The sequence below is a fragment of the Vibrio sp. FF266 genome (genome assembly GCF_041439695.1).
Classification (GTDB): domain Bacteria; phylum Pseudomonadota; class Gammaproteobacteria; order Enterobacterales; family Vibrionaceae; genus Vibrio; species Vibrio tasmaniensis_A.
Map to the genome: position 1 here is coordinate 1 of NZ_JBGOOO010000003.1, position 57,671 is coordinate 57,671.

A 57,671-nucleotide genomic window follows, 5' to 3' on the forward strand; every position below is an offset into this window, starting at 1 on the left:
AAGGAACTCAGATCATTCGTTCTGAGTTGTTGGTTAGTTGAGTTGGTGACCACACCCTACGGCGCATTGAAATCAATGCAAATGGTTGTCTGTGAAAAACATAAAGATAATAAAAACAAAAAGTTAAAGATATAATAGTCGCTTAAAGTAACGTGGAAAAATTTTCAGAAATTACACTAATTAGCCGATTAAATTTCAATGGATAAATATATTTTTTCAATGATTATTAATTGATCCCTTATAGGTAAAGCGATGAGAGCGTTTTCAAGGTCCTTTAATTGGAAATCATTGAATGTTGATTGAGCCCTTTATTGACAATGCTTGAAGGGTCTTTTATAAAATTAATTGATTGAAATTTCATTTGAATAACAATGCTTTTAATTGGGATTGAGGAGGGCAATATGACACGTTCTTATCCGCTACAAAGTTCTTTACGTGGAAAGTTAGCGCAAGATTTTAAGACGTTTAGGGATAAGGAAGCATTAAGTGATGCAGAGGCCACACGCCAACTTTTGATGTTGGCACTGCGCATCAAACTCAATGACAGTGAGGATGATAGTCCATCGAACCGTGCGTTGATGGAAGAGATTTATCGTGTCGTTCGTGGCTCATCTGCGATCACTGATGTGGTTCATGGACAAACCTTTGATGGTGAAAAATTATTCCGACAACAAAAAGAATCCAAACCCTTTAGGCAACAGGTGAAATCTGATATCGATAATAAAGTCGATGAGTTTCTGGCAGGCAAAAAAAAAGGGTAGTCCATTGGACACCCCTTTTTCTACCGCTCTAACTCTCTATCTAGTTTATTATCTTGGTCATTGTTGTTGTCACGCTCCTGATTAAAATCAAACGTTTTTTGAGGGGAGGGTTCTTTGCTGTCGAAGTGTTCAAGCTCTTTATCTTTGATTTCTTTTGTGTGTTGATTAATATCAGTGTCCGGCTCGTTGGTTAATGAATCATGGTCTTGAGTGGGTGTGTCGAATTCCTCTTTTTGTTGATGCGTTTGTTGATGGTATTGTTCAATACCCTGTTTAATTTCCTCAAGCATATCGTCAGGTGAAACAAACTGAATATTTCTCCCTGAAAAGTTGGCCATGATTTTTTCAACGTTGTTGGGATTTAAATCAGTATTTCCTTGACTCAGTACAATCACAATGTTCTGCCTGAGTTCATCGGTGGAGATATTCTGAATGTCATTCTTATGATTGACATTGATAATGTCGTATTGGCCTTGATGCGCTTGATTAATAATAAAAGCATTCTCGATTGAGGTACTGATGATGGTGGTGTGCAAATCACTGCCTTGATGGAATCGCGTTATTTGTTTGGATTTCGTGCCTAATATCCGTGGGTTGATGTCGAGTGCCGGATCTTTATTTCCTTGCCCGTCTAAATAAGTCACTTCAATCGCTTTTGTTTCTCCTTTTTTATCGTGAATGTTAGTTATCATTGCCGAGTGAAATGTCTGGTCCTCCGAGGAGTACACTGCTTGATGAAAATGAACATGGTCACTCTTAGGGTGTTCAATACCTAATTTATTGAGGTAAGTTTCGGCTAATGTGCCTGTGAGTGGCTGACTGGTTTGTATATATTCTTTCGCTCTCTCTTCAAATTGTGCCATGTGTTTTGGCGTAGTAGTCAGTAATTGTTCATGTTTAGGGTTGGCGGTGAGTTGGTATTTATTAGGATCATTAAGGATGTTGTGGGCTTCTTTCATTGCCTCCTTATAATTTATTTCCTTATGACTCATCATCAAATTGATTAATGAGCCTTTTTCACCGGTGGTATAGTCTTTAAAATACCCTCGATATTCCCCCGTTAATGACACTTTTAGAGCCGATTTACCGATACCAAAGGTTAAATAGTCACGGTCTGATTTAGATGGGTTCGGTTGTCCCAATAGGTTGATGGCTAAGCTTTCGGTGTATTTAGGGAGCGCTTGGTTGATGTGTTCTTTAAATTGGTTGTAGTCAAAATCTCCGTTTCTATTTTGATAACGTACGTCTTCATGAGGCAGAGCTTTGTCATTAAAGTAAGGGGTACTGTGTGGTGCAATGTTTTCGATGGTTTCAATGGCACTGTGTTTATTGACCTCTTTTGATAACCAGCTCTTCATCATCTGTTTTGGGTTATCGGTAAAAAGTTTGACATGAGTGCTCGCTCGGCTCAAATCGATGTAAGCGCGTCTTAAGTTCGTCAGTGCGCCTTTGCCTTTGAGAGTGGTAATGACGTACTGATACGTCGCTCCTTGCGCCATGTCCGCAGTTCTGGTGTAAGCGTAATCCCAATGCCCATCTTTGAGTTGGTTTGGATTGAGGTTTAACGTTTGCCCTTCTTTCGAAAGCGCGGTGATTTCTTCCTTGGTGGCACGGCTGATGGTGTATTCCACATTGGCTTTAATGCCTCGCGCTTTGTCGGTAAAGCGGGTCATGATTTTATCACCGGTTGAAAGCGGCTTTTCTGATTGAGCGAAGAGTGACGTGTATTTGTGGTCTTTGTTACGTGGCAAAAACGGTTTTGTCTTACCTGTATTCACGTCTTGAAGTGTCACCACTCCGTGCTCCGAATCAATGTGGGTAATGATGTCGTACTCTCCTTGCTTGGTGCTTAAAATGAGCCCTTTCTGATAAGGCATCATGGTGGCTAACTCTTCTTTGCTCTCACCTGTAGAGCGCAATCGGGTGGTGATGATGTTCTCTTGGCCTATCTCTTGTGTTTTCATCAGTCCGACACGAATGTGCTCAGTGATGTGGTCACGCTCATTATTCGTGTAAGCAATGATAAGCGTGTTTTCTCGCGTTTCGGGCGTACGGGCAAGGTAGTCCTGTGCTACAGCGTAAGGCAGCTTTTCGGTGGCAATAAGCTGTGCTTTGCTTTGGTCTTTCGCACTCTCATCGAGGGTGGAGATAATATGTTGCGTGCTACCGAGTGTATCAGGGCTTTGCTGAGAGAGTTTATCGAGGGCGCTGTGTGGCTGCTTATCCACAATGTTGTGTACGGCACCAAGCAGTATTTCATTCTTCTGACGAATGATGTCGGTCATAAAAGCCGTATCGATGAGTCCTTGTCTCATGCTCAATTCAAACGGTTTACCGGCATTAAGAGAAAGCAGCTGCTCTTTATCCCCAAGTAAGGTGGCTTTGGAGCCGCTTTGTAATACAAGGTCGGTGAGCTCTTTGGCTTGTTGGTTGCTGACCATGGAGCTTTCATCGAGGAAGAACAGCGTGTTTTTGTAGTCCTCTGGTAAGGTGATGCCACGTCTTAGGTCGGTCAGTAAGCTTTCCAGCGTTTGCGCTTGTATCCCTTTGCTTTCCAGTTCGCTGACGGCGGCGTGCGTTGGTGCAATACCTATGATTTGTGAAGGTGAGTGTTTACTGGCTTGGCTAGCGTGTTGAATCAATTCAATGTTGGATTCGAGTAGGGTGGATTTACCGGTGCCCGCTAAACCTTGCACGGCCACAAAACTGTTTTTGGTCGTTGAGATAAGGGTGATGCCGTCCTTTTGCCCTTGGGTAAGGCGAGGCTGTGCATCGAGATAATCTCTGACTTGTCTGTGGGTGGCAAACGGCTTGTGTTGATTTTTCCCTTGCTCAATGTTCCGCAAGATGTGCTTTTCGGTATCGAGCGCCGCTTGGGTGGTCCAGCGTGTGCCGTCGCTGTATTCGGCAGAGAGGGTGTCACTGCGCTTGGCGAGCTCTGTTTCAATTTGATCTTTGATTATCGGTTGATTGGCCTCTTCAAAAGCGTAACGGATCGCTTCGACGACTAACTCTTTTTGTGTAAACGCCGCTTCTTTTTCAGAAAGATGACTCAGGGCAAAGTTCAACGCTTTCTCTTGCAGTGGTGAATTTTGCTCTTTGTTTAAGAGAGTGAGGGCTTGCTGGATGTCGCTTTTGACGGTGATGGCGGTGGTGTCAGTCAGGTAGCGGTCGTTGACGCTTTGAGTGTGCATCACTCGCTCGATGGCAGAAAGCTTCACTTCGCTTTTCTCAAGCGCGGCCTGGGCTTTATCGGGGTTGTCGGTAAACACATCGATGCGCGCGCTTTTCTCGGTCAGATCATGGAAGAGCGCTTTGGAGAGCGTAAAGGTTTTGCCTGAAATAAGAGTGTGCGGCCTTGGTTCGATATGACTGGCGGAATGCACATAGTCGTATTTTAGTGGTGCGTCTTTCAGGGCTTCAGCGGGGATGGTTTTCGATTCGCCTTGCGTGTCCGTTAACGTCAGGGTTTCTTTAGATAATCCTGTGACCACGTAACGTTCATTGGCGTTCAACCCAGATGGAAAGTGCTTACTGGTGGTTATGAGGCGTTCACCTTGGTTAACTTGCAACGATTCAGGTTTAAAGACCTGCATGTTGAGGGCTTTGAATCCGGTGGAAGCGGGATCGAGGGTGTATTCTTGTCCATCGGTTTTGCTGAGTACATGGACTCGATTGTTTGTCTTATCCGATGTGGAAACCACTAACTCTTGAGGTTTTCCGTCTTCCCAATGGCGAAGGGTCATGCCCGGCTTGTAGTGTTGCGCTAACTCCTGTTGGGGTTTAGACAAATAATGAGGTTGCTGAGTCAACAAGGTGATGCCGCTGCGGGCAAGTTGCCCCTGGTTCTGTAGAGAGGTCCGGATCGCGTCCGTCAATCGTCGTTGTTCAACGTGAGAAGTCGCCAGCACTTGTGTGTCTTCTTTGTTTGATAAGTAGGTATAAGCTCTGGCGAGGGTGCGCGTATCACTGTCGTGCAAGGCAACCTTACTGTCTATCTGTTTGCTGTCTACCCAAGAGTGCGAGACGACGTTGCCTTTGCGGTAAAGCTCGATGGCGTTATAGGCTTTAAAACCTTGGCGACTGGACGTGTTGTTCAGCAAGATGACTTTGCTCCCCGATCCCTTAGCTTTTGCGTTTAAAGCGATCAACTCATTCGCGCTCATTTTGTGGGCGCTGTCGACGAGAAGGACATCTTTGTTGGTCATTGGTAGGTCGGAGTGCAACAAACTATGGACAGAGTGACGATGCTCTTCTTGAAACCGGTGTTTTACCCAGGCTGCGACCGTATGACTTTCACGTTGGATGGTTTGGCTATGACGGTGTTTGTCTTTGGCGTTTTGTGACACTAAGTGGACACGTTTACCGACATGGTTGCCGACGTTCAATAGGTTTTGCGCGATTTGCTCACTGTTGCCAAACACATTGACCACATGAAACTGTTTGGTGGACTGGTAAATGTCCGCCACCTTTTGGCAGTTGCCTTGAGTGAGGGTCAGTTTATCTAACGTAGCGTCATTGACGGGAGTACGCATATGGTGCGTACGCCCTTTGCTGGCCGCCATTAACGCTTGTTCGGTTTTCAGCATGGTTTGAGTGGTGTATTGACCTTTCATGGAAAGGGGGAGAAGCGCCCCGTCTTTCACCCATTGGTCTGCGACCACTTTAAGGTCGATTGCATTGGCTTGTACGCCGCCTTTGGTAAACTCGGCCGTGGCTAATTCTATAATCTTTTCCAGTTTTAGTGCCGTGTTGTATTGCCCCAAGTGTTCAACGGCGCGACTAAACGCGTCTTTAGCGATTTGTTCAGGGTGATGCTCTTGTTGAGCGATGCCGAGGGCGTTTTTAACCAAGTCTTTGGGCTGATAGCCTTTGTTGCACACCGTTTGTTGCCAGCGAGTATTGAGCTCGGCCTCACTTTCGTAGGTTTTGGCTTTGCGAGTATCGAGTGCGGCTACATCTTTTGCCGCTTGCGTCCCCCCAAAATCTAAGGCTTGTTGGTCGAGCTGTTGTTTGCGAGTAGAAAACGTATCAAGGAGGATTTGAGGGAGGCCTTTGGCTTCAAATTGGCCGTTACCCAATCCTTGCATTTGATAACCCATTTGTTCGCTCTCTTTGGCAAGCTGACTCTGGTAAAGAGCGGTGTAGTACTTTTGGAAGTGGTAAATGCGCTCGCCTGTTCCATTGATGACGCCGCCTTTTTGTTTGAGAGAAGAGGCGAGTGTACGCAGTTGCCCTTCTTTGTCGCGCGTCATGTTTGCCGTCAAAGCGTGGGAATGGAGTTGTGGGTCGTTTTCACGACTGGTTTTATGGCGCACGACCGCAAAGGCCATGGATTCGGTATTGATGAACTCACGAGCGCCTTCGTCATTGATGTGCGTGGCTTGTGCTACGTCTTTTTCTAATTGCGAGAGCGCGAATTTGACCGCCGTGTTATGCGCATCGATTAAACGTGTGTCACCCCCGACGAGAGCAAGTACACTGACCGATTTTGGCGCAGAAAAGGTTAGGTCAAACCCCGATTTATGATCGTCGCGTTTGCCTTTGATGGTTTCATGGCCTAGGTGTCCAGATAAAACGGACTCTAACGTTTTTTGGTCAACCGGTTTACCGAGTAGGCCTGCTTCTTCGGCTAACTGACCATGCCAAAAGGTGTTTTCATTGGTACTGTTTTCTTTGAGGTAGTAGTTGTCGTTGCTGTCTTTTTCGAGAGAAATGTCAGGGGTCTCTTGGGTGTTTTCTTCGTTTAAGTAATACTTGGCGGCGCCAGAGGCGGATTTAAGAGGGCTAATGGACATCATAAGGTGTTCTCCTTTTTTTGGGGCGCAGCAAAGCCGCCACGTCAGCGGAATGCCGGTGAGTTGGGTGTGGTACGAATGGGTTAGCGGACGGCGTTGATGTGAATGAAAGGGTGGTAAAGGGTTTTTACAGGGGAGGGTAAGATTGTGTTCGGTCTCTAAATGTTCCTTGATGTTTCATTTCGTGTGGTTAATCGTACATCTCGCCCGTTTCTGCTTGTGTCATGGACGCCTCTTCGGTTTCTCGCTGTAGTGCATTTTGTGTGTTTTCAGCGAGCTGTTGGTTTTGGGCAGCGTTATTGGTCGGGTTTTCCTTTTTCGGTGCTTTGGCAAGGGTTTGTTTTTGATGGGTTCTGGTTTGCTGCTGCTCTTCTTCGTTTTCATAGGTACTTTGCTGAATGGCGAGTAATCGGTTTCTTTGGGTTTCATCGAGTTCATGCAAAGCAATTAACTCATGAAAAATCAAGGCTTGGTCGATACTCTCCATTGCTTTCCCGCCTGGTAGGTTGCGTTTGATGAAGGAGGGTTGGAGATTGCTCATGCGGTCGTACTTCAGTTGCAGCTTAGTGATGAGCATGGAGTTAGGGGTGCGTAAGTAACACTCTAAATCATCCAAACCTTGGATTTGGGCAGGAGAAACCACAGGGCGCGTTTTGTTTTGGTGGCCAAGTGAGACACCGTCACGCAGTGCGTTCGCCCCGTAAGAAATATTTTCTCGTGAGATATCGATTTCTTGCTCACCAAGATCATCCGAGGAAATGGTGGCCATCGCTTTTGAAGGGGCGCGGAAGAAAAAGCGCGTGTTGAGCAAATCAAAAATGACTCTCGCCGCGTTGCGCCCGTAAGTGGTTTCTAATTGAGCGTAAGATTGCAAACCCAGTAAATAACATCCTCCAAATTTACGCACTTCAGAAATAATGTGCGTGAGTTCAGGCAGTTTATGTAACGTAGGCATTTCATCGATGATCACCCAAATTCGGCGGTCGTCATCGGGCTCCATTCCTAGAATGGCGTTGGAGGCAATCGCAAGCCACATCGAGATCAGTGGTCTGAGTGCGGTGTGTTGTCTTGCGTTACTCGATAGGAATAAAAATCCTTGCTGGGATTCATCTTGCACCCAATCTGTGATCGAAAATGGCGCCCGTTTATGGTGGCCTTGTGCGTCTTTTTCATCCAAACCATGTAAGTAACGTAATGACTTAATGTAAGTCGCTAGTACCGATTTGATGGAGATAGCTGTCTTCTCGATACTTTTCGAGACGAGGGAGCTAGCTTCGGTGTCTTTTAAGTGTTCACCTAGCGTGGAAAGCTCCGACGTTAAGATAATGTGCAGCAAATTTTCAATGGTACATTTGTGTTTGTCATCGATCATCATTTGATAGGTGGTTGCTGCGAAAATGGTTCGTGCGGAATCCACCCAAAACGGGTCGCCTTCGCCGTGTTGCGGAATAAGCGCGGCCGCGAGCGATTCAAAGTCAGGGGCTTCTTTGGCATCACTCCAAATATCCCATGCAGCGCAACGCTCATCGAAGGGATTTAAAATCACGTCTTTATGAGGGTCATAGAATTTACTGACAAAATCGCAGCCTTTATCGTAGATGATGGCTTTATCGCCTCGCGCCCGTATCCAGCGCAATAACTTGCGAATCGCAACGGATTTACCTGCGCCTGTGGTACCGTCAATCATTAAGTGCTTGACCTCAAACCTATCAACAAAAAGCTTGTGACCATCGAGCGCAAAAGGAGAGAGTTTTTTCTTCTTTTTTAGTTCTGCGGTGACGGCTTTAGGCTCAGCCAATTGAAAGCCGCGAATGTGGTTATCTTCGCTTTGCTCTTGCCCTTTTCTCTTAAACCAGTGGTTGATAATCACAAACAGCACGGTGGAAGTGACCACAGAGACTACTAGGCCAACGAACAGGGCTTGCAGTAATTCTTGGTAGCACTGTGACAAGATGGGGTTTTGCAGTTGTTGGCCAAGGGTGCTGCTGTAGCGTTGCTCTTCCCATTCGATCACCACGTTGCGCTTTAGGCTAAAACCTAATTTGTTGAACAGCCAAAAGATACTGTAGTAGTAGGCACCCGTTAATGTGTTGGCCGAGGTGAGGAGGTAAGTGGTGAGAAGGCCGAGCAAGGCCGCGAAGATATTGAGGTACTTGATTGTGGTCACGTTCACTTGCCACCACATTCGAATGTTGTGAAAAGTGATTTGACCACCACGAGTCGTAGACATAGAAAAACTCCTTGTGAAGGAAAACAAAAAAGCGCCCACACTGAGTGAGGCGCTTTTGTTCGGTTTGATGAAATCTGAAATAGGGCTACAAGCTGCAAAAGAGGTGTATTACGACTGCCAAGGCTAAGATACGACAGAATAGCTTGGTGATCACAATTAAGATTGAGCCGTTTCAAAAACGTTTTTGGACATAAATGTGTTTCAGGAATTCTAACATTAGCGATTAATGAATAACTTTTTATAAGGCAAATTTGCCAATTAGTACTTCTTCGTACAGTGCGCACTTTGTCTGATTATGTTTAATGATGCATATCTTATAAAATCAGTTCAACCTCTTGTATTTAGAGCTTTTATCATTTAAGTATCGCGAAATGAGTAAGAATTACATTTTTCGAGAGTTAGAGTGCCAAATGACGAGGTAGCTGAACTGTGTTTCAAAACTGTGAGGACTGGGTACAGTTCAAAATGTTATACGATAGAATGGAGCTACCAACTGGCCAAGTGGTTAGGCCACAACAAATATTAGCAGGAATTGCTCTTTTGGGGATTCAATCGGATCTAGAGATTAAAACCTCAACGCACCTACTAAAACTTGCTAGAAGCATTATCAAAGATCAGGCCATAGAATACGTATATTGTTGAACATTAGGTGAATGATCTAAGTCGCAGTTTATGCCATATGAAAGTGATAGATTAACTCTCCTTATAAAAAGATGAGTACTATTATGAAAAAGTTGTTATTACTCGTTGGTTTAACTATTTCTACAGTTTCAATGCCGACATTGAGTCATCCCGGACGTACAGCTTCTGACGGTTGTCATTATTGTCGAACAAACTGTTCAGCTTGGGGTGTTCCTACGGGGTCAAGACATTGTCACGTTCATGCTGAACCTACTAATAAAGATCTGGAAAGTTCTGAGATAGTAAAAAAGCATAGCGACGACGATGGGCAGTTTGTAACTATAAAGCATGATGATGTATGGACAACATTCATATCAACAGCAGTAAAAGCTGACGATATGTAGCAAAGCACTTGCACGTACTGTTGATTTTAATAAGCCGGACTCATTGAGTTCGGCTTTTTCATGGCTTAAACTACATCGATAGCTTCAGGCCAAATAAAGTAAGGACCAAATCGTTTGCTGTATTTGAATTCAGCACCTTGTTCTTTGCCTGATTCAGTTAAAGTGTGTTTCCCATCTTCTAACGAGAGATACCCTTTCGACACACAGGCTTGAAGAAAATCGTCAGTTTTTAGCTTATGTTTCTTTGCGAGTTTAGAAGACGTAACTTTCGTTTCTTCAAAAACTGCATTTGATTCATCACTAATTGCAGGTTCAGCTGCGTCAGATGAAACCTTTTCTAGTGAAATCCTAACTTCATCACTAATACGAATAATACGTTGAGCTTCTTCATAAGAGTCTTTGTAAATCTCTGAGTCTTCATCTCTGTCGATGAAGATACCCATTTCATTATTATTTACTTGACTGAACTCATATAGGTTTAAGCTAGTGATGATACAAGAGCTTTCGTTAATGTAGCACTTAGCGTGAAGGTTTTTACAGAAACTAGTACGGATGTAAGATAAACCTTTAAGCCAGTTAATCTCATCTGGTTGTAGTTCGCTTTTTCCATAAACAATTCTGATGTCGATTTTTAATCGATCTTTATCTTCTAGTAGCTCTCTGATTCGGTCATTAAGTTTCAAAAAAGGGCTGATGAGTATCAACCTTTCAGATGCATTCTTAATAAGTTCTTCTAAATAGTAGTTTGTAGCACTTGTGTTTAAAAACTTAGCCATTTCATATCCTTGACATATAAAATCTAACGCATACAAATTACGACGAGAACACAGTTAAAGCAAGTTGGTCATTTGATACATCAAACATGACGCACAATATCTGATTATGTTTGGTATGAAAGGCACAACCTATTGTTTATTCTGATTTTATCAATGCTATTAGACGTCGATGCACTGGTTTGGTCTTGTTAAGGCGATAGGCAAAATCAAAAACTAGGATGAGAAAAGTATGGTTTATCAATGCGAATTCAAAGTATAAATTACATTAACTAACACGACGTGACTCTTGTTGATAAGGTGACCATGACTGGTGCAAAGAGGTGTCTTGTTTGTGGATTAGCCAGTCCTCCTTTTTGGTCATATCAAGGAGAAAGAAGCCGGACTCATTGAGTTCGGTTTTTTAACAACAAAAAAGACTACAAACTAACTATTTCCCCATAGCATCCTTTTGTTCTTGAATGACGTTGCGGCATTTTCTAAGGAAGGCATGAGAGTTAATTTAGATATATCTAACCTATATAGAAGCTTCAATAATTCTTTAGCTTCTGACGACGGTAATGATAGACGAACGGTTGGAGGACGTGCGTAATTTAATGACTTCGAGCGTTCACTGATCACAGTTTCTTCCAAAGTCGGCCACCGTTTTTTTGCTTTATAAAAATGATTAGACGTGTTCACTAGGGTGAATAAACCTCGTTGCGCGCGTAAAAAATTGTTATTAACTTTGGGCGTCGAGATTAAGTTTATACTTTCAATATTTTTGATTATGTTGGTATTAATACAAAGAATGGAAAAATGAGTATCCGGTGCATTGTTTAACGCTGAATTAGCGGCGAAATAGGCAGCTACAAAAGGAGACTCAGTCCAATCTAATAAACGAGTCGGTACACCATGGTGTTGTGCCAAAGCAATACTAGGGAGAAGTTGGTGATCGAATGTATCATCGTCTTCAGTTACTACTCCTTTGAAAAGGTTGTAATCAATAGGAGTCTGTAAACCGATATGATCAGCAGCTTCTAGAAATAGATATACAGAGCGAATTTCTGCATGATTATGAAGTTTCAAGTATTGGCCAACATCACTTCGATTTACTGGAGATTGAGGCGTGAAATCCTTCAAGCTACTTTCGTCACGGTGAGCAGTTGGCAATAGAGACCAGGACTTGTTACCTTGTCCACGAAAAATATAGTTACAAACATATTTTTCACTCACATCAAATAAGCTTTTTGGGTTGAAAATGTTATCACCTAAGAGTTCATCAATAAGCTCTTTTGCTGATTCGTAAGTAATATCTATGTCGTACATGAGTAAAACTCTTTAAGTATAAGCCATTAAAATAGTTTCTAGCGAGAGTCTTCAGTTTTAGAAGTTCCGAACTTAAACTAACATGGTAAGTCTACTAGAGTTTTCTATTGACTAACAATCACTTATCTCTAGGCGTGTAAAACTAGCGCGCAAGCTTGCAACTAGAGCAGGGCTATGTGAGTGCTGATAGATAGGTCGAATTTACCTCCGTGATACATCACGGGGAGTCACCGTGAAGAATATTATAAGGATGGATAACTTTCTAGAAGGGCAAACGTACATAAATAGGATGTGAATGAGTTCAAATTCTACCCAACAATGGTTGGGTGGACGACATATCTTTCTTTCGTTCCCCTTGAAAACCTTTCTTGGTGCCTATATATGCATATATGCAATGTTGCATAATTTAAAGGAGGTTTTTCCGATGAACGATTGGGATTACGTGAATTTTAGCGAAGTTCATGAAATGAATTATCATTTAGGGCTAGTTGGTAAATCGAAATCTGAAGACAACAGAAAGTACCTAAGAGATAACACTCAATGGACAGCAAAGAACAAGTTGGACAAAACACGCATTACACACACTGAGTTTAAACCCTTTGTTGTAGCCGATAAGCCGTATTTGCAAGATCCAGCTTAACGCGGGAATTGTAGATAAAGACGTCTCCCATGAGGAGGCGTTCTTCGTGACAACACAGCACTACTTGTTAAGCGTTTTGGTTCTATTCAGTTATATCCCCCCATAAATACCACTTTGAGTCTTATAATCTGAGTTAGCCCAGCTTTAACGCCTCTGGACACTTTCGAACTAGAAATTGTCACGGTAAACATTCTACCTATCAAGATTCTTGATGTTTATTAGCTATTGTCTTTGCTATTTGGCGAAATATCAATAACTAAAGGGATTGCAAAGTAAGTTGTGGGAAGCTAACGCGATAAGTAAAATTAGCGCTAACTAAAATGTCTTATTTTTGGCTAATATTACATGAGGTTACGTTAAATCTGGCTCTATTTATCTCTAACTTGAACCATTGTTGATTTATACAGATCAGTAAATGTTGGTTCCTCATCTCGATTATGAATGAACACAAAAACGGATCAGATAAACAATGTAGATAAGGGCAACTCGACAGCACCTTATGACTGTGAACCATGTTATAAAAATAATCCTTAATCTCCTCTTTCACTTTCAAAGTTGGAGATAAAGCCGAACCACTATTAAATCAACGAGAATATATAATGTTAGAACAATTAGAGATGATTCTTTTAAGCCTAAGTGCTGGGGTTGTAAGCACCCTAGTAGCAGTGCTAATCATCGGTGTATTCTTTGTAGCAATCTGGCTAGGAAAGAAAGGCAGAAACAGAGATTTCGTTAACTACGCACCAACTCTTTTAACCACATTGGGTATATTCGGTACGTTCTTCGGGATTGTGCTTGGCTTGTTAGAGTTCGATCAAAGCAATATCGAAACAAGCATACCTCCACTTCTAGCTGGTCTTAAGACAGCGTTCATAACGAGTCTGATGGGGATCTTCGCATCTCTATTACTTAAGACGCTCAGCACTATTCCTCTCTTCAAACCCAAAAAAGCGAAAGAGCAAAAACTTGGCGCGACACCGGAAGATATTCTTTCTGCAATACAGTCTCAATCCACAGAAACAAAGGCTTTGAAAGATGCTCTAGTCGGTAACGAAGAGTCTACGTTGCTTGGTCAATTCAAGATGATTCGCAGCGACATAAACGACAATGCTAAGCTATCCCGAAAGACGCTTGATGAAAGGGCCGAAACTGAAGAAGAGAGATTTAAAGAGTTTTCCACGAATTTGTGGCTCAAGATGCAGGAGTTTGCCGATGTCTTGTCGAAATCTGCGACAGAGCAGGTTATAGAGGCGCTTAAGCAGGTTATTACTGACTTCAATAGCAATCTGACAGAGCAGTTTGGCGACAACTTCAAACAGCTAAACGAGGCAGTGTTGCTTCTCGTTAGGTGGCAAGAAGATTACAAAAACCAACTCGAGAAAATGCAGAGCCAGTATGAGCTGGGCGTAAAATCAATTGCCTCTACCGAGTCTTCGGTCGCGACAATCAGCGAGCACAGTAAAGTGATACCTGAAGCTATGATTCAACTTAAAGAAATCATGGAGGTCTGCAATCACCAAATATCTGAGCTTGAGAGTCATCTTGGTGCATTCAGGGATATGAGAGACAAAGCGGTTGAAGCCGTGCCGGAGATTCAAAACCAGATAGAGAATGTGGTGAGTAGTATATCTAAATCAGTCGAGACTGCTAATACCCACTATGCCGATATGCTCACTGAAGCCGAGAAAGGCATAAACAATGTCAGCGAAAAGCTAATAGAGAGCTCTGAAACTATCGGCAAGTCTATAGATTTGGCTGCAACTGAATTTACAGATAATGCAGCTAGAACGAACGAAAGCCTCAAAACAAGCTCCGACTACCTTCAAGACCAAACTGGAATTATCAAGCAGCACCTAGAAGACGCTGTTTCTGATCTGAATAACACTATGCGCGGCATGATTGAAATGCTAGTTACTGATGCCAAGCAGATGTCAGAAACGATGACCACCGCTAACCAGAACCTAGTTACCGATACCAACAAAGTGTCTGAGGCGATTGTTAATTCGGCAGATAAGTTACAACAAAGGTTGTCTGACGTTATCGACGAGGCATCAACTCAGCAAATTAATCAAGCTAGACGCACGTTCGAGGCGATGGAAGAGAGTATTCGAAACCAAGTCGGGTTAACTGGCGAGGCGGTAGATTCTCAGCTCAAGTTGATTGATGAGTCTATGCAGCAAGAGATTAACCGTGTCATTACTGAGATGGGACGAGCTCTTACTCAGGTGACAGGCAAGTTTGTAGAGGATTATGTGAAGCTGACTCAGGCAATGAATGAGATCGTTAACGAGCGAGTTGCCTAATGGACAAGATATTCGGTAAAAGCAATGCCGCCGAAGAGGAGAATGGAGAGCATTGGCTTTCCATCTCAGACCTAATGGCCGGCTTAATGATGGTGTTTTTATTTATCGCCATCGTATTCATGCTCAAGACTCAGAAAGAAAGCCAGAAGATAAAAGATGTAGCAGTTACCTATCAAGAGAACCAAGTTGCCATTTACGATGCTTTAGTGAATGAATTCAAAGGCGATTTGGATTTATGGGGAGCAGAGATTGATAAGGAAACTCTGTCATTCAACTTCAAGTCACCTGACGTACTGTTCGCAAACAACCAGACAAAGATTAAGCCTGCTTACAAGAGGATCTTAAATCAGTTCTTCCCACGCTATATCGAGGTTCTTAAGCCGTTTCGCGACTCGATTGATGAAGTGAGAATTGAGGGGCACACATCTAGCGCAGGTCTTAGAGGCTCAACCAAAGAGCAGGCTTATTTTTACAATATGAGGTTGTCACAAGGTAGAACGCGCTCCGTTTTGCAATACGGCTACAGCTTAATGCCGGAAGAGTCAGATTGGATAACTTCCAGAGTAGCTGCGGTTGGGTTCTCTTCCTCGAGGTTGGTCAAAGTAGACGGGTTAGAAGACCCAGAGAAATCACGTCGAGTCTCGTTTAGAGCCGTTACAAACGCTGACATACAGATAAAACAAATTCTTGGTGAGAACTGATGAAGTTAAATATCGACTTTGGCGCCCTGTATAAAGCTATTGCCCCGTTGGGGGCAGTGAGATCTGATTTTACCTTAACAAGGCGCTCAGACAATCTAGAGAGCGTTACTCGTGGTCTAGTTCAAGGCAAGGTACTAGGTAAAGACATTCAGTTAGATGAGATTGACGGCTCAAATGGTGTACTAAGTTACGACGGTCATCAGGTAATGCTCTACATACCCGACCAGGGGCCAAGCATAAGCGAAGTTATTAGTAACGGTAAGTGTAAGTCTGCAAGGCGTGTTCATGTCGCAGAGTGTAAAACAATAATTGATATGCGCGAAAAAGGGCGTTTTCACAATAGATATGTGGTGACAAGTCGAAGCGATGGCAAGTTTCCGGTCTTTGGTCGTTCTTTTCACTCAGGTCAGGACTCAAAGGGTGAATCTGATTTATCACCATGCATTATGTGTATGAAGGAACTGAATGTAGAGGGCTATACCGAGAAGACATACGAGGAGCAGAAATCGTTCATTATCAATTTCTCGTTCGTGAGGTTGTTTGAGTCATACAGTTCCCACTTCGAGACAATACCAACCTCTACTGCCGATTACTACAGTGGTGGGTACTCTCCTGATTGGGCATCGATATCATCGAGCTTCAGAAGCGAACTGAATTACACCTGTCAACATTGCAGTGTTTGCCTAAAAGATCACAAAAAGCTACTTCACACTCACCATGTTAACGGGAACAAGGCAGACAACAAGAGGGCGAACCTTAGAGCCTTGTGTGCTGACTGTCACAGGAAACAGCCTCATCATGGTCACTTGTGCGTGAGCAACGAGACAACTTTGACCATCAACAAGCTAAGGGAAGAGCAGGGCGTTGTAACTCCGTTTGACAGCTACCAAGATCTAATGCTTTATGCCGATCCTGCTCTTGTTGGCTTAATATCAAAGTGTCAAAAGAATCGACTTCCCTGTGGCAAGGTTGGCGTAAGTAAGAACATAAAGGGAAATGAAGTCTCTATTGACTTGTGTTGGGATAATCAGAAAGTGGCGGTGGTGATTAATCACAAGAGCTCTAGAGAGCTTAAAGGCGCAGGATGGTCGGTATATACAGTTCAAGACGCATTAGATAGATTTGATTTGTTTCAAGGCGAGGTTAGATAGCCAATTCCTTTTTCATATTTTCACTCGAGCCAGACCATTGGTTTTGCCCTTTGATTTAAACTATCAATATGAGTTGATTTTTCTGTTCGTTAGAACTAACATAGCTTTACTACCTACCCATTATCTCGTGTGGCTTGACCCCAGATACTGGGAGAAATTGCCACTCTTTAGAGTGGTTTTTTCATTTCTGCAGCTAAGAAAAATAATAATGAAAACCAGAGTTTATATTGATGGTTATAGTTTTTACTACAATTGCCTGAAAGGGACACACTTTAAATGGCTTAATATTCATGAGTTACTTGAAAAGTATGTTCTACCTCGTTCTCATGGCAACAATTTTACCTTACATGAGATTGACCCCATAAAGTTTTTCACCGCAGAAATCCTTCCTAATGTAGCTTCTGATCCAAATTCGATCAACGATCAACGTTCTTATCATAAAGCTTTGAAAATTGTTTGTGGTTCTAATATCAAGAAGATTCCAGGAAAGTATCAGTGTGGTCCTGTTACATACCCAGCTTTTGAATTGGATAAAAATGGTAAAGAGATATTACCTAAAGATTCTAGTCGAGTTAAAGTTTGGAAGCTTGAAGAGAAGAAAAGTGATGTCAATGTTGCTGTTGAAGCTGTTTTTGATGCTCTGACCGATCCTGAGCTTGAGCAAATTGTGTTTGTAACTAACGATACCGATATTTTGCCAGCTTTAGAAAAAATAAAAGCTTTCAATGATATCTCTGAGCGTAAAGTTAAGATTGGTTACATTGCGCCGATTATTGAAAATCACCCCAATCGTACTCCGAATGGTGAATTGGTAAATATTGCAGATTGGACAGTACGATTCATTCAAGAATCTGAGTTGATTTCATCTCAACTCCCTCCTTACGTGGCAAATAAGCGAGGACCTGCAATTAAACCGATATCATGGTTTAAGTATCCTGTTAAAGTAGATGAAATATTAACTCTGTTATCAGAAAAGAAAGTGCTAGGTTCAGTACCTAAAGCTTGGAAACAGTATCTTATTACGGAACCACACTATAAGGCTCAGGGATTACCAGACTACAATTGTTCTTTTGCTGACTTGTTAAATGACGAACAAGGGATCGAAGATGTTCTGATTCACGCTAGAGCCTTTGCTGAGTTCAAACGAAATCAATCTAATGAATAGATGTTAAGAAAGTAGGTTTTATTTGACCAGAATTGACTTGTTATATAAATCTATTTTTGGCTTGAAAGTTTCTTTGTTCTAGTTCTTTAAATTGCTCAAGAGCATATCTGTCGTCAACTCAAACATAACCTTTGGTAGGGTAAACCAACAGCTTAAAATTGCTTTTGTACCGGGCAAGGGTATTGCTCTTTGAGCCCCATTGTTAAGTAATAACCGATAGACCCGTTAATGCCTGGTTTACCGTATTTTTTAATATTACGTTCAATTTGGTTATTAATCAGCTCCATTAACTCTTCGGTTTTCCAATTCCGTAATGTTTCGCGGTTTACCTGGCTTTTCATTGGCAAGCAATAATCGATACGTTGATTGTGAGCGTCTAAGCGCGTGGTATAAAGATTTATGGTATCCGCGGCGACACGAACGCCGATCAATAAATCTCGATACTCAGGGCTATCGGGATCTTGATAGTGCTCAACGTAGTAACCCATACTAGCAGGGTTCTTGCTGCTGATGGGGCGATCAATTTCTGGAATTTGATTATTGGCTAAACTCGAAAAAGAGCACCATGTGATTAAGCCTAATATGGTCCATTTATTCATTACTAATCCTCCATTTTATACTGTGTATAATACTAGGTTGTTTTGATATCTCACTTGGATTGCTCAATAATTAACCATTATTTATAGATTAAGAATGGGTTTGATCCTACTCCTTCTTTGTTGGCTGCAAGGTTGATGGTGGCTCAACACGCTTGCTGGTGCCCTCAAATTGTTCACGTGTTTCATCCACGATTTGTGAGTGGTTGTCGGGGTTGTAATAACGCTCTGTGCCGCCGCGTTTCTGATGCTGCTCCAGCACCGTTTGACCGGTATTACCTAGAGCCTGGCCTTTAAATTGTTCCCCCACCATCGTTTGCCACTCGGCTTGGGTCGGCTCAGGGTTAAAGGCTTGTTCGTGCTCTTCTTGAGTGGGTACGCTGGCGAGCACAAAATCTTTAAACGTGTCGGTTGTTTTAAATTTTTCCCATAAGTCAGCGCGATCTTGACGAGCATCGTCGCCCTGTCCCGTTAGTATGAGTCCTGATTCGTCTTTCGTACGCCCGTTTTCAACAAACGCTTGGAATGGTTTTTCCAGTTTCTCAGTCAGGCTGGCCAGATGACGTTGCTCTTGGCTGTTGACTTGGCTGAGCGTATCGACCTCTTGTTGAGATTGTGTCGTGGACGTTATCAAGCCTTGTGTCTCACTAAAGTTCGCCGTAAAGCCAGTGGCGTAAGTGCCCATCTCCGTATTACGTTCATCGGCCGTGAGGCGGTTGCTCGCCTCGATGGTTTGGTTGGCGCCAGAGCGGTAGGACTCGATAGCGGCTTGCATTTGGCTTTGTTGTTCGTTGCTCATGCTGCTGAGCGTTTCGCGGTCTTCCTGTGTCCATTTTTGTCCCGTGGACGCGTTCACACTCCCATTAAACCCTACGGCGTCACCGAGAGCGCCGCTTGACAGTCCAGCGTTCACGTCATAACCGCCGTACGCAGAGTGTAAGAAGGCATTCGCTTTCTCATGGCTCCATCCGGTTGCCGCACTGACTTGCTCAGTGGCGGAGCTGACCTGCTCTAAGCCTTTTGATGCTGCAGCAGTTGCACCGTGTCCATGAGTTAAACCGTAACCTTGGGTTGAAGAATAACTCTCTTTCCAATCGGCCATCAATTGAGAGCCACTTTGTGTGCTTTGTGACAAGGCCGTTTGTTGTGTCGAGAGGTTGGATTGAGCGCTAGTGTGCAAGTCTTGCACCGCTTCACTGTATTGACTAGAGCTGGCGACATTCCACTGGAAATTCGACGCGGTAGGGCTAGTGTCATACACCGTTCTATCACCGTATTGCGTTGAAAGCATACCGTCTTCGCTTTGAGTGGTACTGCCGTGTTGTTTCAGCAATGTCGACGTATCAAACTTATTGCCATTGACGTTATTAAACGTGTGGGTCTGCATTTGCGTATTACCGTGGCTGATATCACCGCTTGAGGCCGCTGCCGACGTACGGGCATTGGTTTGGTTTATCATCCCCGCCAGTTGGTAGTTTAAGCTGCTCATCATGGCCGCTGCGCCCTTGGTTAACGCCAAAGCAATCGCGGGGGTGGACATCATCAAGTATCCGGTAATGGAGGCGTAACGCGTGTTGACGTAATCAATGCCGCTCATGTTCGAGAGGGTAATGCCGCGTAACCCTTGTGTCGCGCCCTGGGTCGCCCCTTCTAAGAACCACATCATGATAGCGTTGAGGATGGTGAATATCATAGGCCAAGTGGCCAGATAGAAAAAACTGCCAACGTAGTTTTTAAGGACAGGCAGCGCCATATGTGGCAGCAAGGCAATGATGGCAATGATCGCCCCAAAGCAGACAAACAAAATCACTCCTATCGAGTGCATCATTGGAATGAACTCTTTGGCTTGCAGCCCAATGTTGGCCCACATGGTGGTGGTTTGCATTTGGTTGGCGGTGTAGGCGTAGTTGGCCGCGATACCTCGGTGCGTGTTTTCGATGTTCCATCGCGTCATGTTGATGACCATGTTCTGTTTTAAAATATCGACCGCGTTGTTACTGACCCCAATTAAATCTTGGTGACTATTCTCGATGGCGTTTCTTAAGAACGTTGATTGGATGTTGCTCTCTCGTCCCAAGATATACGCGCCCAGTTTATTCATGGTTTGATTGGCCTCTTCATCAAATTGTTGAGTGAGTTCAGGAAACGCGTCGCGGCAGGTTCTGTATTGACCCTGGGGGTTATAGAGCCCACGAATGGGGGACATCGATTTTGTGGCGAGAAAACCCAGCAAATCCGGTGCTTGCAGGATGTTTTGCATGGTGTATTTTTTGTTAATTCGAATGTCTCCGACGATGCAGTTGTGATAAAAGTCTTTCCAATAGCGTTGCAGATCAATGGTTTCGGCGTTGGCGCTACGAAGCAACGTGTATAAATTCGAACCAAACACCATGCCTGAGGAGCTGTAGCTTTCATCCTCTGTACTGCTAAAGACGATTTCAATGCCTTCGGTTAAGCCGTGCATGAACGTGGTGGCCGCCCAACCGGGTATTGCGACGATGTAAGGCACGTTATTCACGTAATAAATGCGCATAGGATTTTGCGCGTCATTGATATGGACGGTGGCTTTCATGCTGATAAGAAAAGTGGGGATAGCCAAGTAAATGAACATAAAACGCATCACATGTTTCGCGTCTCGAGACACAAAAAATAGGGTGGCACTGATGATAAAGGCCAGTTGTAAGGCGATTTCGATTAACGAGCCAAAGGTGTTGGTGGTAAAAAAAGTGGCGACGGCGTTCAAGGCTCGTTGTAATTGAGGGCCTGCGCCATAGAGATAAAAGTCTAAGGTCATTGGGGATCTCCTTTAATGGCCAAAGGTGAGGTTCGATAGGGTAGCGTCACTTGCCGATTGGCTAAGGAGCTTTCGTTTGCGTTTTAAGCGCTCAGTGAGGGCTAAGTACGCGTTCAATTTTGTTTTGTGACGGTCTCGAATGGTTTGTAAGTAATCCCTTGCACTGTTGATGCCTTCGAGAGTGCGATTGACGTCGGTTGGGTTAACCGAAGCGAGGTTGGTCATGGATTGATTGACGATCATCAGCATGTTGTTGAGATAGGCATGCAAGAGATCGGCGGCAATATTTTGAGCGTATAAATGGCTTTCTGGTTGTAGGTTGAGGTGCGCATCATCAATGAGCATTGCTAAGATAGGAATGTCACTGAGTTCAACAAAGCTCTTCTCTGAGTCGGTGATAGGTTGGTCAGATTGTAAGTGGGCATAGAGCGTATCGACGGTGTGGCGCACTTTGGCGTTAAAGGCTTGGCTTTCATTTAGGCTGATGGCGCTTAGGCTCATCGAAAGGCAGGTCTCGGTGTTGTCGCATCGATACACCTCCAAATCCCCTCCGGTCAAAAGGGCGTTAATGGCGGTGTCGTTACCCACTAACATGGCCGGAATGTAGCTTGGCGTCCCCTGCGCGTCGTAAATGACGGTGCCAGTGAGGCTTACGATAAACTCGGCGACCTCTTGATTGTCTTGAAGGTAAGCGCTTTTCATGAGCGCATCCCACACCACATTTAAGTTCACTTTCACTGCGTGCGCCGTGGCGTCATCGGTGTTGCTAGCCAGTGTGCTCTGGTTGGTACGGACGTTGCGACATTCGTGTTGCGCTTCTAACCAATCAGCGAAAGCGTTGCTTTGCGTGCCTAGGGTGGCGCAGGCATGTCGCTTGGCTTCCCCATCGGTAAAGGCCGCTAAACCAGAGACCGCCGATTGCGCTACTTGGCAAGAGTTCATCGAGGTGGTGAGGAACTGATCAGCAATGGCTTGCAGTTTGTCCCGATTCTCTTTGATGCTCGGCGCCCAAGTTTGCAGCGCTAAATCCACCGCGAAGGGCACGGCGTTGGCAATGACGGCTTTACCAAAAGCCACCAGTTGGTCAGAGTTAATATGAGAAAAGCCGCCCATAAAGGCGTCAATGCCACCGCACCCTGCGCTGACAGAAGGCAAGGTGATGGCGGCCAGTTGAATGTTTTTGATGTTGGTGCGAGCAAACAAACTGCCCGCATTATAGTAGGTGGCGGATTGACCCTGATAGGCACTTGGGTTCGTGATGTTGCTGTTAAAACTGCTGTCATCCCAAAAGCTGTTCATGGCGTCGCCCAAGCCGCCGGCATGAAGTGAACATGAAAGACTCATTAAGAGAGTCAGGAGGGTAGGTCGCGTCATTGTAAACTCTCCATGATGGCCACATCGGCGCGCAAGGCTTGGTAGCTCTTAAGCAGCTCAGTGTATGGAACATTGCCTTCACTCAAACGCACGTACTTACCATTGCTGACGTTGATTAAGAACGTGGCGGGCGTAATGGCGTTTTTGAGATCCCCAAAAAACGCAGCGGTGATGTCAGAGTTGGTCGGTATAGGCGTCGCGTAACCGGGGATGGGTTGTCCGTCAAAGGAGAAATCGTACACAGGTAGTTGAGTAGTTTGCTCTAGCCGCTTCATGGTTGGGGCAAAGTGGTGACACTCAGCGCACTGACTAAAATGGAAGAACACCAAGGCGTATTGGCCTGTCATCGCATGAGGGGGTTGCGCTTGAGTGAGGGAGGTTGAGGCGAGCGTCATCAGCGTACTCAACAATAACGTGCGGATAAAAGCGTTCATCGGGGCGTCCTTAAGTTAAAAGTCGCTGTCTTGGTAATTGGTCGCGACGTTGTGAAAGCGAGAGAGCAAGTCTTTTTGTGAAATGAAGCCGTAGGCGAGGGGCTTGAGTGCTTTGGTGTGGATATTGGCCAGCATTAAAGCCGGTGTGTAGCGCACCTGTACACGCCCTGTCTTATCAATACGGTTTTCATTAATCGTCTCAAAGGTCTGACCGTCTTTGCTGATCCCGACCAGTTCGATGTGGTACCGGTGGGCAAAGTCTTGGATTGAGGGTGCTAGGGTTTGAGATAAGGCGTCTTGCCCTTCGTAGATGAAGTAGAGGCCCCAACCTTCTTGTACCAATTGACGCACAGTGGCTTCGTTTTTGAGTTGGATACCTTGATAGTACGTCGCTCTTGCGGCTTGCTCTGTGGGGCGGTCTTTGGTGTACGAGTATTCGGGGTGTTCGTTGATGAGCTTTTTGAAGGTCATGCCCGTTTGCGTGGTCTTGCCATCGATGAATTTTTTCAGCTTCATCAATTTTAGATTTTTCTCTTCATCGGTTGGGTTAATGGTGGCATCGTTTAACGCTTCATCAAACGCGCGGTGGAACCATTGCATCTGCTCGGTGGCGCTCATCACGGTAGAGACGCTGTTGGGGGGGAGGCTCTCCTCCTCTTTGGGAGGGACTTTGGGCGCTTTGGTCTCGTTATACCAGCGCCACCCCTTGGGGGGCTCATCGGCGATACTGTGAAAGGCCAATAAAGCCAACAACATTAACGGTAGGGGTTTGATTGTTAATCGGTTAATTGAGTTGTTCACCGTTTTTGTGGATAAGTCCTTCATGGTGTGACCTCATTATTGCCAGAAACTCAGCATCTTGTGGGTGCGCGTGTGAAATAACGTCCAAAGTGCTTCATCAATGCCACGCTGTTGTTGGTGCCTCATCATTTCTTGCTTGAGCTGATGGAGTTTTCGTTTGAACAGAAGATGCCGAATAAGGGTGATGGCAAACCCGGTTGTCGACAGGGTGGCCACAAGTAAAGGGAGTAGGGGATCCATATCATGTCCTCATCATTGATTAAGTTAATGGCGATAAGCGCTGTGTAATCGCTCTTGGATTTCTGTGGCCGAAGGCAGGTTGGTGTTGCCGTGCATGTCGTCGTAGAAGTCCGAAAAGTCGAGGCGTTCAAAATCTATGTCTTGAAGCTGCTCGGGGGTAAGGGCGCCGCAAATGGGGTGTTTGGCGGTTCCCAGACTGATGCCAAGTTGACCTTTCGAGCCTTGCTCTTGGATGATGCGCGCCAATTTGCTATCAAAGACGCAGTAGGTCTTCTTTTCCCGGATACACGCGCCTAAGACCTTTTCTGCGCAATAACGGCCAAGGGCTATCGTAATGCCTTGCTCTTTGGCTTGACCGAGCGCTTTCTCTTCATCATTGCATTGGGCTATGCCAATACTCGTGCCCCAACCGCCGTCTTTACAGCAGTCGGCAAAACCAAAAGCGGCGTCTGTGCACTTCATGCCTTTGCCTGTAAATATCTTCGGTGGGTTACCCATACCGTCAGCGGCTTCTGCGAGCGCGGCTAAGGCTGAGGTGCTTTCATTAAAGCGGTTTGAAGTGGTCGCCATGGCTTCAAAGCAATCGCCATCCAGACAAAAGCTCTCTTCTCCACAGATTAATTGGGTGGCACTGCAGCGCCGCTGTGGGCAGGATTTATTGACTTTCTCCTCAATGCACACACCGTTTTGCTGGAGGCTGCAATGGGTTGACGTCGTGGTGCAATCGGCGGGCAGGACGTTGCACGTATTGGGTCGAGTGCATTGGTGCTCAACCCGATACTTCCAGCAATCAAGCGTGGTCGGTATGCCATTAATGATGCGGGTGGCTCGACCTTCAATGCATTGCTGGCGAGTGATCTTGCATGAGTTCATCAGGTTGCATTCTGTTCGCCAAGTAATGTTGTTCTTGATGCAGTTCCCTCCGGATAAGGAGAATCCGTTTGAGCAGCTCAAGGTGACTTTTTTCGTTTGTGTGGTGGGGCGACAAATCTGGTAGCGTTTATACCAGGATTCGTTACTTTTCCAGACAATGTGGTCGGTCTGTTTTAAATCGCCAAGCGTGTAGCCTTGGTTGGGAGAGACAACCTTCCCATCCCAGAAATACGTGGTATCTGACCCTGTAAACCCTCTTGTTCCCCCCGTTTGCCTCACGTAATTGTGATTATCGTGTCGGCATTGTGAGAGAGGGCGTTGGCAATTATCCCCTTGCTTTGTCCAGCCGGATGGGCAGCGGTAGATCACTTCACTAAGGCTCACGGAGGCGACGGGGACTTTGTCACACGGGACCGGGTTGTGAGTTGGTCGGTAGCATTGCTTTGCGATGTTATCAATGACGCATTGCGTGGCGTTGTCACAATCCACGTACTGATTAGACTGACCATGACTGATTTCATAGGCGTTCTCAATGCCAAGGGTGGCGAATCGATACGTATCATCGTTTGGGTCAATGGTGACACTATTATTGTCAAACCCCTCTTGTATCGCTTGAGCGTGTTCGTTGTTGCCAAACTCCGACGTGGATTGGTTTGTGATTTGTGCATCAGTCATCCCGGCTTCATCAGGCTGTCGGATTTTGCTTTCACACCCTGGATTATTGTCGCTGCAGAAGTCTGACAGGTTAAGCGTCATTTCTGAGTCATTGTAAGCCTCGTTCGGGGTGTTTTTCGCCCACTCCACGTTGTCGTAGAATGTGTTTTCTTGAGGGGCGGCAAGGGTATGAAGGGAGAGTAAGAGAGCAGCGCTGAAAGAGAGAAAAACAAAAAGTAGTGAAAAGGGCGAATTCAAGGGGAACTCCTATTGAGCACTTGTTTGGCGATGTGTCCTACATCGCCTTGGCTTAAAATCGTTAATGCGTTAGGAAGGGAGAGGTTGCCGTGAACCATGTCGTAATCACTTTGCGGGCAAGACGCTTCATTGCACGCTTCTCCAATGGCCACAAACACGGGGACGTGGGTGATGTTAAATTGACGAAACCACTGTGGACTGATGGCAAAACCGCTATCAATGGCCATTTCTTCGTCGTCCGCTTCTAACAAACTCAGTATTCGAGAGGCTGTCGGTACCATGCCTTCTGGCAGTACCCCACGTATCACGAGAGGAACCTGATATTGCTGACTTTGTTTGAGTAGCTGTCTAAGCGCGTTATCTGGCATGGAAAGCGACACAAACACCATCACACCTTGCGCCTTTTTGTTTGGATTTTCCTGAGGCACCCCAAGAACACTCGCCAGTGGCGAGTCTTGCAACACGTTATCGAGGTGTTGATTCATCGACAACGCTTCTTGCTTATGTTGCTGACCTCGTTCAAGAAAGGTGGTCAGTTCACTGTGATTGGTTGGCGCTGCAATGGTCTGCTCTTGCTTGGCAAGCGCTTTGAGCTCTTCTTGAGAGTAACCCTTCTCGGCTAGTGAGAGAGGGCTAACCAGCAGAATAAGTAACAGCCATGAGGCTCTGGGCTAAATGACATCGTCTCATTTCCTTATAAAAATACGCAATTACGTTTTCGCCAGTTCACAAAACCAAAGTTACCGCCGGTGGTTGGGTTGTCTTTACCTTGCTCCCAAAGTGACGAGGTGGTGCCATAGGGATAACAATGAGCGGCATCACCAATCGGTGCCGACAATTGATAGCGATAGCGACTTTTCGGCAAGATAGGCTCTGGCCATTGGTAACAGATTGCGCCATCTTCGCCCCGGGTTTCCCACACAATGCCTTGCCTGTGCATTTTAAAATTAAAACGCTCTAACATCAGTGTGCCAACTTGAGGGCCGGTATGAGAGTAAGCGCTATTACCGGTTAATGGGTAGACGCTGCCTTGTGAGCCTAAACACCAAAAAAGCGCATCAAAAGGCAAAACGCGCCCGGTGGTGGTCGCCATGGCTTCGGTGATGCAAGAGAGCTGCGTGATGGGGTGGCCAAACAAAATGGCTTCGGGGTTAAGAATGAACGACATCTCATCATCATCCCAAAACGGGTCAAGCTCGGTGAGGTAGGCCACATCGAAATTATCCGTGGCCATGCAGGCGGCCGACTGCATCAGTTGTAGCCAGTAAATCACCGGATATTTGTACCAATGCACGTGATAAAAAGCATTGCCGCTGGTTTTGCTGCTTGAGTCGTGCTGCGAGCCTCCTATTTGTTGGCTATTGTCATTACTCAACTGCATCCCCATGTTGACCATGCAATAAGGGACTCGCGTCACGTCCACCAAGGAATACGGCTCCCAATACCCAATGTTTAAGCCAATTTGCATAAAAATGGGCGGGGGTTTAGGACAATAGGAGATCGGCATGCTTGGGTTGGCGGTGTCAGGGTATGTCGAGCTAATGAGAGGCACACTGCCCAGTGTCATAGGAAATAGGCAGTCCCAACAAATATCAGACAATGGATTTAAGAAATGCCCCGTACAAGCGGCGGATTGAGCTTGGGTTTGCCAAGGAAATAGGAACAAACCAAGCAGTAATAACCCATGGGATCTCAAGGTCTTTCTCCTTATTTTGTGTTCGTCGCACTCTTGTTTATGGTGGTGAACGGCGTCACATCGATCTCTGTGATCTTCCACCGCGCTCCGTCTTGTTCAATCAGAGCGGGAATGTGTGAGAGTTGAAATTGACGGCTGTAGTGACCTTGTTGGTCAAAATAAATTCGGGCGTCAAACTCCGTGGCGACGTTTTCTGGACTGCCGTTGGTGAGGGTCCATTTTATCGGCTTATCTGCGCGGTATTGTTTAGCCCAAGCGCGCTGGCTTGGGTCGTCACCATCAAGAAAGACAATCACATACGAGTAATCGAATGATTGTTTGGGAATGTCGACTGGCCAAGTGTCGGTATCAAAAGGGTTGATGACGAGGCCTTTAGCATAAAGGAGGTTACCTTGTGCATCTTTGATATCGGTGGCCAGCTTTAATGATGGGTCGATGTAAAAGGTGTTGGGCGCGGTGGTGGCGGTCAACCCTTTAACGGGAGGGGGTCTTCGCACGTTATTTTCTACGTTCTCCACAAACTGCTGTTGCATCTTTGCGGTTTCTCCCGTGGCTTCTAAGTGTGTCAATCTGCTGTTAATCCATTGCAACATGTCTACCTCTGCAATAGGGAAAAGTTCGCCTTGACGCCCAAATTGTTGACTAAGAGCGGTGGGGGCGATGGCAAGTAAAGTGAGACCGAGCACCTTTGAGAGTGCTGTTGGTTTGATGAATGAATGCCCGTGAACAATCATAAGATCATGACTCCTTTTTAAGCGCCTCAATAACGTAATGTTGGATCTCGGTGGTTCTATCCGGTGCGCCGCTGATGAGCGCGCCTGGCACGATAATCACGAGATGGTGCGCTTGCGCGTATTCTTTCAAGAGCCGCCTGAGTTCCGTATCAAAGGTCGCCAATTGCGCGCTGTGCTCCTGATCGCTGAGGTTGGCTTCAATGAGTTGGTCTTGATATTGCGCTAACGTTTGTTCGATATCGAAGACCACGATTTGAGGGGCGGTGTTGAGCTTGACGGCCATCAGCGTGAACATCATCAACACTATGGCAAACAGGGCACCGACAAGACGTGTGTGACGGATGGATTTCATTTGGCCTCCTTACCATAGATGAGGGTGTTGAAGATCTCAATTTCTGGTCCGTAAAAATGCTCTGCGGTTTGATTGACCGCATCCATGAGTGGGACGCCTTGGTTCATCAAGGTTTCACAGTACTCAAACTCATGCGGCTCTGTCGAAAGGCACGCACGAGTAAAAGGATCGGCAAACAAGCGATGAAAGGTCGTTACATCACCGGTTTTTAGCATGACAGAGCTGTAACCGGCGATGGAGGACTTTTCAAAACTCTTGATGACAAATTGCTCATAGGGTGAAAAGTGTGAAGGATTGTCTTTGATGAATTTCGCCAATCCACTGCCTTGACGCAGAGTGATGTGAATGTCGGAGTTATTGAACGCAGCGAGCGCTTCAGGTGTGCTGTAAAAATCCTCAATCCCTTGCGTCACGGTGCAAAACGAACCCCCAAATTTTCGGGCGGTGCGATAACCGGTATTGATGAATTCTTGTGCCTGTGCATTAGAGCCAGCCATCAGAGACCACGCCTCTTCAATGATGCACATCTTCGGCGTTGAACGAGAGCCTGAAAGGTACATCTGCTGAGTGATGCTCGACATCAGCGCAAAAATCACCGGTCGCATGATGTCCGAGGGAAATCCGTCGAGTTCAATGGTGGTAAAGTGGACATTGGGATCCAGCATGGACGGTTTATTGAAGGTGTCACCGTAGATCCCCTCTGAGCGGTATTTATTCAGTTGCATGGCGATATCAGAAAGGCGGCGATCACCGCCTTGTTTTTCGGCCGCCGCAAACAGCGCTTCTTGCACATGGTCAACCAACGTCTCGCTTTTGTGTGCCTGCCAAGCCGCAATGATGCAATCACCGAGGACCGATTTTTCAAAATCTCCCATTTCGTGTGTGGGGCAGGCCATGGTCGCAAAGAGTCCGGTGATGGTGTGCAGCGTTTCCTTGAGAGGGTTGACCTGTTCGCCTTTTTCATCGGTATAGTCATCCCCCATGGCAATGCGTTCCAGGTGAGTGAATGGATTGAGGTAAATCTTCTCAGCTGTCATGTAGCGGCCGCCAAGCATCAAGGTGAGCTTTTTAAAGCTCTTTCCTTTATCTAACGCCCAGATTTTACCGTTCATGGCAAAGAGGGTTTCGGCGAGCTTTTGCACAAAGAAGGATTTTCCTGCCCCGGAGCCTCCGGTCAGGGCGATGTTGTAGTTATCTGAGCCACAATTAAACGGATTAAACCAAAAGGCTTGTTGGCGCATGGTGGGAAGCATCATGCCGCCACTGAAATTCTTTACGTCCATCACAAGAGGCAAGAGGTTGGCCACATTGCCGGTTTTTACGGTTTGAATGCGTCCAGCACGGTCGCAATCGGCCCAAAACCCATCGGTCATCATGAACGGTAAGGTCGTCATGAGCGCTTGGCTTTGCAGCATCGAGACGGTTTGTAAATCAATCCCGCCAGAGCGAAAGGCGTTAATGGCCGTAGTGCGATGCAGTCGCTCGGATTTTTTGTTGGTAAATAACGTCAGCGTCAGGTGCATGTATGCCATGCTGTTGATGCCATCCGACATTTCATCTCGAATTTGCTCGCGTTCGCTCTGCTCTTTCTTCGCTTGAGGGAAGAAAAATGCCATCGGGGACTTGAGTGTTTTTTCCAGCTCTCCAATGCGTCCGCCATTTTTGGTCGCAAAACTGCCCGATTCTTGATGGCGAAAATTGAGGGTCATGAGGTGTGGACATTGCACATTTTTGGCCACGCTCTTTAAGGACGCAAAACAATCGGGCAAGGCGTAAAGGCGGAAAGTTCGAGGTGTACTGCGTAAACCCAATGAAATGATCCGCGAGGTCACCGTTTGATGTTGGCGGTTACTAAAGCGAACGTCGGTGTAATGTCGGCGAGTTAAAAACTCGGTATCAGGAGAGAGGACTTGTTTGTAGATCAACGCTTCTGGTGCGTAGTCAGATCCGCGAGGGGCGGTTTGTGTGGGGTCAAAATTGAGAATGCCTTCGACGTAGTTGATTAAGCCTTCGGGGGTAAGCGGCGTGAGCTCCAGTCCAATTTGGGATAAAGTCGTGGTGAGCGCCTCTTTGCAATCCAACACACTATCAACATCGTCCGTACTGGAGACAAACAACCACGCGCTGTAATCTTTGATGTCAAAGTAATGCTTCTGACGATGAAAAAAGCCGTGGTGAGCCGCAAAGTTGGCGTAATCGGCTTCTTGTTTTGCTAATTCACTGCAAATACCCGCACGAGCGGATTTCAAGGCGGTATTTTGCTCAATCAAATGACTCACGTGGTTGTGGCCCATCATGGAAAAATGGTAATCCCATTTATGGCCAGGCGGTAAATCCATGATGAGACGGTTAAATGCCTCCACCATGTCGTCATTCGCCCCCGTTAAGACGCTCAATTTGAATCCAAATCCTACGCCCTTTTTGTTATGAAAGAGGCTGTGCTGCGCATCAAAAGTGCGGTAAGGCAGTTCAGAATGAAGGTGGTTATATTCACGTTTGGCTTCTTGATAAAAACCCTTTAAATCTTTTGAGACGCCCATGGCGTTAATCCTTCTTGATAGCCTGAACAGGGCGACCTGTCCAGGTAGACTCGTCTAACACAATGTAAATATCCATTGTGTCGAGGTAAGTGGTGGTGTCATCCGAAGTAAAGGGAAAAATCACCACCTTCCTAACCGTGTCTTGGGTTCGAATAGGATGGCCTTCACGGGTGCGTCTTGGCAGTAAGGCAAAAGGGTGGGAAGCCAGGACGTTAGCCTCGGCGACTTGTTGTGTTGTTGGGTGTGTCGAGATGTTGCGAATGTCATCCATGCTGGCGCAGCCGGGTATACCGCCGATTTTTTGGCAACTAAATTCATCTTGAAAGCCCGCAGAGCAACCTGCTAGTAGGCTAATAAGCAGCGCTGTGAAAAGTTTGATAGTCATAAAAGCCGACCTTAATTTAATTGTTGGTTAACTTCTGCCGCGAGAGGGTTGAGTGTGATGGTTTCTAAAAGGGTGTCTGGTTTTGCTTGCTCTTGCTCTTTTGTCTGATGATCAACATAGCGTTTGATCGCTTCCTCATCATCCAGAGGGAACCCTTTCGTAAAGACGATATTCACGATGCCCCCTGGATTGATTTCGATGAAGGGGTGATATAACTCGGCTAAGGCAATGTAGTAATCCGAAAGCTTACTCCCCACGTCCGAGGTGGCATTGCCCAATAAACTTAATCCCACATCCTTGCTGTTGAGGCTCGACGTTGAGCCAAGCGCTGAGGTTGAGGTGGTGCTGGCCAAGCCCGCCCCGGTCTCACCCAGTCCGGTTAAGATGCCTGAGATCCCCGCCATTTGGACGATTTTGCCGTTACGTAAAATCGAGGTGCCACGGATGCCATTGCGCCCAAAGTTAAAGACGGTGCCTTGAACGGGGATATCTAAAATTCGACCGTCCCGAATGCAGCTGAGGGTATGAGTGCGCGCCACGCCGCGATTGGAAGAAAGGTCACCGTACACGCTCCCAATGATGGTGCAGTCTTTGAGGTGGCTCTTTTCTCCATTGGGCAACACGCCTTCATGCACGGTTTGAAACACGATGGGGGCGGTATCACTTTGGCCGAACGCCCCGGCATTGGCATCGGCGCCACCGGTGATTTTGGCGGTCACAAAGGTGCCCGACGGGACGTAATTGTCGACGGTTCGTTGGTACGCTGACTCTGAGGAGGCTGTCCAAAAAAAATCAAACGAGTCAAACGCTTGCCCTTGGTCATCAAACGAGGCCTTATCGGCTTTGCTGTATTGAAAGCTCTCTTTTTGCAGATCATTAGTGGCGTAAGAGGGCAAAGGTTTGGGAGGAAGTGGGCGCGAGCCAAACGGCGCAGGCTCTCCCATGACGGTGAGGTGACCGGCTTCCTTTGAGGGTAGCGATTGGGTTGATGGCAAGGCGATGGTGCGTTGCGCTTCTTGATGTTGGCGTAATTCCTCGCGTAAGATCTCGTTCTCTTTCTTCATTTGCGAAATCGTATTTTCGTTGCTCGTCATCAAACGATCGACGTCTCGATTGAGGTTTTCCATCTTCTCTTTGACGTCTTCAATGTCTTGACCTTGTAAGGTCAAGGCTGAGCGGTTGTCTTTGTCGGTAAAATCATCAGTAATGATTTCCCCAAAATTGGGGGCTGGCTCAACGACTTCTTTCGCAGTATCTAGCGAGATTCGAGGTTGTTTAAAGGCTTTAAACGCAAAAAAAACTGCGACTAAGAGCGCAACGGCTAACAGGCTGAGTATTTGGTTACGCTGCTTACTTTGGTCATTGGCGAGCACTCCATCCTCTAAGTCTGACTCTCTAAAAAGCCACTGTTTCAATCGTTTCATTCGCGACCTCCTGTGATGATGTACAGATGTGTAGATTCACCTGGGGGTAAGGTATAACGATCAAGTGAGGCGCTCCGACTGGCGTAACTGTAAAATTGCGCTTCGGTCAGAGTGACGGTGTCATTGGATTGGTTTTTAACTTGATAAATAAGCCCTGAGAAGGGGCGGCCTACAAAAAGGGTCTGCGGAATAATGGCCAGTGGCGACGTGTCTTTGGGGAGGGTTTCGGGGTCAATCGGATGGACACGAAACCCTGGGATAGGCGTCTTTGAACGCTGCCAATGTATCATTTGTTTGGTGAGTTGCCCCAAGGCCAAAGGGTATTCGAGATCTTTTTCAAAGACACTTTTCTCTGCAGTAGAGCGAAGCGGAATAAACTCATTCACCACCGCAGGGACGGCTTTAGGGTTGATAAAAAGCGAGAAATTTTGACCTTTCTCTGTGGTGACGTGCGCGGTAAAAGGCAAGGCGATGTTGAGTTTGACGGTAATAGAGCCCGATTGGTCTCGTTGATTGGCTTTAGCGAGACAAAACCCTCTAGGGCAATGAAGGTTTAATATCTTGTCGTCTTTCACTACTAAACGGTTGGTGTTGACCGAGGATAAGGGCAACACAATGGTATCATTTTGCTCAAAATAGTAGGTCTTTGCGTCAATCGTATGGGCGTGGCTCATGATGGGTAACAACAAACCAAAAAAAGCATAAATCAAGCGTATTTTCATAACGGTATCTCTTGGGCGATGGTGTGAAGTTCAATCAAGCCACTTGAGTAATCGGCTTGGAGTAGATAAGTCACGGGCTCAGGGTCAAGTGTGCGCCCCGCGATGGTTTTGTTGAGCGTGCCTTTGACCCGTATTTTCATTTCATTCAGGTTGATAGACAGCGTGTCAACTTCAAAAAAACTGGTGACGTCGTTCTCGATGATAAATTCGGCTTCTCGCATCAACTTGTCTTGTAAGCCGCTCCAGTATTTAGGCGGCACGTAGGTAATGAGTAAGTTGAATTGACGTTTAACGTTAGAGGGCGTGACATTAAATTTTAGGTGTATCCACCAATCGGCCATCATAGAAAGATACGCTTCATCAACCGCATCGCTTGAGATCGTAAACGCTCGGTCGATATGAGGTGGCACGAAGGTGCGCTTTTCCGCTTGGTTTTGGCTTAATAAAGCAAAACTCAACCCAGCGGTTCCTAAGGCGGTGATCAACACCACCGCGGTGAGGGCGTAATTGATAAAGCGAGCCGCTTTAAGCGCCTCGCCGTTATGTTCATTGAGCATCAGTAAATCCAATATTTTTTTGTGGCGGGGGGCGTGCGTTTAAAAATGGTTTTATTCGCTGTGTCATCCCCATACCAGTGGATGAAGTGAATGATGAATTTGGGGCCGTGTCGGACTTTTAAGCTGCGAATGGTGAGGAAAAATCCGATACACACGGCGACCGCGACCAACCGATTGATGTTGAACAACATCAAAAACAACAAGATAGAAGGGAGTATTTCATCGATTGGAAATCCGACTATTTTGACGTCGGTTTGTAAGTAGTTTGGAAAAGCGAAGAGGGTTTGTTTGTCTTGATGATCCATGGTGAAATAGGGCGAATAGTTTCGCGCTCTCCTTATGTGGTTTATAAGCCTACAAACCCTTTACCAACTTCCCAGAACACCACGCCAACGAAAAAGCCGATGATGCCACCCACCCAGTTCTTTTGCATGATGCCCACGATGATGCCGCCAATTAGGCCTGCCACTAAAATGTAGAACTCGCCAGAAGACCCCGTTCCGACCGTGTTGGTTACGGTATCTTTACCACTGGCAAAGAGGTCATTGGCGTAAGCGGGTGACGCACAAGCAAAGTAGACGGCCATAAGCGTGCAGACGTAACGCCAATACGTAAGAGGGCAGTGAAAGCGTGATGTTTTATTTTTCATTTGGTTACCTTTAAATGTAGATAAAAGAGGCACGACATCGCACCGCCATTATCAAAAGGGGTGTCGTGCATCTGGTGGGTTGAAAAATGGACGTTGTTCGTTCGTCAGACTTTTGGGCAGGCTTTAAACCGCATGAGTTAAGATGTTGCCGTTGAGTCCCATGCGCTTCTTGATTACATTAAAGGCAACAAGGAAGCGTTTACATACTTCAAACCGCGATTGCGACTGACGTGTTGTTTCCAATTTTGAGGGGTCATTATCGTGTTCTTGAGTTTACGATAATGTTTTTTGCGAGCATTTTTTGATGGTGGTGGCGTGAGTTGACGGACTGATTGGGTGTGTTTTTGAACCGAAACGAAATGAACACCCTTCCAATAGAAAGGAAAGGGGAGGCGGTCAGTAAAAGGCAACAAAGCAGCAAATGCCATGTATTCACGCCCGACTGAGCCCAGTTCTTTGAAGCTGACAAAATCCCCTTGTTTAACAAAGCGGTCCAATAAATTCCCCGCCTCATCTTCACGACAATATCCGTATACAATTTGCATTATTCAAACTCCTTTTAAGGACATTGTTTTGCTCTTTTAAAAGAACAAAACAATGGGCTCTCTCTCAAGAGCCGTGCTACAAACTGGCTTGTGCATTCTTGTAGTAGAATGCGCACACCCAAAGGATGTGGTGTCTGGTATTCCCAAGTAACTCTGTTGAACCACTCAACCAGCGTGCTTAATTGAGTAGAAAAACAGCCTTGGACGTCGCCCCAGGTAAGGCTCCTGAACTTTTTAGGCATATTACGCAGGCCTGCGCCCATCTGCGGCGCTTTTTGCAATAGTGAAGGCAGCCACTCTTACGGTGATACGGGTGTTGGTATGCAGATGGAATAAAAAGCCGACGAATGTGTTTTTCGACTTTGATCTCAAAGACTGCGATATCAACGTAGTCAGTATGAATCAACATCAATGGGGATGACAATGTTTGAAAGCATCAGCAACGCACAAGGGACTTGGTTTTCGACCTATCGTGAAAGAACGGGCCAAAAGGGTTTTCTGACGTACATGTTCTGATGTGTAAGGCGGGAACGGTTCGTTATCCCACAAGGGGAACTTGGTGGACCACTTTAAGTAAGTGATGCCACAAATGAGCAAAGAGTGTGGTTATCTTCTTTACTCCCGACGAGTTCGTTTTATGGACTCAGTTAGGCTAAACCACGAGTATTAGCAAGAGCATCTTTTCGTTGTTGACTAAGGTAAGCTCCGTGATGTTTTTAGCTGAGCGCCTCACTAACCCGCTCGTGAGTATAACCATAATCTAAAGCCCAGCGATGGAGATCTTCAATCGACATAGGTTTAGCGTAATAGTAACCTTGATGTTGAAAGACGCCTCTTAATAAAAGCCCGTTAGCTTCAAGCTTATTTTCAACCCCTTCCGCTACTAGATTCATTTCTAACTGCTTAGCCATTTTAATATACCCATCTAGAACAGCGGATTTTCCTTCATCAATGGAGCGTGTAAACATTTTGTCTATTTTGATAGTGTCAATATCGAAATAATGCAAATAGGAGTTTCCGCCATAACCGGTACCTGCATCATCAAGGCTTATTTTAAGTCCTAATGTTTTGAGTAAGGCGAGGCGCTGACTGGCAAACGCCAAATTTTCAATCGGTTGGCGTTCTGTCAATTCAAGCGTCAGTTTTGAGTAGTCATGCTGAAACCGCTTTAAATAGTGGTAAAAATCGTCATTTTGTAGGTGCAGAGGAGTGATGTTGACACTGCAATAAAACTCAGCGTTTTGACTCATCAAAGACGATAAGTCGCGGTAAATGGTTGTAATGAGATTTTCTGTTGTTGGAATGATATCCCCACTTTGCTCTAGATAATGGATGAACTTGCTTGGTTCTATGACGCGGCCATCAGAGGGAAGCCATCGGAGTAAAGCTTCGACACCGAGCATTTTACCTGTTTGTGCGTCTACAATGGGTTGATAATAGGGGAAAAACTGGGCGTCTCGAACCGCTTTTTGAAGAGCAATTTCTTTTTTTGCATGCCAATAGGAAACACATAACCAAAGAATGGTGAGTGAAATCATAAAGAGTAAAGTGGTGACCGGCCACAAGTTTTGCTTAAACTTCGAAAGCACTCGTGAGGCAGAGACGGAGGATTCAAAGGTAAGAGGAAGATAGTTTGAAGCAACTGAGTTCGAGTACAGGCGATCAGCATTGGGCAAACTGCCTATTTCAAGGATAGTGTAATTTTCTTTTGGTAAAGATAAACGAATAGAGCGTTGATGGTCTAAATCATTTTCAAGAAAAAGGTATTCCGTGCGTAATGGAAAGAGGAAGCCATATTGTCCATTCGAACCGTATAAATAGGGGGGATGTTTTGGGGTTGTGGAGAGAGAATAAATCGCTAAACGCCACATTTCCCCTTTTAATTGTGTACTGAGTAAGTTCTTAAAATTACGTTGTTCAAATTGCTCAACGCCGAAAGGAGAGCAATAGGTATAAGGTTTCTGCTTATCAAGATTAACGATGGGTATCGACATAAGTAGATGCGACACATAAAGCTTCTCTAACTGCTCTATTGTGTCAGTGGAGCATTCACCGCTAGCGACGCTGGCTTCAGAAAGAGTGGGTTTTTCAAGCCCATATTTAATCGCAACAGAAACGATTTGATCGAGGTAGTCGACGTCATGCTTAATTTCATTATGAACTTGATAAAGACTGGTTGCTAATGAAGCCAATAAGCTAAACAACAGGGCCAATAACATAACACCAGTCTTATAGACCCATTGAGGGTGGGGACTGAATAAGCGGTCTAACCAAGGGTGTCTGGAGCGCATACTTAACTCTTTATAATTATAAATCCAACGAATTGTGTTGAGCTGTGAAATGTTATTATGCGGTTTAATTAACGTTAATTTCTATAAAACCTTTTAATCTGAAAGGGTAAAATCATAAAAGTGGAAAGCCGATCACTCTTTGTTAGGAAGTTTCAATTTTTAGGTTCTAAATCAAGCCTTAAAGAAAACACTGACCGTAATCTTGGGCCGCATTAAACATATGGCTTAAATGTAAGGCTTTCTTTGTTAAAGGGTCATATTTATGACAAGCAAAACAGCCCCTATCTTCTTTAGGATGCACTAAAGCAAACCATTGAGGGTTTTGGACATAGGTCTCTATTGTACTGTTTGATAATAACTTCGAACCCCCTATTTCATTTTTCCAAGAGGGAGGCACCTCTCCTTTATTTAAATCACTCTCGTTTGAGACTGTCCAAGATGTGCCCACAAGGAAGTAGTTAGACCAAACAGATTTACGTGATTGGTAATAATCTGACATTGCCTCGTTAAGCGCTTTTATATCTTTAGCTACTTCAGTTTTCGTTAAAACACCAACCCCATAGGGTGTTTCTCTACAGACTTGAGTAGGTTTACCAGGGAAGTAAGTATTCACTTTCTGAAAGGACATTGGGTTGAAAAATGTCCATTTACCTGATTTTTCAAAATTTGATAGGTTAGGAACATCAGCACAATCAGGAGCGTTTTCCTTGTGTTCAAATGTGGTCCAAATGAATTCAGGATGATTCCTTGTTTTTCGCACTACATGAATCCCGACCAAGCCCATTAGAACATTACTCCTTACTGCCCCGTCGATCTCAACATCTCTATGAATAGTGAAAAATTTTTCAGGGTTGTCGTTATTAGATATTAATTTCCATGAGGTTTTTACTTCAGTGGAGCCTGGGGATATTTCAAACGGTGTTTTCCCACTGTCAATATCGGCGACACATTGGCTATTGTTTAATCCGTGTTTGACGATGTCATTGTAGAATTTTTTATTGACACTTTGTTGATAGAAGACCGGATTGCCTTCTTGATCGTTCAATGGGAAATTAGAGCCGGCTTGAAGGATCTCACTTTGTACTAATCCTTGATCACCTTTATTGTCCCAACTATCGGGTATCTCTTTAAATATTCTGTCTTTCGGCATCATATTCAAGAATAAACCCGGTGTCTTGTCACTGGTATAATAAGCAAAAGATTGCCATGCAAACTGCATAAAACTGCAATTAATATCGGATTTACTCGTTTCTGTAGGCTCTTGAGGTAAGGAAGGGTAATCAATCCAAGAGGAGTTGCCAGTACAGTCAGGGGCTTCTAACTCTAACGATTTGTTATCTCTAATCTTATTTTCGTAAGAGTCATTCGATTGAAAAGCTTCCCCTATAATTTCTGTAGAATAACAATGTATTGGTGAGAGGAAAAATGAGGAAACTATTATTTTCTTTAAACAATTCATGATAATTATTATCATTCGTATTTGTATGGGTGGCTAAAATTACAATAGTTACAAATAAAACGAATCTAAATTAGTTAATAATTTAGTGTGACTCTGGAACTGCGTGTGTGCTCTGGAGTTGTTTTTGTCTCGATTCTGTCTACGTTCATGGGTGAGGCAAGCTGATTGTAAGAACCGCGCTCTATACAATATGCAACGTTATTAAACGTTTGACACCGATCTTCCACATCGTTAATCTGTAACGGCACTGGCAAAATCCAGTGTCGGGATTAGTCCCCCGCAATATACACCCAAGGCGCATAGACGCTAGCTTTTGCTGGTTTTTTATGTGCAGCTTCAGCACACCTGAACATAGTCGCTTTACTTATAAAACGTACTATCAGCATTATGGTGGGCTGGGCGAGGCAGCTTCGGCTGGCCGTAACCTTGGGAGCGGTAGGACTAACCTTGTTCAGCTCACCACCCGAAGATTAGTCCCTTTGTGTGGTGATTTAAAGATCATCCCCAAGGAGGCAACCATGCCAAATTTAACAATCTTTTCTAAAGACATTCGCACACTCGATAATTTGTATTCGCTAAACGATCTGCATAAAGCGAGTGGTGGACACAATCGACATCGTCCAAGTATTTTTATCAAGAATCAGCAAACTCAAGAACTGGTTAATGAAATTGAGCAAAGCAGTAATTCCTGCTTTGCTATAAATACCAAACGTGACGGTAGTGATGCGGGGACTTGGGTATGCAAAGAATTGGTCTACTCATACGCAATGTGGATTAGCCCAAAGTTCCACCTAAATGCCATTCGTGCGTTCGACAGTATGCCCACAGCTCTAGCACTTCCTACTCCAACTGTTCCGCAAGACCTATCCTTAAACGACTTAATCTTTGAATTGGCGAAGGCGAAAAACGTAACAAGCCAAAATGTTCATGTGCACTACAATGCCGTATTCAATACCAATACTTGGTCACAAGAGCATGGTTTTGAACACGCATTGGCAAAAAGAGTACTTAAACAAGACTTAGAAAATGAATTGCGTAGTCAAATCCCAGAACTGCAGTTACTCAAGCAGCAAGCGAGAGAACACGGGCTAGCATTAGTGGATGAAAGTGAATACCAAAGCTTCCAAGGCCGAATGCAAATGCAGCAAAAGCAACTCGAGAAGTTGGTAGATGATGTAATGGCGTTAAGCCGAAATCATAATTCGTTGATGAACAGGGTTATGTAAAAGTGGCGGCAAAAATGGCGGCAAAAATGGCGGCATTCATTGTAAAACAGCGTTATTTATGGAGATAAAACGTCAATTACCACTGTTTTTATATACATTTTATTTTAATTAACCTATTGATTTGTAATGCATTGCATTCGTTTTTTCCAAGTTCTATGGAATGTCTTCACAGTCAGCTATGGACAAGCACTCAGGTGGTGTTGCTAAGTACCGTGCTGCGGAAGGTAAAACTGTTTTACTTCCATACCGTGGTTCAGTTCACAACACAATTTCTGACATCCTTGGTGGTGTACGTTCAACTTGTACATACGTAGGCGCAGCGAAGCTTAAAGAGCTAACTAAGCGTACGACTTTCATTCGTGTACAAGAGCAAGAGAACAACGTATTCGGTAAAGAGTAATCTGAACGAGTTCGAATAGTTTGAAAATCAAGAGCCGCTTTTGCGGCTCTTTTTTTGTGTGGTTGTTAGACAGCTCAATACGTATCGTTATTTTCTGCAAAGTGATGGTTCAACGGCAAATTTCTTACCAAAAAAAGGAAGGTAAGACGTTGGAATACCAGAGCATGCTTTGAGGCCTGCCTCTTCATACTTTGACTCGTAAATCGAAGGGGTCATGAATGTTAAAACTAAAGCAATCCCGGCTAATGCTATTGCTGAAAGAGGTAAGGCTCCACCATACCTATCTTCCCAGCGTGTTTCGGTAAATATGAAATATGTTCCCACTATAAAAAATACAAGCATTATTAACCCTATAGGAATTAGGGCAAGATCAAATCGAGAGTATACAGCGACATCACCAATATCTTCATTCAGTGAAATGATATTATTGATTCCAAAGGCTAGGCTTACAAATGACAAAGTTAATCCAATAAAAACTGCAGGAATAAACTTTGAGACTCTTTTGAGTTTGTTTATCGTACTTCTAATGTTCATAATTCTCTTGGTAAAAGCTCATTTAGTGAGTTTTTGACGAACGTTTTAATTTCAGTTTCTATTACTTCTTTGCTCGTTTCGAGCACTCCAGATACTAACATCGCTGCCAAATCAATAACGCTGTCTTAAACTTCTTATATTTTTGCTCGTCAAATGTTAAGGCTGCAAAGTTTAGCCCTCATTTCTTGCAAAGAGATGGGTCAATAGCATATTTCTTTGCAAAGAAAGGTAGGTAACCTACAGGTGTACCAGAGCATACTTTGAGGCCAGAATTTTCGAAGCGTGACTCGTATATTGATGGTGTGATTAGTGTTACTAACACAGATAATATGAATGAAATCATTATACTGTAGCTAACAGTATTCCCAGAAACGTCATCAAGACGTGTTTCTTTTACTACAAAGTAAACGGCAGCCACGAACAATGAAGTCAAAGCACCAGCTATCGGAATCATTGCTAAGTTAAACCGATAATATACCTCTACATCAGATACTTCATTTGAAAGAGAGAGGAGTTCGTTAATCCCAATGTATAAGCTAACAAGGGCTAGGAACACCACTAAAACAGCCCCAATAAATAGTTTGTAAACTCTTTTAATTTTTTCTAATGCTGATTTAAGGTTCATAATGGTTTCAAAACTAATTCATTTGGTGGTTTTTTGAACATGTTATTTTAACCTTTACTATTGGCCTTTACATAATTCTGGAGAGATTACATAAGTTCGATTTGAATACCTCAATGTATTTGTATTTTTACTTGTGCATTCAATATAGCCTTCTAAATTTTTCTGGATTTGATTATCAGTCATGTAAGTAAAGATCGGAGCCATGATTATCAAAACAAATAGGATAGATTCTCGTTTAGAATGGGGAGTGGTAAGTTGAAAATGAGAGCTAGTGAACCACTTAACGAAGCCAGAGCAACGAAAAAAACACCATATGTGGAGCCAATGTTCATAATTCCATCAACTTTAACCACATCACCAACTTTTTGAACCATGAGTATGTTTTGGTAGCTAAAATAACCGGATAAAATGATCGTAAAAACTATAATTAACAACTTCACGTACTTGGTCATAATGCAGCATTCCTTAAAGCGTCTGACATTGAATAGCTGTAACCGTTAATGTCCTGGATGTAGTCCTCGGCATCTTCTTTTGCTTTATTTTGTGTATAGCCTGTTATAGCGTCTTTCTATTCCTCGAAAGCAACATTAACAGCTTGACCAACAAAATATGATACGGCTACAAATAATAAACCAGCCCCTATAATTGACACTGTAGCTATACCAGACAATAAAACAGCGGTTACAGTCGCCGAAGCTGCTAATGCAACGATACCCTTTACAATATCTTGTGCAGAGCTGCCTATAAACTGCTCCAGGGTAGCATCATCTCTTAAAATGTAGTCGACAGCATTGCTTCCTAGTGAAAATGCGACTTCTAATCCAGTATTTACCCGAACAAAGCTTTTAAACGCCTGAAGATCCCTGATACCTAATCCCATTTTTATCACTTGAGGGTTATTCATTTTCCATTTGTAACCACTCATAATTGTTTGTTGATGGAAGCGGAAGTTTTTAATGATAAACCAATCGACGTTATGTAAGGCATCAGGAGAAGAAAGAGCGCGTGGAACAGCAGCAATTAGCGCTGGACTAAACAAAGACTCCTTTTAGGGGGCTCACACAAAGCCACCTTCTTTAGAAGGTGGTAATTTACTTGCTTGTTAGGCAGCTCAATACGTATCGTTATTTTCTGCAAAGTGATGGATCAACTGCAAATTTCTTACCAAAAAAAGGAAGGTAAGAAGTTGGAACACCAGAGCATGCTTTGAGGCCTGCCTCTTCATACTTTGACTCGTAAATCGAAGGGGTTATGAGTGTTAAAATTAACGCAATTCCGACGAATACTAATGAAGATAATGGTAGCACTCCACCATATCTGTCTTCCCAACGTTCCCCTGTAATAATATAGAAAATGCTTATAATGGTCATTACAAGTGTAAAAATTCCCATAGGAAAAAGGGATAAGTTGAATCGTGAGTATGTTTCGACCTCACCTATAGGTTGCCCAAACTCTAAAATATTTAAGCATCCCGTATAGAGTGCGTACACAGTGATAGTCGCAAAAATTATGACTCCTGCTACGAGGGTGCAAACTCTTTTAAGTTTATTTACAAAGGATTTCATATCAGCTTGTATTCGTTCTTTGTTCGTGTCGAGGCTCTCGCGACCAACATTGAAGCTAAATCAATAACGCTGTCTTAAACTTCTTACTTTTTTGCTCGTCAAATGTTAAGGCAGCAAAGTTTAGCCCTCATTTCTTGCAAAGTGATGGTTCAACGGCAAATTTCTTACCAAAGAATGGCATGTATCCTACTGGAGTTCCGGTACATTCTTGTAGCCCTGCCTCTTTATATCTCGACTCATAAATATAAGGTGTGGCAAGTGTTAATAGAATAGCTAAAGCAGCAAACCCTAAACTAGAAAGCGGCAATCTTGCACTGTACCTATCTTCCCACCGCTCTTCTGTTATCACATAGCATATACCCAAGATGAGCACTATTAGCATCATTACGCCCATAGGAATAACTGCGAGGTCAAATCGAGAATATACCTCAACATCACCAATAGGTTGCCTTAATTCAATGATATTGTTCCATCCCATATAAAATGAAGCGGCTGTCATAATAGCAAAAAGCAGTGTACCTGCAGCTATCTTGTAAACTCTTTTGATTTTTTCTAATGCAGGTTTTAGCTTCATAATGGTTTCAAAATTAATTCATTTAGTGATGTTTTTATAAAGTGTCGGATTTCTGCCTCGACTACTTCTTTTCCTGTTTCCAGAGCCCCTTCTACAAGCATTTCGGCAAGATCTAAGAAGCTATCATAGGCGTCTTTTTGTAGCTCTTTCCCTTTCTCAACAGCTTCTTGTTGTGCTTTTTCTAGTAATTCTATCACTTTAGCAGTAATGCCATAGTGGTTATCCAATTCATTTAATACCATTGACGTTAATAATCCTGCAGCTACTACTACTACTAAATGTGCTGCAACGAAAGATGTTAGAGCCATTGCTGTAGCACCAAATGCAGCAGAGACAATCGAAGATATTCCTATTTTAACTAAATCTGTCGCCAGAGAACCGATGAGGTCAGTCAAAAACACTTCATCATTAAGTGCGTAGTCTAATATTCGATATCCAGCAGCGACATAAATAGTTAGAACGGTTCCAGATTTTATAGAGTGGGATAAGCCATACTTGCCAATACCTAGCTGTACAATCTTTGGATTATCGAGTCTGTAGTATGATGCTGTTAAAATACGTCTTAAGCCTGAATGACCAGTTAGTTTGATCATTTCATTGCCAATTTTGTTGAATTCAGTAGCCATTTTCATACCAAAAGTGGCTTTTAATCCAAGTTTTGTTGCCCTTAAACCATGGAGGTTAAATTGAGCAATAACCATTGAAGTTGATACAACATCCTTACCATTGACCCCATAATTAATCATAACTTGACTGCCAGTTGAGGTTGTCATGGACTTCCAAGTATCTTTAGTATCCATCCAGCCCCAACTTTGTAGGACTCTAAACGCCTCTTCTAAAGTTAAAAGCATAACTTCAGTGTGACTATTTTGTAATTGCGTCCTTAGCGCGTCATCAGGTAGTACCTTCGTATTGATGTATTCCCCCTCAATAAAATTATAAGGAGGCCAATACATATTTTCAGGGGCAATGTTTGCAGTTTGAGTCGGCGCATTTTGTTGTGCTGTTGCTTGCATGTACCCAGATTTTTTTAAGGGTGGTAAAAAGCCTTGCCCCATCCCTGGTGTAATACGAGATGCTTTGACTTCATTTTGGTAAGCCATAGAGGTTTTTGGGAAAAATGTGTCCTCATCGGCATTAGAATTGATCGTTGATTTGTTAGTTAGTTCAGCCTCACGAGCCATTGACCTTTCTGGAAAAATACTCTTATTGTCACTCATTGTTTTAACACCCAATTTAATTTGTTATGAATTCTACTGATGCAAGAAAAAAAATTATCCTAAATGAATAGTGATTTTAACTAAATTACTATGAGTGCGGAGAATCTCACATACCTTTCATTGGTCTAGTTGGTATGTGTCAGGTATAAAATAATAAATCGTAGATAAAGGGGCTGGGGTTAGTGAAAACGGGTCTTCCAACTAAGATGCTTATGCTTTAATAGCCCTACATTCATAGCTGTTCTTTAATTTAGTCAAGACCAAGATGCATGAATTTGAATTTTTCAATAACGAAGAGCCACATTGAGCGGCTCTCGCTATTTTAGACTTAGTCGTCGCTTCGAACAGTGTTAAGCCTTAAGTCTCTTCTACTTCGCATAATTCGACGGAAACAGTGCTCGTTTCGCTTCTTCATCACGTTCGGTTTTAAATTCAATGCCTTTACCAATCTCGCGGGCACGTAGTGCAGCAGGGCGAGTGTTGATCGTGTTAAACCAACGCTTCAAGTTCGGGTAAGGTTCTAAGCCTTCTTCACCAAGCACGAAAGGTGCTTTATCAATCCAACCCCATGCAGCGACATCGGCAATGGTGTACTCATTTCCGACGATAAACTCACGACCTTCCATATGCTTTTCTAACACTTCGTAATGACGTTGTGCTTCACGTAGGTAACGGTTCACAGCGTAGTCGAGGCCTGCTGGTGCAGCATGGCGGAAGTGTACCGATTGACCTGAATAAGGGCCAAGGCCGCTCGCGATAAACATCATCCAAGAGAGCAGTTCGGCTCTGTCTTCTGGCTGACCACCAAGCTTGCCTGTCTTCTCTGATAGGTACAAAAGTATAGCGTTAGAATCGAACACGCGTTGCCCATCGTCTTCAATGGCTGGTGTTTTTCCGTTCGGGTTTATTAAGCGATATTCCGGAGTGTGTTGCTCGCCCTTTAAGGTATCAACAGGAACGAGTTCAAAATCTAGGCCTGTCTCTTCTAGAAACAGAGCGATCTTCATTGGGTTGGGTGTTTGGTGAAAATAGAACTTAAGCATGGGGTAACTCCTTGTATTGGTGATTCATTAAAGCACCACTTGAACGACCGTTCAATAATTGATTTTAATTTATTTGAAAATCGGCTGATGCGTGTTTTAAGTCTATGTGCTTAAAACTTCTTTATTAGAGCGAGAATGGAATCGAGCGATTCAGTATGTTGAATTTCAAGTTGTTGAAAAAATTAGCTTAAAGTTGCTTTTTGGGCGTGTTTTTTTTGCGGAGTTCGGGTTTGTGATGGGTGGTTTTCGGTGGAATAGGGCGTATGAAATCCGCAGTCAGATATTCCAACAAAAACGTTGAGCACTGGTTCAAACCAGAATTATCTGGATACACAGGCTTATTGGTAAGTTCAAAATCGTGATCTGTTGCCACATCTTATGCAACAAATGAATATTAACCTTGGAGAGTAAGGTTTGGTTCACGGTTTTTTAATCTTGGGGGCTTACATTGGGGAGCAAATCTGATGTGAACACTTAACGACACAGGATCTTTCCATGAAAAAGAACATTATCGCCCTCGCTCTTGGTGGCATGCTTGCTTTTGGCGCAACACCTTATTCTTTTGCCGCTAACGATGGCGCAGTACAAGCTTCAGCAGATTACGCGCAGTTGGTGACTAAGCGACAAGTTGTCGACCAATTACTTCTTGATGCGTTGCAGGCGTTTAAGTCTCCGGCAAGAATTTCTCACGCGGGCTTCACGGCTAAAATGCCAAGCAACATGGAAATTGTGACTAACCGATTGTTAGAAGCGTACCAGCTAGAACCTTACCGTACTGACTTGTTGATCTCGGCAGCGAACGCTCAGATCTACAACAAGAATGCAGAGCGCGCTATTGAGCTGTTTGAACAAGCACTGACAGTTGCGCCAGACGATGTCGACTTGCACGCATATCTTGCGGTTTGGCAGCGATTTGAAGGCAATGAAAGTGAATCGAATAAGCACATGGACAAGCTGGAAAGCCTGAACAAAGGTAAAGCAGAAGACATCAAACGTATTTTTGCAACGGTCGACCGCGTGTTAGAAACACCTCTTAAAGAGTCTGCGGATAAGGGACTGTTGAGCGACCACGGTGCCATCGTCACTTTGGGCTACGCGCTTAATCCAGATGGTTCTATGCATGAAATCTTGATTGAACGTCTTGAAACAACATTAGCAATGTCGAAAGCTAACCCTGACGCGATGATCGTCTTAACCGGCGGCGTGCCTAAGAACCATAAGACAGAAGGTAAGTTAATGGCGGATTGGCTTATCTCAAAAGGGGTAAGCAAAGACCGCATCATTGAAGAGAACTACGCGACTAGCACGGTAGGCAACGCCTTGTTTAGTAGCTATGCGCTTGCTCGTCATGATATTAAACATGCGACCATTATTAGCTCGGCAAGTCATGTTCGTCGTGGTCAAACTCTGTTTGAAATTGCGAGCTGGCAAACGGGCCCTCAGGGTATTACCTTCGATACGGTTTCTTACCCAGATAAGCCGCTAGAAGATCTTAAGAAAGCGAGCAGTGGTGAGCTTCTAGGCATCTACCGTGACGCACTGAGAACGTATGGTATGTGGAGCTACCGCTCTTACCCATTAGAGTCTCGCTAAGCCCAAGCATTATTTGCGTTTGGGAAAAGTGCGGTTCGCGTTAAACCAAAGCGTCACTTGTTAGTACAATCGAGCACAGCTAGATGGTATGCTGTGCTCCTATTTAATTTAGTGTTTCAAAGGCAAAAAAATGAACCCGATTTTAGCAATGTTGAAAGAGAACAATATTAGCGACGAGCAGATCAGCGAGCTATTCAAAACGCTGACAGAGAACCCTCTTGCAGCAATGGCGACAATCAGCCAACTTGGTTTACCACAAGATAAGCTTCAAATGCTGATGGGTCAGGTAATGCAAAACCCTGCGCTAATCAAAGAAGCAGTTGAAGAGCTTGGCCTAGATTTTTCTAAGGTTGAAGCCGCTAAAGAGCAACTTCAAAAATAAGTGAGTTTGACTGAGCTGATATCGTCTTAGCTTAATCAAAATTCAATGAGAAGGTCGTTTAAGTTCAGCAATAGGCTGTCTTAACGGCCTTTTTTGATCTTGGTGGCGATTATTAACTTCGATCAAGTTGCTTTCAAACATTCTCTCCGAGCCTATACATACCGCCTATTTCAACATAATTGACAGCAACCTTGCTAAATACGCGCGACTACTGACAATTTACTTACTAGACTTAATTAACCTATGTGCGATCTGATATGTGCACCTTGATGAACAAAGCTTTTGGATGAAGAAAGCCTTAAATAATGGGGCTAACCGATTTGGCCATAAGCGCGTTTATCTATGAGTCACATTAAGGAAAAGAATAAGAGGGCAACAAACTAAGCCCTCTATTAAGCAGTGATTTATAGGACATGAGTTATGAAGTATTTAAAGGAAACCGCTTTAGCGAGCCTTGTGCTGGCTGGGCTTGTCGGTTGTGGTGGTGATTCAGGTTCATCAAGCAGCACGACACCGATTACCTTGAGTGTGAGTGATGCGCCCATTGATGATGTTAAAGACGTCACTGTGACATTCAGTAAGGTGGCTTTACTTCCGGGACAGGGAGGTACGCCATTGGTTTATGACGTGTATAAAACGGACGAAAACGGTAACTACGTGGACAAAAACGGTGACCCATTGCCAGATGGTGAGGAGCCTATTCCATTAAGTGTTAATTTATTGGATTACCAAGGCAGCGAGGCGCTTCCTTTGATCAAAAATGAGGTCATCCCGGTCGGCAGTTATAAGTTGTGTGCGTTTGCCCATGATGGTGACCACCCAACAACACCTTCTTACGTTATAGAAAACGATGATACGAACCGTCAGTTAACTGTGAAAGGTGAAGGTGCATGCCCGCAAGGTGTGGGTAAAGAAGATAACGCTGGTGTGCTGTATTTTAACAACTCATTTAATGTGAACCAACAAAGTAACGATTTTGTTGTTGAGTTCGATCTGCGACGCGGCTTAAAGAACAGTTCAAGTCTCCCTGATTACACCATTCAAAGAACGTCTGTGAGCCTTATCAATACGGTTGAGACAGGAAACATTGAAGGTACTGTAGCGACAACAACTTTTGGAGCTTGTAACCCTACAAATGACAATACCTTCGTTCAATCGGTTTATTTGTATGAAGGTGACATCGTTAAAGCTGACATGGCACCAATTGGTGGTCCAGCGGAGAAAAAACCGATCACTTCAGCGTCAGTGACATTGAATAAAGCGAAGACCAACTATGAGTTTTCTCTGGGCTTCATTGATTCAGGTACTTACTCTTTAGGCTATACCTGTACTGCACAGCATGACAGTGATGAAGACAATGCCGATCCGGTTGCTGATGGTTTTGAAATCTATGCTGTTGAAAATAGTGTTCAGGTAGTGATTGGTCAGAACAGCCAAGTATCGTTTTAAACCTTTAACGTGATTTACCACTCTAATAAATACGGCCTCTCAATTAGAGTAGAGGCCGTTTTTGATCATGTCACCTAGCTAGCATGAATTTGATGCGCATTAAGTGTGACTCTAGGGAAGTGATAATGTAACTTTGTATCTCTTACTTTAACCTAGCGAAATGTACTCCGGCGTTGCTCATGAAATCTAGCTTAAGCATTCGATCTTACACCAAGCAGTTTAATACTCATGCTCATGATGACCATCATCAATTGGTATTGCCGATCCAAGGCAGTATTAATATTGAAATGGTGGGGTATGTCGGCAAAGTGGCCGTGGGAGAATGTGTGGTGATTCCGGTAACCACAGCGCATGCGTTTAAGGCGGATGAAGCAGCGCGGTTTATTGTCGCGGATATGGCGGAGTTGCCGCAGCACTTGTTAGAGCATGAGCTCTCGGTTTTTACGATCACACCACCTTTGATGAGCTTCTTACTGTTTGTTGAGAAGCAGCTGGAATATCAGGTCGATAGTGGCATTGAGTCATCAGTTTTGGATGTGTTTTCATTGCTGTTAGAGCAACAACAAGTCAGCAAGAGTATCGACCCAAGAATCCGTGCGGTACAAAGGCTGATTGCGGATAACTACACCCAGCCGTTATCCATTTCACAACTTGCTGAAACGGCCTGTTTGAGCCCTACTCAATTCAAAAAACGCTTCAAAGAATGTCTGGGCATCAGTGCGCTTAAATACATCACTCGATATCGTATGGAGAAAGCCCAAGCCTTGTTAACTCACACCGATTTACCGGTTCAATTGATTGCTGAAAATGTGGGATATAGTGATGTTTCTGCTTTCAGTCGTCGCTTCTCTCAGCACTTTGGTATGTCCCCAAGGGCGTTTCTAGGCTCAATGAAAGAGAGTCTTTAGAAACAACAATAGCGTCCTTTTGGCAAACTAACTCTTATCAATTTTCACTATTATCTATTTCAGAACTGAAAATTGGGTAATAGAAATGAGTCTTGCCATCAATCGCGTTAACGAATTCCAAACGGGCACTTTAGCCATCTTGTTTGCTTCTATTTTATGGGGCACGACAGGCACCGCCGCAAGTTTTGCTCCTGATCTAAGCCCATTAGCGATTGGTGCTTTTTCTATGGGCGTCGGTGGCCTAATGCAAGCGGGCTTGGCATATCGAAAAATCCTATTCGCTTTCGACAAGCTTTTGCAGAATAAGAAGCTGTTGGCAGTGAGCGCTTTGGCTTTGGCGGTCTACCCGTTAGCTTTCTATTCTTCAATGAAATTATCAGGTGTGGCGATTGGTACCGTGGTTTCGATTGCGACCGCACCTTTCTTTTCGGCACTGTTAGAGTGTCTGATTAGCAAAAAGAATAATATCAACAAACGTTGGCTCACTAGCTTTGCGATTGGTGTGGTAGGTATTGGATTGTTGGTGTTTTCAGAATCTTCATCGGCGAACGAATCCGGTGATGATCTCAAGCTGTTAGGTATTGGCTTAGGTCTGGTCGCTGGGTTGTGTTACGCCATTTATTCTTGGGCGACAAAAGCACTGATCGATAAAGGGATTAAGTCACAAGCAGCGATGGGCAGTATTTTTGGCCTTGGTGCGATGCTGTTGCTGCCAACGCTCTGGTTTACGGGTGAGAACCTGTTTTCCTCGCAGATTAACGTATTAGTCATCAGCTATCTTACGTTAATCCCACAATGCTTAGGCTATATCGCGTTCAGTTTTGGTTTACGCCACGTCACCGCGAGCAGTGCCAATCTGCTGACCTTGTTTGAACCAGTAGTCGCAGCGGTGCTTGCCGTTTGTGTTGTCGGTGAGCTGATTCCTTTTACAGGCTGGTTAGGTATGTCTCTGATTGTGTTGTGCTTGTTTATACAGTCGAAGCCATCTAAAGGAACGTTATAAGTATTTGTTTTGTTGGGCCTAATTGAAATTTGTTCATGCGGAATTAGTATAATTGAATAAAATGAGTATCTCAGTTTTAAGAGTGCTGTTATTATCGCTATCAATAGTCGGGGGGCATATACCTTATTTGGTGTTTGCTGAGATCGTTAGTCGAGACCCGTTGAACCTGATTCAGTTAACACTGGCGTAGGGAACTATGAGCACTCGATCTACGTCTGCACCCATGAAAGCTTTCATGAGCCTAATGCGACTTCTCCTTCGATCAGTGTTCGTTCTCCTACGTCTTGTAAGATAGTAGGAGCGACAATGACACACAGTTCTATTTCAAAAGCTTTAACGCCAAAAGCCTCAACTCCAAAATCCTCAACACAGCAGCACTCTGCTGAAGACACGACTCGCACGAATACTCCGATTGTTTTAACCATCGCGGGTTCTGACAGTGGCGGCGGTGCAGGTATCCAAGCTGATATTAAAGCCATGTCTGCTACCGGTAGTTTTGCTTGTTCTGTGATTACCGCTATCACTTCCCAGAACACTCAAGGCGTTTCCGCCATTTTTCCTATTCCACTCGACCATGTCGCTAGCCAGTTAGATGCGGTTTTTACTGATCTCAATATCGTGGCAGTGAAAGTCGGCATGTTGGCTGATTCTCAAATCATCAAAGTCGTTGCTGACAAAATTAAGCAGTACCAACCTAAGCATCTTGTAATTGACCCTGTAATGGTCGCGACAAGTGGCGATCTTCTTCTAGAAAACTCAGCTATCACGACGCTAAAGCAAGAGTTGATTCCGCTGGCAGACATTATCACCCCTAACTTACCAGAAGGCGCGGCATTAACAGGCAAGCCAGTACCTGAAAGCGAAGCTGAAATGCAGGGCATGATTGAGGACCTGCGTGCTTTGGGCGCGAAAGCGGTACTCCTAAAAGGCGGCCATTTAGAGAAAGATGAAAACAGTAACGACTTACTGATTCTACCAACCACCTCTGCCTTGATTAGTGCTAAGCGTTTCCCGACTAAAAACACCCACGGCACGGGCTGTACGCTTTCATCTGCCATTGCTTCTTTCTTGGCTCAGGGCAACACGCTGGCAGAAGCTGTTGACCTAGGCAAACAATACATTTCTCGCGCGATTGCTCATGCTGATGAGTTGCAAGTTGGTCAAGGTCATGGCCCGGTAAATCACTTCTTCGCTGGACACGGTAATGTCCGTTAATACGATTGGCGTTCAACTCAGCAATGCCTCTTTACGTTATAACGACAGTGAGCACGCGACCTTGTCTGGGTTGTCGCTTAGCTTAAACGCAGGTAAGTGGACGGTATTGCTAGGTCGAAGTGGCTGCGGAAAAACCACGGTGTTGCGTTATCTGGCAGGCTTACTGGACGATAAGGTGGAGTGGCAGGGCACATTGGCAACGTCTGATGAATTGCCTTTAACGGATCGCATCGCATACATGGCACAGCAAGACTTGTTACTGCCATGGTTGTCGGTTATCGACAATGTTTGCCTAAGTCATCGTTTTCAAAATCCAGCTTCTGATAAAGCACTGCAAACCAATCAAGCACTAGAGTTGCTCGCTGCGGTTGGTTTGGCTGATCACGCGTCTACTATGCCAAATCAATTGTCTGGCGGTATGCGTCAGCGTGTTGCTTTGGCTCGCACTTTAATGCAAGACAAACCAGTGGTACTGATGGATGAGCCTTTCTCTGCGCTGGATGCGGTAACAAGACATAAGTTACAGAGCTTAGCTTGTGAACTGTTAAGAGATAAAACCGTTGTGTTGATTACTCATGATCCACAAGAAGCGGTGCGTTTGGCGGATAACTTGTATGTGTTGCAAGGCACTCCGGCGAGTGCACAGTCACTGTCTGTGCCTAATACAGCGACACCAAGAGTGTTAGACGGTGAATGTGCTGAGTTACAACAAGCGATCTTAGATCAGTTGGAGCGTGATTATGAATGATCTAACGCGAAGCGAAGCTGTGGCGCGTTCAGCTAACGTACAGACTACCACTACACGCCCTCGTCAGATGAATCCCGTTATGCGTTTGCTTATCAGCAGTGCTGTGATTCTCGGTTTATGGCAAATGGTGGTGGTTATCTTTGAGATGCCTAGCTTCATTCTGCCAGCGCCTGCAGAAGTCTTTTTAAAACTTATTGAACGTTACGATGTGCTACTCAAACACACTTGGGTGACTGCGCAGGAGATCTTACTTGGTCTATTGCTCGGTTTATCCATGGGGCTGTTTTTCGCCCTACAGATGTTGATGTTCGAACCGCTGAAACGCTGGTTGTTGCCTATCTTAATTGCTAGCCAAGCCATCCCTGTGTTTGCGATTGCGCCAGTATTGATGCTGTGGCTGGGTTATGGCATCGCATCAAAAGTCGTGATGGCGGCGATCATTATCTTCTTCCCCGTGACCACTTGTTGTTACGACGGTCTGCGAAATACACCGACTGGTTATCTTGATCTTGCTAAGACCATGGGTGCATCGAAGTGGCAATTGCTCCGTTATATCCAATTGCCGGCGGCACTACCAACACTGGCGTCTGGTATTCGTGTCGCTGTGGTGATTGCCCCAATTGGTGCGGTTGTCGGCGAGTGGGTGGGTTCGAGTGAAGGGCTGGGTTACCTAATGCTGCAAGCGAACGCACGCATGATCATTGATGAGATGTTTGCAGCCTTGTTCATCTTGGCGGTGCTGTCTATCTCGCTCTACTTCATCACAGACAAATTACTCAAAAAAGCTATCCCTTGGGAGAACCAGTGATGGTTCGCTCAATAACACTTGTTTAATAAAGCTTCGCTCACGCTATTTATCTAAACAAAACTTCGTTAAAAATTAGCTCGATACACACAATAATAATATTCAAAAGGAAAGGTTAACTATGAAAAATACCAAATTGGTAGGTGCAGTGGCACTACTTGCTTCACTAGTTTCAGGTCACGCATTAGCGGATTCTGAACAAAAGAAACTGACACTGATGTTGGATTGGTTTGTGAACCCGAACCACGGCCCAATTGTGATTGCTCAAGAGCGTGGTTACTTTGCTGATCAAGGCCTAGAGGTTGAAATCCAAGAGCCAGCAGACCCAAGCACGCCAGCAAAATTGGTCGCAGCAGGTAAGGTCGATTTAGCGGTAACTTACCAACCAAGTTTAACCATGGATGTAGCGGCAGGTTTGCCTCTCGTTCGTGCATCTACTCTTATCGCAACGCCACTGAATACGTTGATGGTTTTAGATAATGGCAAGAACGATTCACTAGCGGATCTGAAAGGCAAAAAGATCGGTATTGCGATTGCGGGTAACGAAGAAGCGACCATCGGCACCATGCTAGCTCAAGAAAATGTTGCGTTTACAGACGTGCAAACCATCAATGTCGGTTGGGCACTGTCGTCTTCATTGGCATCAGGCAAGGTAGACGCAATTTGGGGTGGCTTACGTAACTTCGAAACTAACCAGTTAGCCCTTGAAGGCTTTAAAGCGAAAGCATTCTTCCCAGAAGAGCACGGTGTACCCGCTTACGACGAGCTTATCTTTGTTGCGAACGCAAAGCAGCACGACGATGAAGCGATCAAAGCATTCAACAAAGCATTGGAACAAGCAACGACTTACATTGTGAACCACCCACAAGAGTCATGGGGTGAGTTTGTGGCGTATTCACCAGATACGTTGAATAACGAACTTAACCAACGCGCATGGAACGACACGCTGACTCGTTTCGCACTTCGCCCTTCTGCAGTGGATATGAAGCGTTACGACGATTACGCACAGTTTATGTTCGACAAAGGCATCATCAAATCACTACCCAAAGCCGCTGATTACGTACCGACTTTTGACTAAGGAATCTCATGAAATACCAAGACTTAATCCAAGCCTGTCAGCAAGATTGGCAAGACTACACCGAGCATGATTTTGTTAAAACGCTGGCGAACGGCACCCTCGCTCAGCCGTGTTTTTTGCATTACCTGAAGCAAGATTTTCTGTTTTTGAAGCAGTATGCTCGCGCTTATGCATTGGCAATTTACAAGGCTAAAACCTTGGCTGATATGCGTCGTGCACTGCCAAGTGTTCATGCGCTGCTAGATTCTGAAATCTCTCACCATGTGACTTACTGTGGTCAGTGGGGTTTAACTGAGTCGGATTTAGAAAACGAACCGGAAGATTTCGGCACAGTTGCCTACACGCGCTACGTTCTAGATGCGGGTATGACGGGTGATCTTGTCGACTTATATGCGGCATTGGCTCCGTGTTCAATTGGTTACGCTGTTATCGGTAAAGTGTTGTTAGAGAGCAGTGATACCGTATTAGAAGGCAACCCATATGCGAGCTGGTTGCAACTGTATGGCGGTGAAGAATTCCAGTCTGGTGTGGCAACGGGTGCGGAATACTTCAATCAACTGCTTGCTGAAATTGATATCAACAGCGAGCGCGGTCAGAACATCGTTCATATCTTCAAAACCGCAACGCGTATGGAAGTGGCTTTTTGGCAGCAAGGGCTGAACGCTCTTAATGACTAATCACGGCTAAACCTTGTCGCTAGCCAACCTGCAGCGGCTTAAAACGACTTTCACGAATAAGGATTTACCCATGCTAACTGAACAAATCATCCAATCGTTGCGCGCAGTACGAGAGCAAAAACCACTGGTTGTGAACATTACCAACTACGTCGTGATGAACAATACGGCCAATGCGTTATTGGCGATTGGCGCTTCACCTATCATGGCGCACTCACAACAAGAACTGGCTGAGATGATGTCTTTCTCTGGCGCGCTTGTGATTAACATTGGCACGCTCGACAGTGTTTGGACGCCAAGAATGCGTTTCGCGGTTGAACAAGCGAATGCCAATAGCAAGGTTGTGGTTCTTGACCCGGTGGGTTGTGGCGCAAGTACGCTGCGTACCGAGACTTCTCGTGAAATTGCACGCTTAGCGGATAAGTTGATCATTCGTGGCAACGCGTCTGAGGTTATCGCGTTAGCGGGCGAGCAAGCACAGAGCAAAGGCGTTGATGCGCTAGATAGCAGTGATGCTGCATTAGGCGCAGCGCAATGCTTAGTCGTTGAATACGGTGCGAATGTGGTGATTTCTGGTGAGACAGATTACGTTGTCACCAAAGACAGTGTTGTGACGTTAAACAACGGTCATCCAATGATGCCGTATGTAACCGGCATGGGTTGTACTTTAACGGCATTGACGGGCGCATTTGCTGCTGTTGGTGATGAAAGTGGTTTGGCTGCTGCGGCGGTATTGGGTGTGGTTGGTGAAATCGCAGCTGAGAACTCACGCGGCCCAGGTAGTTTGCAAATGAACTTACTTGATGAGTTATATCAATTTGATGAAGAGACTCTGATTCAACGTTTGAAGATTCAGTAGATTCAATCTGGCTATAAGCACTTAGCTCACTAAAAAGCCCCCAACACGAATGTGCTGGGGGCTTTCTTATTATATAAACCGTGTTCGCTATGTTTTCAATAAGCGAGGCTCTAAATAACAGAGACTTTGAATAACAGAGACAGAAAGTTAGCTAGGTTCTAAATCGATTCACTTGGCTTTCTAAGTGATGAGCAACTTCGGTTAAGTCGCTCGCAGCACCTGAAATGCTGCTTACAGACTCTTGGTTGCTCTGCGCGATGGTATTTGCACCTTGCGCGTTTTCACCCAGTGACTTGGTCAAGCAATCTTGCTCGTCAACAGATACTGCAATCTGGCTGTTGGCCTGATTCAGATCTTGGATGTGTTGGTTAATCACATGCAAGTTCTGAGAAGCTTGTTGTGCCTGAGTGGAAGCATCTGAAACCGTGCTGTGGCTCTCTTTGATCGACTCTAACGCATCTTTAGCGCCACGCTGTAACGAGGTGATGAGTTCATCAATCTGGCTTGCAGAATCTTGAGTACGCTTAGCTAAGGTTC

Annotated in this window: 52 protein-coding genes, 2 pseudogenes and 1 riboswitch (1 of these 55 running past the window's edge); of the genes and pseudogenes, 21 read left to right on the forward strand and 33 right to left on the reverse strand. The window is 44.6% G+C overall.

The genetic code is table 11. The annotated features are described in order from the left end of the window. The first annotated feature begins 401 nt into the window (after nucleotides 1-401). Nucleotides 402-761 carry a hypothetical protein gene (locus ACED59_RS03405; protein ID WP_016800258.1) on the forward strand — a complete coding sequence of 120 codons (360 nt, stop codon included), beginning with the start codon at nucleotides 402-404 and terminating at the stop codon, nucleotides 759-761. 20 nt (nucleotides 762-781) lie between these two features. Here ACED59_RS03405 and traI read toward each other — a convergent pair whose 3' ends face one another. Both traI and traD read right to left on the reverse strand, forming a co-directional pair. Continuing rightward, nucleotides 782-6,562 carry a conjugative transfer relaxase/helicase TraI gene (gene traI, locus ACED59_RS03410; protein ID WP_371705113.1) on the reverse strand — a complete coding sequence of 1,927 codons (5,781 nt, stop codon included), beginning with the start codon at nucleotides 6,560-6,562 and terminating at the stop codon, nucleotides 782-784. Nucleotides 6,563-6,749: 187 nt separating this feature from the next. Continuing rightward, nucleotides 6,750-8,789: a type IV conjugative transfer system coupling protein TraD gene (gene traD / locus ACED59_RS03415; RefSeq protein ID WP_371705114.1), complete on the reverse strand. Its 2,040-nt coding sequence runs from the start codon at nucleotides 8,787-8,789 to the stop codon at nucleotides 6,750-6,752. A gap of 410 nt (nucleotides 8,790-9,199) precedes the next feature. Here traD and ACED59_RS03420 point away from each other — a divergent pair. Then, a pseudogene (locus ACED59_RS03420) lies at nucleotides 9,200-9,431 on the forward strand (regulator). A gap of 83 nt (nucleotides 9,432-9,514) precedes the next feature. Continuing rightward, on the forward strand, nucleotides 9,515-9,814 hold the full coding sequence (locus ACED59_RS03425) for a hypothetical protein (RefSeq protein ID WP_133152788.1): 300 nt from the start codon (nucleotides 9,515-9,517) through the stop codon (nucleotides 9,812-9,814). A gap of 65 nt (nucleotides 9,815-9,879) precedes the next feature. Here ACED59_RS03425 and ACED59_RS03430 read toward each other — a convergent pair whose 3' ends face one another. Beyond that, a complete protein-coding gene (locus tag ACED59_RS03430) occupies nucleotides 9,880-10,590 on the reverse strand; it encodes a phospholipase D family protein (RefSeq protein WP_017061854.1) in 711 nt (236 codons plus the stop codon). Nucleotides 10,591-11,013: 423 nt separating this feature from the next. Further along, nucleotides 11,014-11,895: an FRG domain-containing protein gene (locus ACED59_RS03435; RefSeq protein ID WP_017061853.1), complete on the reverse strand. Its 882-nt coding sequence runs from the start codon at nucleotides 11,893-11,895 to the stop codon at nucleotides 11,014-11,016. Nucleotides 11,896-12,319: 424 nt separating this feature from the next. Between ACED59_RS03435 and ACED59_RS03440 the strand changes: the two genes are divergently transcribed. The 5 genes from ACED59_RS03440 (at nucleotide 12,320) to ACED59_RS03460 (ending at nucleotide 17,855) form a co-directional block, all read left to right on the forward strand. Next, a complete protein-coding gene (locus ACED59_RS03440) occupies nucleotides 12,320-12,535 on the forward strand; it encodes a hypothetical protein (RefSeq protein ID WP_029236513.1) in 216 nt (71 codons plus the stop codon). 599 nt (nucleotides 12,536-13,134) lie between these two features. Beyond that, nucleotides 13,135-14,838 (forward strand): anion permease, encoded by a 1,704-nt coding sequence (locus ACED59_RS03445; RefSeq protein ID WP_017102787.1) that lies wholly within the window; start codon nucleotides 13,135-13,137, stop codon nucleotides 14,836-14,838. Continuing rightward, on the forward strand, nucleotides 14,838-15,539 hold the full coding sequence (locus ACED59_RS03450) for a flagellar motor protein MotB (RefSeq protein ID WP_371705115.1): 702 nt from the start codon (nucleotides 14,838-14,840) through the stop codon (nucleotides 15,537-15,539). Before ACED59_RS03445 ends, ACED59_RS03450 begins: the two co-directional genes overlap by 1 nt. Beyond that, nucleotides 15,539-16,690 (forward strand): HNH endonuclease, encoded by a 1,152-nt coding sequence (locus ACED59_RS03455; protein ID WP_017102789.1) that lies wholly within the window; start codon nucleotides 15,539-15,541, stop codon nucleotides 16,688-16,690. Before ACED59_RS03450 ends, ACED59_RS03455 begins: the two co-directional genes overlap by 1 nt. A 208-nt stretch (nucleotides 16,691-16,898) precedes the next feature. Beyond that, nucleotides 16,899-17,855, forward strand: a complete 957-nt coding sequence (locus ACED59_RS03460) for an NYN domain-containing protein (RefSeq protein ID WP_102420946.1) — start codon at nucleotides 16,899-16,901, stop codon at nucleotides 17,853-17,855. Nucleotides 17,856-18,007: 152 nt separating this feature from the next. Here the strand turns inward: ACED59_RS03460 and ACED59_RS03465 are convergent, their stop codons facing one another. The 21 genes from ACED59_RS03465 to ACED59_RS03565 all read right to left on the reverse strand — a co-directional run bounded on the left by ACED59_RS03465 (nucleotide 18,008) and on the right by ACED59_RS03565 (nucleotide 39,233). Continuing rightward, a complete protein-coding gene (locus ACED59_RS03465; protein WP_017102791.1) occupies nucleotides 18,008-18,454 on the reverse strand; it encodes a hypothetical protein in 447 nt (148 codons plus the stop codon). 106 nt (nucleotides 18,455-18,560) lie between these two features. After that, nucleotides 18,561-21,245 (reverse strand): conjugal transfer protein TraG N-terminal domain-containing protein, encoded by a 2,685-nt coding sequence (locus ACED59_RS03470; RefSeq protein ID WP_017102792.1) that lies wholly within the window; start codon nucleotides 21,243-21,245, stop codon nucleotides 18,561-18,563. 12 nt (nucleotides 21,246-21,257) lie between these two features. Continuing rightward, nucleotides 21,258-22,619 (reverse strand): conjugal transfer protein TraH, encoded by a 1,362-nt coding sequence (locus tag ACED59_RS03475; protein WP_102257493.1) that lies wholly within the window; start codon nucleotides 22,617-22,619, stop codon nucleotides 21,258-21,260. Further along, nucleotides 22,616-23,053 carry a conjugal transfer protein TraF gene (gene traF, locus ACED59_RS03480; RefSeq protein WP_016799993.1) on the reverse strand — a complete coding sequence of 146 codons (438 nt, stop codon included), beginning with the start codon at nucleotides 23,051-23,053 and terminating at the stop codon, nucleotides 22,616-22,618. The genes ACED59_RS03475 and traF (ACED59_RS03480) overlap by 4 nt, the downstream gene beginning before the upstream one ends. Before the next feature lie 15 nt (nucleotides 23,054-23,068). Further along, nucleotides 23,069-23,878, reverse strand: coding sequence for a type-F conjugative transfer system pilin assembly protein TraF (gene traF / locus ACED59_RS03485; protein ID WP_170962716.1), 810 nt, complete (start codon nucleotides 23,876-23,878; stop codon nucleotides 23,069-23,071). A 12-nt stretch (nucleotides 23,879-23,890) separates the two neighbouring features. After that, the gene (locus ACED59_RS03490) at nucleotides 23,891-24,094 is read right to left on the reverse strand and encodes a hypothetical protein (protein ID WP_016799995.1); all 204 of its coding nucleotides are present in this window, start codon (nucleotides 24,092-24,094) and stop codon (nucleotides 23,891-23,893) included. A 24-nt stretch (nucleotides 24,095-24,118) separates the two neighbouring features. Beyond that, nucleotides 24,119-25,879 carry a type-F conjugative transfer system mating-pair stabilization protein TraN gene (gene traN / locus ACED59_RS03495; RefSeq protein WP_017082647.1) on the reverse strand — a complete coding sequence of 587 codons (1,761 nt, stop codon included), beginning with the start codon at nucleotides 25,877-25,879 and terminating at the stop codon, nucleotides 24,119-24,121. Continuing rightward, entirely contained in the window at nucleotides 25,876-26,364 is a 489-nt protein-coding gene (trbC, locus tag ACED59_RS03500; RefSeq protein ID WP_371705116.1) for a type-F conjugative transfer system pilin assembly protein TrbC, read from the reverse strand. Before trbC ends, traN begins: the two co-directional genes overlap by 4 nt. Before the next feature lie 209 nt (nucleotides 26,365-26,573). Beyond that, nucleotides 26,574-27,575, reverse strand: a complete 1,002-nt coding sequence (gene traU, locus ACED59_RS03505; protein ID WP_220503519.1) for a conjugal transfer pilus assembly protein TraU — start codon at nucleotides 27,573-27,575, stop codon at nucleotides 26,574-26,576. An 11-nt stretch (nucleotides 27,576-27,586) separates the two neighbouring features. Further along, complete coding sequence (traW, locus tag ACED59_RS03510; RefSeq protein WP_017061842.1) at nucleotides 27,587-28,309, reverse strand: type-F conjugative transfer system protein TraW; 723 nt, start codon at nucleotides 28,307-28,309, stop codon at nucleotides 27,587-27,589. Nucleotides 28,310-28,313: 4 nt separating this feature from the next. Next, nucleotides 28,314-28,661 carry a TrbI F-type domain-containing protein gene (locus ACED59_RS03515; RefSeq protein ID WP_016800271.1) on the reverse strand — a complete coding sequence of 116 codons (348 nt, stop codon included), beginning with the start codon at nucleotides 28,659-28,661 and terminating at the stop codon, nucleotides 28,314-28,316. Beyond that, complete coding sequence (gene traC, locus ACED59_RS03520) at nucleotides 28,658-31,201, reverse strand: type IV secretion system protein TraC (RefSeq protein WP_016800272.1); 2,544 nt, start codon at nucleotides 31,199-31,201, stop codon at nucleotides 28,658-28,660. The genes ACED59_RS03515 and traC overlap by 4 nt, the downstream gene beginning before the upstream one ends. A 4-nt stretch (nucleotides 31,202-31,205) precedes the next feature. Next, nucleotides 31,206-31,586 carry a type IV conjugative transfer system lipoprotein TraV gene (gene traV / locus ACED59_RS03525; protein ID WP_016800273.1) on the reverse strand — a complete coding sequence of 127 codons (381 nt, stop codon included), beginning with the start codon at nucleotides 31,584-31,586 and terminating at the stop codon, nucleotides 31,206-31,208. Nucleotides 31,587-31,597: 11 nt separating this feature from the next. Further along, nucleotides 31,598-33,010, reverse strand: a complete 1,413-nt coding sequence (locus ACED59_RS03530; protein WP_017102846.1) for a TraB/VirB10 family protein — start codon at nucleotides 33,008-33,010, stop codon at nucleotides 31,598-31,600. Continuing rightward, entirely contained in the window at nucleotides 33,007-33,732 is a 726-nt protein-coding gene (gene traK / locus ACED59_RS03535) for a type-F conjugative transfer system secretin TraK (RefSeq protein ID WP_016800276.1), read from the reverse strand. Before traK ends, ACED59_RS03530 begins: the two co-directional genes overlap by 4 nt. Beyond that, nucleotides 33,729-34,289 (reverse strand): type IV conjugative transfer system protein TraE, encoded by a 561-nt coding sequence (gene traE, locus ACED59_RS03540; protein ID WP_371705117.1) that lies wholly within the window; start codon nucleotides 34,287-34,289, stop codon nucleotides 33,729-33,731. Before traE ends, traK begins: the two co-directional genes overlap by 4 nt. Then, entirely contained in the window at nucleotides 34,289-34,594 is a 306-nt protein-coding gene (gene traL, locus ACED59_RS03545) for a type IV conjugative transfer system protein TraL (RefSeq protein ID WP_016800278.1), read from the reverse strand. The genes traE and traL overlap by 1 nt, the downstream gene beginning before the upstream one ends. A gap of 41 nt (nucleotides 34,595-34,635) precedes the next feature. Beyond that, complete coding sequence (locus ACED59_RS03550) at nucleotides 34,636-34,938, reverse strand: type IV conjugative transfer system pilin TraA (protein WP_102258054.1); 303 nt, start codon at nucleotides 34,936-34,938, stop codon at nucleotides 34,636-34,638. Nucleotides 34,939-35,111: 173 nt separating this feature from the next. Further along, a complete protein-coding gene (locus tag ACED59_RS03555; RefSeq protein ID WP_102258053.1) occupies nucleotides 35,112-35,483 on the reverse strand; it encodes a hypothetical protein in 372 nt (123 codons plus the stop codon). A 716-nt stretch (nucleotides 35,484-36,199) separates the two neighbouring features. Continuing rightward, nucleotides 36,200-37,774 carry an EAL domain-containing protein gene (locus ACED59_RS03560; protein WP_017061839.1) on the reverse strand — a complete coding sequence of 525 codons (1,575 nt, stop codon included), beginning with the start codon at nucleotides 37,772-37,774 and terminating at the stop codon, nucleotides 36,200-36,202. A 178-nt stretch (nucleotides 37,775-37,952) separates the two neighbouring features. Next, nucleotides 37,953-39,233: a hypothetical protein gene (locus ACED59_RS03565; protein WP_102258052.1), complete on the reverse strand. Its 1,281-nt coding sequence runs from the start codon at nucleotides 39,231-39,233 to the stop codon at nucleotides 37,953-37,955. A gap of 518 nt (nucleotides 39,234-39,751) precedes the next feature. Here ACED59_RS03565 and ACED59_RS03570 point away from each other — a divergent pair. Both ACED59_RS03570 and ACED59_RS03575 read left to right on the forward strand, forming a co-directional pair. Beyond that, nucleotides 39,752-40,459: a KilA-N domain-containing protein gene (locus tag ACED59_RS03570; RefSeq protein WP_102258051.1), complete on the forward strand. Its 708-nt coding sequence runs from the start codon at nucleotides 39,752-39,754 to the stop codon at nucleotides 40,457-40,459. A gap of 142 nt (nucleotides 40,460-40,601) precedes the next feature. Continuing rightward, nucleotides 40,602-40,859, forward strand: a pseudogene (locus ACED59_RS03575) (IMP dehydrogenase); the annotation flags it as partial. Between the two features lie 87 nt (nucleotides 40,860-40,946). Here ACED59_RS03575 and ACED59_RS03580 read toward each other — a convergent pair. The 7 genes from ACED59_RS03580 to ACED59_RS03610 form a co-directional block, all read right to left on the reverse strand. Continuing rightward, nucleotides 40,947-41,393 (reverse strand): DUF2079 domain-containing protein, encoded by a 447-nt coding sequence (locus ACED59_RS03580; protein ID WP_102250281.1) that lies wholly within the window; start codon nucleotides 41,391-41,393, stop codon nucleotides 40,947-40,949. A gap of 178 nt (nucleotides 41,394-41,571) precedes the next feature. Continuing rightward, a complete protein-coding gene (locus tag ACED59_RS03585; RefSeq protein ID WP_017096315.1) occupies nucleotides 41,572-42,018 on the reverse strand; it encodes a hypothetical protein in 447 nt (148 codons plus the stop codon). Between the two features lie 568 nt (nucleotides 42,019-42,586). Continuing rightward, nucleotides 42,587-43,057: a hypothetical protein gene (locus ACED59_RS03590; RefSeq protein ID WP_017096313.1), complete on the reverse strand. Its 471-nt coding sequence runs from the start codon at nucleotides 43,055-43,057 to the stop codon at nucleotides 42,587-42,589. An 85-nt stretch (nucleotides 43,058-43,142) separates the two neighbouring features. Next, on the reverse strand, nucleotides 43,143-43,583 hold the full coding sequence (locus ACED59_RS03595) for a DUF2079 domain-containing protein (RefSeq protein WP_102582543.1): 441 nt from the start codon (nucleotides 43,581-43,583) through the stop codon (nucleotides 43,143-43,145). 127 nt (nucleotides 43,584-43,710) lie between these two features. Beyond that, nucleotides 43,711-44,157: a hypothetical protein gene (locus tag ACED59_RS03600; protein ID WP_017096386.1), complete on the reverse strand. Its 447-nt coding sequence runs from the start codon at nucleotides 44,155-44,157 to the stop codon at nucleotides 43,711-43,713. After that, nucleotides 44,154-45,377: a hypothetical protein gene (locus tag ACED59_RS03605; protein ID WP_241820686.1), complete on the reverse strand. Its 1,224-nt coding sequence runs from the start codon at nucleotides 45,375-45,377 to the stop codon at nucleotides 44,154-44,156. Before ACED59_RS03605 ends, ACED59_RS03600 begins: the two co-directional genes overlap by 4 nt. Nucleotides 45,378-45,745: 368 nt before the next feature. Further along, complete coding sequence (locus ACED59_RS03610) at nucleotides 45,746-46,420, reverse strand: glutathione S-transferase family protein (protein WP_017096384.1); 675 nt, start codon at nucleotides 46,418-46,420, stop codon at nucleotides 45,746-45,748. 495 nt (nucleotides 46,421-46,915) lie between these two features. On the opposite strand from ACED59_RS03610, the gene ACED59_RS03615 reads away from it, so the two are divergent. The 11 genes from ACED59_RS03615 (at nucleotide 46,916) to thiM (ending at nucleotide 57,134) form a co-directional block, all read left to right on the forward strand. Continuing rightward, nucleotides 46,916-48,013, forward strand: a complete 1,098-nt coding sequence (locus ACED59_RS03615) for a YdcF family protein (RefSeq protein WP_017096383.1) — start codon at nucleotides 46,916-46,918, stop codon at nucleotides 48,011-48,013. A gap of 130 nt (nucleotides 48,014-48,143) precedes the next feature. Next, nucleotides 48,144-48,395, forward strand: coding sequence for a DUF2999 family protein (locus ACED59_RS03620; protein WP_004731647.1), 252 nt, complete (start codon nucleotides 48,144-48,146; stop codon nucleotides 48,393-48,395). Nucleotides 48,396-48,815: 420 nt separating this feature from the next. Beyond that, a complete protein-coding gene (locus tag ACED59_RS03625) occupies nucleotides 48,816-49,844 on the forward strand; it encodes a DUF4382 domain-containing protein (RefSeq protein ID WP_029223733.1) in 1,029 nt (342 codons plus the stop codon). Nucleotides 49,845-50,023: 179 nt separating this feature from the next. Then, nucleotides 50,024-50,752: an AraC family transcriptional regulator gene (locus ACED59_RS03630; RefSeq protein ID WP_029223732.1), complete on the forward strand. Its 729-nt coding sequence runs from the start codon at nucleotides 50,024-50,026 to the stop codon at nucleotides 50,750-50,752. An 85-nt stretch (nucleotides 50,753-50,837) separates the two neighbouring features. After that, nucleotides 50,838-51,755 carry a DMT family transporter gene (locus ACED59_RS03635; protein ID WP_017096381.1) on the forward strand — a complete coding sequence of 306 codons (918 nt, stop codon included), beginning with the start codon at nucleotides 50,838-50,840 and terminating at the stop codon, nucleotides 51,753-51,755. A gap of 98 nt (nucleotides 51,756-51,853) precedes the next feature. After that, nucleotides 51,854-51,965, forward strand: a riboswitch (TPP riboswitch). A gap of 96 nt (nucleotides 51,966-52,061) precedes the next feature. Further along, a complete protein-coding gene (gene thiD / locus ACED59_RS03640) occupies nucleotides 52,062-52,970 on the forward strand; it encodes a bifunctional hydroxymethylpyrimidine kinase/phosphomethylpyrimidine kinase (protein ID WP_017096380.1) in 909 nt (302 codons plus the stop codon). Next, nucleotides 52,960-53,718 (forward strand): ABC transporter ATP-binding protein, encoded by a 759-nt coding sequence (locus ACED59_RS03645; protein ID WP_017096379.1) that lies wholly within the window; start codon nucleotides 52,960-52,962, stop codon nucleotides 53,716-53,718. The genes thiD and ACED59_RS03645 overlap by 11 nt, the downstream gene beginning before the upstream one ends. After that, on the forward strand, nucleotides 53,711-54,526 hold the full coding sequence (locus ACED59_RS03650) for an ABC transporter permease (RefSeq protein WP_017096378.1): 816 nt from the start codon (nucleotides 53,711-53,713) through the stop codon (nucleotides 54,524-54,526). The genes ACED59_RS03645 and ACED59_RS03650 overlap by 8 nt, the downstream gene beginning before the upstream one ends. Before the next feature lie 118 nt (nucleotides 54,527-54,644). Next, a complete protein-coding gene (locus tag ACED59_RS03655) occupies nucleotides 54,645-55,601 on the forward strand; it encodes an ABC transporter substrate-binding protein (protein WP_017096377.1) in 957 nt (318 codons plus the stop codon). A gap of 8 nt (nucleotides 55,602-55,609) precedes the next feature. Next, the gene (tenA, locus tag ACED59_RS03660; protein ID WP_017096376.1) at nucleotides 55,610-56,278 is read left to right on the forward strand and encodes a thiaminase II; all 669 of its coding nucleotides are present in this window, start codon (nucleotides 55,610-55,612) and stop codon (nucleotides 56,276-56,278) included. A 70-nt stretch (nucleotides 56,279-56,348) separates the two neighbouring features. After that, nucleotides 56,349-57,134 carry a hydroxyethylthiazole kinase gene (thiM, locus tag ACED59_RS03665; protein ID WP_029223731.1) on the forward strand — a complete coding sequence of 262 codons (786 nt, stop codon included), beginning with the start codon at nucleotides 56,349-56,351 and terminating at the stop codon, nucleotides 57,132-57,134. Nucleotides 57,135-57,285: 151 nt separating this feature from the next. Here the strand turns inward: thiM and ACED59_RS03670 are convergent, their stop codons facing one another. Then, on the reverse strand, nucleotides 57,286-57,671 hold the end of the coding sequence (locus ACED59_RS03670) for a methyl-accepting chemotaxis protein (RefSeq protein WP_017096374.1). 1,558 nt of this gene lie beyond the right edge of the window; the window shows 386 of its 1,944 coding nt (coding positions 1,559-1,944); its start codon lies off the right edge, out of view; its stop codon occupies nucleotides 57,286-57,288.

Coding starts and splice junctions, on each gene's coding strand:
- ACED59_RS03635 (WP_017096381.1), top strand. CDS start 50,838: ATGAGTCTTGCCATCAATCGCGTTAACGAATTCCAAACGGGCACTTTA.
- traC (WP_016800272.1), bottom strand. CDS start 31,201: ATGGGCGTCTCAAAAGATTTAAAGGGTTTTTATCAAGAAGCCAAACGT.
- thiD (WP_017096380.1), top strand. CDS start 52,062: ATGACACACAGTTCTATTTCAAAAGCTTTAACGCCAAAAGCCTCAACT.
- ACED59_RS03465 (WP_017102791.1), bottom strand. CDS start 18,454: ATGAATAAATGGACCATATTAGGCTTAATCACATGGTGCTCTTTTTCG.
- ACED59_RS03600 (WP_017096386.1), bottom strand. CDS start 44,157: ATGAAGCTAAAACCTGCATTAGAAAAAATCAAAAGAGTTTACAAGATA.
- ACED59_RS03655 (WP_017096377.1), top strand. CDS start 54,645: ATGAAAAATACCAAATTGGTAGGTGCAGTGGCACTACTTGCTTCACTA.
- ACED59_RS03645 (WP_017096379.1), top strand. CDS start 52,960: ATGTCCGTTAATACGATTGGCGTTCAACTCAGCAATGCCTCTTTACGT.
- ACED59_RS03460 (WP_102420946.1), top strand. CDS start 16,899: ATGAAAACCAGAGTTTATATTGATGGTTATAGTTTTTACTACAATTGC.
- ACED59_RS03555 (WP_102258053.1), bottom strand. CDS start 35,483: ATGCAAATTGTATACGGATATTGTCGTGAAGATGAGGCGGGGAATTTA.
- ACED59_RS03630 (WP_029223732.1), top strand. CDS start 50,024: ATGAAATCTAGCTTAAGCATTCGATCTTACACCAAGCAGTTTAATACT.
- ACED59_RS03565 (WP_102258052.1), bottom strand. CDS start 39,233: ATGAATTGTTTAAAGAAAATAATAGTTTCCTCATTTTTCCTCTCACCA.
- ACED59_RS03470 (WP_017102792.1), bottom strand. CDS start 21,245: ATGACCTTAGACTTTTATCTCTATGGCGCAGGCCCTCAATTACAACGA.
- ACED59_RS03620 (WP_004731647.1), top strand. CDS start 48,144: ATGAACCCGATTTTAGCAATGTTGAAAGAGAACAATATTAGCGACGAG.
- ACED59_RS03490 (WP_016799995.1), bottom strand. CDS start 24,094: ATGGATCCCCTACTCCCTTTACTTGTGGCCACCCTGTCGACAACCGGG.
- tenA (WP_017096376.1), top strand. CDS start 55,610: ATGAAATACCAAGACTTAATCCAAGCCTGTCAGCAAGATTGGCAAGAC.
- ACED59_RS03650 (WP_017096378.1), top strand. CDS start 53,711: ATGAATGATCTAACGCGAAGCGAAGCTGTGGCGCGTTCAGCTAACGTA.
- ACED59_RS03550 (WP_102258054.1), bottom strand. CDS start 34,938: ATGAAAAATAAAACATCACGCTTTCACTGCCCTCTTACGTATTGGCGT.
- traK (WP_016800276.1), bottom strand. CDS start 33,732: ATGAAAATACGCTTGATTTATGCTTTTTTTGGTTTGTTGTTACCCATC.
- ACED59_RS03440 (WP_029236513.1), top strand. CDS start 12,320: ATGAACGATTGGGATTACGTGAATTTTAGCGAAGTTCATGAAATGAAT.
- traL (WP_016800278.1), bottom strand. CDS start 34,594: ATGGATCATCAAGACAAACAAACCCTCTTCGCTTTTCCAAACTACTTA.
- ACED59_RS03595 (WP_102582543.1), bottom strand. CDS start 43,583: ATGAAATCCTTTGTAAATAAACTTAAAAGAGTTTGCACCCTCGTAGCA.
- ACED59_RS03615 (WP_017096383.1), top strand. CDS start 46,916: ATGAAAAAGAACATTATCGCCCTCGCTCTTGGTGGCATGCTTGCTTTT.
- ACED59_RS03585 (WP_017096315.1), bottom strand. CDS start 42,018: ATGAACCTTAAATCAGCATTAGAAAAAATTAAAAGAGTTTACAAACTA.
- ACED59_RS03405 (WP_016800258.1), top strand. CDS start 402: ATGACACGTTCTTATCCGCTACAAAGTTCTTTACGTGGAAAGTTAGCG.
- traW (WP_017061842.1), bottom strand. CDS start 28,309: ATGATTGTTCACGGGCATTCATTCATCAAACCAACAGCACTCTCAAAG.
- traF (WP_016799993.1), bottom strand. CDS start 23,053: ATGAACGCTTTTATCCGCACGTTATTGTTGAGTACGCTGATGACGCTC.
- ACED59_RS03570 (WP_102258051.1), top strand. CDS start 39,752: ATGCCAAATTTAACAATCTTTTCTAAAGACATTCGCACACTCGATAAT.
- ACED59_RS03530 (WP_017102846.1), bottom strand. CDS start 33,010: ATGAAACGATTGAAACAGTGGCTTTTTAGAGAGTCAGACTTAGAGGAT.
- ACED59_RS03435 (WP_017061853.1), bottom strand. CDS start 11,895: ATGTACGACATAGATATTACTTACGAATCAGCAAAAGAGCTTATTGAT.
- ACED59_RS03610 (WP_017096384.1), bottom strand. CDS start 46,420: ATGCTTAAGTTCTATTTTCACCAAACACCCAACCCAATGAAGATCGCT.
- ACED59_RS03455 (WP_017102789.1), top strand. CDS start 15,539: ATGAAGTTAAATATCGACTTTGGCGCCCTGTATAAAGCTATTGCCCCG.
- traI (WP_371705113.1), bottom strand. CDS start 6,562: ATGATGTCCATTAGCCCTCTTAAATCCGCCTCTGGCGCCGCCAAGTAT.
- ACED59_RS03560 (WP_017061839.1), bottom strand. CDS start 37,774: ATGCGCTCCAGACACCCTTGGTTAGACCGCTTATTCAGTCCCCACCCT.
- traV (WP_016800273.1), bottom strand. CDS start 31,586: ATGACTATCAAACTTTTCACAGCGCTGCTTATTAGCCTACTAGCAGGT.
- ACED59_RS03430 (WP_017061854.1), bottom strand. CDS start 10,590: ATGGCTAAGTTTTTAAACACAAGTGCTACAAACTACTATTTAGAAGAA.
- ACED59_RS03515 (WP_016800271.1), bottom strand. CDS start 28,661: ATGAAATCCATCCGTCACACACGTCTTGTCGGTGCCCTGTTTGCCATA.
- ACED59_RS03450 (WP_371705115.1), top strand. CDS start 14,838: ATGGACAAGATATTCGGTAAAAGCAATGCCGCCGAAGAGGAGAATGGA.
- ACED59_RS03475 (WP_102257493.1), bottom strand. CDS start 22,619: ATGACGCGACCTACCCTCCTGACTCTCTTAATGAGTCTTTCATGTTCA.
- traF (WP_170962716.1), bottom strand. CDS start 23,878: ATGAAGGACTTATCCACAAAAACGGTGAACAACTCAATTAACCGATTA.
- thiM (WP_029223731.1), top strand. CDS start 56,349: ATGCTAACTGAACAAATCATCCAATCGTTGCGCGCAGTACGAGAGCAA.
- ACED59_RS03625 (WP_029223733.1), top strand. CDS start 48,816: ATGAAGTATTTAAAGGAAACCGCTTTAGCGAGCCTTGTGCTGGCTGGG.
- ACED59_RS03445 (WP_017102787.1), top strand. CDS start 13,135: ATGTTAGAACAATTAGAGATGATTCTTTTAAGCCTAAGTGCTGGGGTT.
- ACED59_RS03605 (WP_241820686.1), bottom strand. CDS start 45,377: ATGAGTGACAATAAGAGTATTTTTCCAGAAAGGTCAATGGCTCGTGAG.
- traD (WP_371705114.1), bottom strand. CDS start 8,789: ATGTCTACGACTCGTGGTGGTCAAATCACTTTTCACAACATTCGAATG.
- trbC (WP_371705116.1), bottom strand. CDS start 26,364: ATGAATCAACACCTCGATAACGTGTTGCAAGACTCGCCACTGGCGAGT.
- traE (WP_371705117.1), bottom strand. CDS start 34,289: ATGCTCAATGAACATAACGGCGAGGCGCTTAAAGCGGCTCGCTTTATC.
- ACED59_RS03580 (WP_102250281.1), bottom strand. CDS start 41,393: ATGAACATTAGAAGTACGATAAACAAACTCAAAAGAGTCTCAAAGTTT.
- ACED59_RS03425 (WP_133152788.1), top strand. CDS start 9,515: ATGAAAAAGTTGTTATTACTCGTTGGTTTAACTATTTCTACAGTTTCA.